At 62.3% G+C, this 54,810-nt stretch carries 58 protein-coding genes, 1 tRNA gene and 1 pseudogene (2 of these 60 only partly in view); 30 read left to right on the forward strand and 30 right to left on the reverse strand.

Annotation, left to right across the window (positions count from 1 at the left end):
* Positions 1-1,397, forward strand: the 3' portion of a protein-coding gene (locus C8J33_RS00760) for an FGGY-family carbohydrate kinase (RefSeq protein WP_132662714.1). Its footprint begins 181 nt before the window's first position; 1,397 of the gene's 1,578 nt are visible here — the last part of the coding sequence; its start codon lies beyond the left edge, outside the window; the stop codon is at positions 1,395-1,397.
* Between the two features lie 303 nt (positions 1,398-1,700).
* Here C8J33_RS00760 and C8J33_RS00765 read toward each other — a convergent pair whose 3' ends face one another.
* Both C8J33_RS00765 and C8J33_RS00770 read right to left on the reverse strand, forming a co-directional pair.
* A complete protein-coding gene (locus C8J33_RS00765) occupies positions 1,701-2,732 on the reverse strand; it encodes a sensor histidine kinase (protein WP_245507027.1) in 1,032 nt (343 codons plus the stop codon).
* 178 nt (positions 2,733-2,910) lie between these two features.
* Positions 2,911-3,705, reverse strand: a complete 795-nt coding sequence (locus C8J33_RS00770) for a response regulator (protein WP_110801774.1) — start codon at positions 3,703-3,705, stop codon at positions 2,911-2,913.
* A gap of 140 nt (positions 3,706-3,845) precedes the next feature.
* On the opposite strand from C8J33_RS00770, the gene C8J33_RS00775 reads away from it, so the two are divergent.
* The 3 genes from C8J33_RS00775 (at position 3,846) to C8J33_RS00785 (ending at position 6,270) form a co-directional block, all read left to right on the forward strand.
* A complete protein-coding gene (locus C8J33_RS00775; protein ID WP_092936330.1) occupies positions 3,846-4,040 on the forward strand; it encodes a NepR family anti-sigma factor in 195 nt (64 codons plus the stop codon).
* Between the two features lie 8 nt (positions 4,041-4,048).
* Positions 4,049-4,603, forward strand: coding sequence for an RNA polymerase sigma factor (locus C8J33_RS00780; protein WP_092985587.1), 555 nt, complete (start codon positions 4,049-4,051; stop codon positions 4,601-4,603).
* A 170-nt stretch (positions 4,604-4,773) separates the two neighbouring features.
* The gene (locus C8J33_RS00785; RefSeq protein ID WP_132662716.1) at positions 4,774-6,270 is read left to right on the forward strand and encodes a sensor histidine kinase; all 1,497 of its coding nucleotides are present in this window, start codon (positions 4,774-4,776) and stop codon (positions 6,268-6,270) included.
* 74 nt (positions 6,271-6,344) lie between these two features.
* Here C8J33_RS00785 and C8J33_RS00790 read toward each other — a convergent pair whose 3' ends face one another.
* From C8J33_RS00790 to C8J33_RS00815, 6 genes are all read right to left on the reverse strand, one after another.
* Positions 6,345-6,767: a phage holin family protein gene (locus tag C8J33_RS00790; RefSeq protein WP_110801772.1), complete on the reverse strand. Its 423-nt coding sequence runs from the start codon at positions 6,765-6,767 to the stop codon at positions 6,345-6,347.
* Between the two features lie 71 nt (positions 6,768-6,838).
* A complete protein-coding gene (locus tag C8J33_RS00795; RefSeq protein ID WP_132447735.1) occupies positions 6,839-7,198 on the reverse strand; it encodes a hypothetical protein in 360 nt (119 codons plus the stop codon).
* A gap of 146 nt (positions 7,199-7,344) precedes the next feature.
* Complete coding sequence (locus C8J33_RS00800) at positions 7,345-8,157, reverse strand: heme ABC transporter ATP-binding protein (protein WP_132664403.1); 813 nt, start codon at positions 8,155-8,157, stop codon at positions 7,345-7,347.
* A gap of 5 nt (positions 8,158-8,162) precedes the next feature.
* A complete protein-coding gene (locus C8J33_RS00805) occupies positions 8,163-9,335 on the reverse strand; it encodes a FecCD family ABC transporter permease (protein ID WP_245507028.1) in 1,173 nt (390 codons plus the stop codon).
* On the reverse strand, positions 9,322-10,242 hold the full coding sequence (locus C8J33_RS00810; RefSeq protein WP_132662718.1) for a heme/hemin ABC transporter substrate-binding protein: 921 nt from the start codon (positions 10,240-10,242) through the stop codon (positions 9,322-9,324). Before C8J33_RS00810 ends, C8J33_RS00805 begins: the two co-directional genes overlap by 14 nt.
* A gap of 11 nt (positions 10,243-10,253) precedes the next feature.
* Positions 10,254-11,309: a hemin-degrading factor gene (locus C8J33_RS00815; protein ID WP_110801769.1), complete on the reverse strand. Its 1,056-nt coding sequence runs from the start codon at positions 11,307-11,309 to the stop codon at positions 10,254-10,256.
* A gap of 225 nt (positions 11,310-11,534) precedes the next feature.
* Between C8J33_RS00815 and C8J33_RS00820 the strand changes: the two genes are divergently transcribed.
* The 5 genes from C8J33_RS00820 (at position 11,535) to C8J33_RS00840 (ending at position 14,003) form a co-directional block, all read left to right on the forward strand.
* The gene (locus tag C8J33_RS00820) at positions 11,535-11,930 is read left to right on the forward strand and encodes a hypothetical protein (protein WP_245507121.1); all 396 of its coding nucleotides are present in this window, start codon (positions 11,535-11,537) and stop codon (positions 11,928-11,930) included.
* A gap of 21 nt (positions 11,931-11,951) precedes the next feature.
* On the forward strand, positions 11,952-12,875 hold the full coding sequence (locus C8J33_RS00825) for an energy transducer TonB (protein WP_110801768.1): 924 nt from the start codon (positions 11,952-11,954) through the stop codon (positions 12,873-12,875).
* Between the two features lie 153 nt (positions 12,876-13,028).
* Positions 13,029-13,436 carry a DUF2325 domain-containing protein gene (locus C8J33_RS00830; protein WP_132662720.1) on the forward strand — a complete coding sequence of 136 codons (408 nt, stop codon included), beginning with the start codon at positions 13,029-13,031 and terminating at the stop codon, positions 13,434-13,436.
* A gap of 17 nt (positions 13,437-13,453) precedes the next feature.
* The gene (locus C8J33_RS00835; protein WP_132662722.1) at positions 13,454-13,684 is read left to right on the forward strand and encodes a hypothetical protein; all 231 of its coding nucleotides are present in this window, start codon (positions 13,454-13,456) and stop codon (positions 13,682-13,684) included.
* Positions 13,685-13,688: 4 nt separating this feature from the next.
* Positions 13,689-14,003 (forward strand): antibiotic biosynthesis monooxygenase family protein, encoded by a 315-nt coding sequence (locus C8J33_RS00840; protein WP_132662724.1) that lies wholly within the window; start codon positions 13,689-13,691, stop codon positions 14,001-14,003.
* Between the two features lie 86 nt (positions 14,004-14,089).
* On the opposite strand, the gene C8J33_RS00845 is transcribed toward C8J33_RS00840, so the two are convergent.
* The 4 genes from C8J33_RS00845 to C8J33_RS00860 all read right to left on the reverse strand — a co-directional run bounded on the left by C8J33_RS00845 (position 14,090) and on the right by C8J33_RS00860 (position 15,559).
* Positions 14,090-14,464: a DUF423 domain-containing protein gene (locus tag C8J33_RS00845; protein ID WP_132662725.1), complete on the reverse strand. Its 375-nt coding sequence runs from the start codon at positions 14,462-14,464 to the stop codon at positions 14,090-14,092.
* 3 nt (positions 14,465-14,467) lie between these two features.
* Entirely contained in the window at positions 14,468-14,863 is a 396-nt protein-coding gene (locus tag C8J33_RS00850) for a group II truncated hemoglobin (protein WP_132664406.1), read from the reverse strand.
* A gap of 148 nt (positions 14,864-15,011) precedes the next feature.
* Positions 15,012-15,305, reverse strand: a complete 294-nt coding sequence (locus C8J33_RS00855) for a type II toxin-antitoxin system RelE/ParE family toxin (RefSeq protein WP_132664407.1) — start codon at positions 15,303-15,305, stop codon at positions 15,012-15,014.
* Complete coding sequence (locus tag C8J33_RS00860; RefSeq protein WP_132662726.1) at positions 15,305-15,559, reverse strand: type II toxin-antitoxin system ParD family antitoxin; 255 nt, start codon at positions 15,557-15,559, stop codon at positions 15,305-15,307. The genes C8J33_RS00855 and C8J33_RS00860 overlap by 1 nt, the downstream gene beginning before the upstream one ends.
* A gap of 139 nt (positions 15,560-15,698) precedes the next feature.
* Here C8J33_RS00860 and C8J33_RS00865 point away from each other — a divergent pair, with 139 nt between their 5' ends.
* The 3 genes from C8J33_RS00865 (at position 15,699) to C8J33_RS00875 (ending at position 18,040) form a co-directional block, all read left to right on the forward strand.
* A complete protein-coding gene (locus C8J33_RS00865) occupies positions 15,699-16,031 on the forward strand; it encodes an SMR family transporter (protein ID WP_422038017.1) in 333 nt (110 codons plus the stop codon).
* A 171-nt stretch (positions 16,032-16,202) separates the two neighbouring features.
* Complete coding sequence (locus C8J33_RS00870; protein WP_165929697.1) at positions 16,203-16,988, forward strand: ThuA domain-containing protein; 786 nt, start codon at positions 16,203-16,205, stop codon at positions 16,986-16,988.
* An 8-nt stretch (positions 16,989-16,996) separates the two neighbouring features.
* On the forward strand, positions 16,997-18,040 hold the full coding sequence (locus tag C8J33_RS00875) for a Gfo/Idh/MocA family protein (RefSeq protein ID WP_165916961.1): 1,044 nt from the start codon (positions 16,997-16,999) through the stop codon (positions 18,038-18,040).
* A 108-nt stretch (positions 18,041-18,148) separates the two neighbouring features.
* Here the strand turns inward: C8J33_RS00875 and C8J33_RS00880 are convergent, their stop codons facing one another.
* Positions 18,149-19,363 (reverse strand): alpha/beta hydrolase, encoded by a 1,215-nt coding sequence (locus C8J33_RS00880; RefSeq protein WP_165910704.1) that lies wholly within the window; start codon positions 19,361-19,363, stop codon positions 18,149-18,151.
* Between the two features lie 308 nt (positions 19,364-19,671).
* Between C8J33_RS00880 and C8J33_RS00885 the strand changes: the two genes are divergently transcribed.
* From C8J33_RS00885 to C8J33_RS00910, 6 genes are read left to right on the forward strand one after another with little or no spacing between them, the layout of a single operon-like run.
* Positions 19,672-20,733 carry a dipeptidase gene (locus tag C8J33_RS00885; RefSeq protein ID WP_132662728.1) on the forward strand — a complete coding sequence of 354 codons (1,062 nt, stop codon included), beginning with the start codon at positions 19,672-19,674 and terminating at the stop codon, positions 20,731-20,733.
* A gap of 44 nt (positions 20,734-20,777) precedes the next feature.
* Positions 20,778-22,421, forward strand: coding sequence for an ABC transporter substrate-binding protein (locus C8J33_RS00890; protein ID WP_132662730.1), 1,644 nt, complete (start codon positions 20,778-20,780; stop codon positions 22,419-22,421).
* Positions 22,422-22,430: 9 nt separating this feature from the next.
* Positions 22,431-23,504: an ABC transporter permease gene (locus C8J33_RS00895; RefSeq protein WP_165929698.1), complete on the forward strand. Its 1,074-nt coding sequence runs from the start codon at positions 22,431-22,433 to the stop codon at positions 23,502-23,504.
* Positions 23,501-24,430, forward strand: coding sequence for an ABC transporter permease (locus tag C8J33_RS00900; protein ID WP_110801758.1), 930 nt, complete (start codon positions 23,501-23,503; stop codon positions 24,428-24,430). The genes C8J33_RS00895 and C8J33_RS00900 overlap by 4 nt, the downstream gene beginning before the upstream one ends.
* Entirely contained in the window at positions 24,427-25,260 is an 834-nt protein-coding gene (locus C8J33_RS00905) for an ABC transporter ATP-binding protein (protein ID WP_132662731.1), read from the forward strand. Before C8J33_RS00900 ends, C8J33_RS00905 begins: the two co-directional genes overlap by 4 nt.
* Positions 25,257-26,012 carry an ABC transporter ATP-binding protein gene (locus tag C8J33_RS00910; RefSeq protein WP_132662732.1) on the forward strand — a complete coding sequence of 252 codons (756 nt, stop codon included), beginning with the start codon at positions 25,257-25,259 and terminating at the stop codon, positions 26,010-26,012. The genes C8J33_RS00905 and C8J33_RS00910 overlap by 4 nt, the downstream gene beginning before the upstream one ends.
* 131 nt (positions 26,013-26,143) lie before the next feature.
* Here C8J33_RS00910 and C8J33_RS00915 read toward each other — a convergent pair whose 3' ends face one another.
* The gene (locus C8J33_RS00915) at positions 26,144-28,783 is read right to left on the reverse strand and encodes a glycosyltransferase (RefSeq protein ID WP_165929699.1); all 2,640 of its coding nucleotides are present in this window, start codon (positions 28,781-28,783) and stop codon (positions 26,144-26,146) included.
* 478 nt (positions 28,784-29,261) lie between these two features.
* Here C8J33_RS00915 and C8J33_RS00920 point away from each other — a divergent pair, with 478 nt between their 5' ends.
* Positions 29,262-30,584: an ethanolamine ammonia-lyase subunit EutB gene (locus tag C8J33_RS00920; RefSeq protein WP_245507122.1), complete on the forward strand. Its 1,323-nt coding sequence runs from the start codon at positions 29,262-29,264 to the stop codon at positions 30,582-30,584.
* A gap of 1 nt (position 30,585) precedes the next feature.
* On the forward strand, positions 30,586-31,377 hold the full coding sequence (eutC, locus tag C8J33_RS00925; protein WP_132662737.1) for an ethanolamine ammonia-lyase subunit EutC: 792 nt from the start codon (positions 30,586-30,588) through the stop codon (positions 31,375-31,377).
* Between the two features lie 140 nt (positions 31,378-31,517).
* Here the strand turns inward: eutC and C8J33_RS26855 are convergent, their stop codons facing one another.
* Positions 31,518-31,694: a hypothetical protein gene (locus C8J33_RS26855; protein WP_165906830.1), complete on the reverse strand. Its 177-nt coding sequence runs from the start codon at positions 31,692-31,694 to the stop codon at positions 31,518-31,520.
* A 305-nt stretch (positions 31,695-31,999) separates the two neighbouring features.
* Here C8J33_RS26855 and C8J33_RS00930 point away from each other — a divergent pair, with 305 nt between their 5' ends.
* The 3 genes from C8J33_RS00930 (at position 32,000) to C8J33_RS00940 (ending at position 35,147) form a co-directional block, all read left to right on the forward strand.
* Positions 32,000-32,329, forward strand: coding sequence for a hypothetical protein (locus C8J33_RS00930; protein WP_132662738.1), 330 nt, complete (start codon positions 32,000-32,002; stop codon positions 32,327-32,329).
* 236 nt (positions 32,330-32,565) lie between these two features.
* A complete protein-coding gene (locus tag C8J33_RS00935; RefSeq protein WP_110801751.1) occupies positions 32,566-34,383 on the forward strand; it encodes a methyl-accepting chemotaxis protein in 1,818 nt (605 codons plus the stop codon).
* Between the two features lie 191 nt (positions 34,384-34,574).
* The gene (locus C8J33_RS00940; protein ID WP_132662739.1) at positions 34,575-35,147 is read left to right on the forward strand and encodes an alpha/beta hydrolase; all 573 of its coding nucleotides are present in this window, start codon (positions 34,575-34,577) and stop codon (positions 35,145-35,147) included.
* Positions 35,148-35,193: 46 nt separating this feature from the next.
* On the opposite strand, the gene C8J33_RS00945 is transcribed toward C8J33_RS00940, so the two are convergent.
* From C8J33_RS00945 to C8J33_RS00965, 5 genes and pseudogenes are all read right to left on the reverse strand, one after another.
* Positions 35,194-35,706 (reverse strand): GNAT family N-acetyltransferase, encoded by a 513-nt coding sequence (locus tag C8J33_RS00945; RefSeq protein ID WP_132662740.1) that lies wholly within the window; start codon positions 35,704-35,706, stop codon positions 35,194-35,196.
* 109 nt (positions 35,707-35,815) lie between these two features.
* Positions 35,816-36,658 (reverse strand): hypothetical protein, encoded by an 843-nt coding sequence (locus C8J33_RS00950; protein ID WP_132662742.1) that lies wholly within the window; start codon positions 36,656-36,658, stop codon positions 35,816-35,818.
* Positions 36,655-37,518 carry a hypothetical protein gene (locus tag C8J33_RS00955; RefSeq protein ID WP_132662743.1) on the reverse strand — a complete coding sequence of 288 codons (864 nt, stop codon included), beginning with the start codon at positions 37,516-37,518 and terminating at the stop codon, positions 36,655-36,657. The genes C8J33_RS00950 and C8J33_RS00955 overlap by 4 nt, the downstream gene beginning before the upstream one ends.
* 159 nt (positions 37,519-37,677) lie before the next feature.
* Positions 37,678-37,967 (reverse strand): annotated as a pseudogene (locus C8J33_RS00960) (ABC transporter substrate-binding protein); the annotation flags it as partial.
* Positions 37,968-38,012: 45 nt separating this feature from the next.
* Positions 38,013-38,089, reverse strand: a tRNA-Arg gene (locus tag C8J33_RS00965).
* Between the two features lie 212 nt (positions 38,090-38,301).
* Here C8J33_RS00965 and C8J33_RS00970 point away from each other — a divergent pair.
* Both C8J33_RS00970 and C8J33_RS00975 read left to right on the forward strand, forming a co-directional pair.
* The gene (locus tag C8J33_RS00970; protein WP_132662746.1) at positions 38,302-39,000 is read left to right on the forward strand and encodes an SDR family NAD(P)-dependent oxidoreductase; all 699 of its coding nucleotides are present in this window, start codon (positions 38,302-38,304) and stop codon (positions 38,998-39,000) included.
* Between the two features lie 43 nt (positions 39,001-39,043).
* Positions 39,044-40,597, forward strand: coding sequence for a cryptochrome/photolyase family protein (locus C8J33_RS00975; protein ID WP_132662748.1), 1,554 nt, complete (start codon positions 39,044-39,046; stop codon positions 40,595-40,597).
* Between the two features lie 31 nt (positions 40,598-40,628).
* On the opposite strand, the gene iolG is transcribed toward C8J33_RS00975, so the two are convergent.
* Positions 40,629-41,624 (reverse strand): inositol 2-dehydrogenase, encoded by a 996-nt coding sequence (iolG, locus tag C8J33_RS00980; RefSeq protein ID WP_132662750.1) that lies wholly within the window; start codon positions 41,622-41,624, stop codon positions 40,629-40,631.
* 349 nt (positions 41,625-41,973) lie between these two features.
* Between iolG and C8J33_RS27455 the strand changes: the two genes are divergently transcribed.
* Complete coding sequence (locus C8J33_RS27455; protein ID WP_245507029.1) at positions 41,974-42,255, forward strand: hypothetical protein; 282 nt, start codon at positions 41,974-41,976, stop codon at positions 42,253-42,255.
* Positions 42,256-42,277: 22 nt separating this feature from the next.
* Here C8J33_RS27455 and C8J33_RS00990 read toward each other — a convergent pair whose 3' ends face one another.
* The 3 genes from C8J33_RS00990 to C8J33_RS26860 all read right to left on the reverse strand — a co-directional run bounded on the left by C8J33_RS00990 (position 42,278) and on the right by C8J33_RS26860 (position 44,061).
* Positions 42,278-42,790, reverse strand: coding sequence for a hypothetical protein (locus C8J33_RS00990; RefSeq protein ID WP_132662752.1), 513 nt, complete (start codon positions 42,788-42,790; stop codon positions 42,278-42,280).
* Positions 42,791-42,903: 113 nt separating this feature from the next.
* On the reverse strand, positions 42,904-43,881 hold the full coding sequence (locus C8J33_RS00995) for a LysR family transcriptional regulator (protein WP_110799402.1): 978 nt from the start codon (positions 43,879-43,881) through the stop codon (positions 42,904-42,906).
* A gap of 30 nt (positions 43,882-43,911) precedes the next feature.
* Positions 43,912-44,061 carry a hypothetical protein gene (locus C8J33_RS26860; RefSeq protein ID WP_165906736.1) on the reverse strand — a complete coding sequence of 50 codons (150 nt, stop codon included), beginning with the start codon at positions 44,059-44,061 and terminating at the stop codon, positions 43,912-43,914.
* Between the two features lie 98 nt (positions 44,062-44,159).
* On the opposite strand from C8J33_RS26860, the gene chvE reads away from it, so the two are divergent.
* From chvE to araD1, 4 genes are all read left to right on the forward strand, one after another.
* A complete protein-coding gene (gene chvE, locus C8J33_RS01000; RefSeq protein WP_110799401.1) occupies positions 44,160-45,227 on the forward strand; it encodes a multiple monosaccharide ABC transporter substrate-binding protein in 1,068 nt (355 codons plus the stop codon).
* A 118-nt stretch (positions 45,228-45,345) separates the two neighbouring features.
* Complete coding sequence (gene mmsA / locus C8J33_RS01005) at positions 45,346-46,881, forward strand: multiple monosaccharide ABC transporter ATP-binding protein (RefSeq protein WP_132447705.1); 1,536 nt, start codon at positions 45,346-45,348, stop codon at positions 46,879-46,881.
* Positions 46,881-48,089, forward strand: a complete 1,209-nt coding sequence (mmsB, locus tag C8J33_RS01010; protein WP_110799399.1) for a multiple monosaccharide ABC transporter permease — start codon at positions 46,881-46,883, stop codon at positions 48,087-48,089. The genes mmsA and mmsB overlap by 1 nt, the downstream gene beginning before the upstream one ends.
* Positions 48,090-48,183: 94 nt before the next feature.
* Positions 48,184-49,176, forward strand: a complete 993-nt coding sequence (araD1, locus tag C8J33_RS01015; protein WP_132662753.1) for an AraD1 family protein — start codon at positions 48,184-48,186, stop codon at positions 49,174-49,176.
* A 43-nt stretch (positions 49,177-49,219) separates the two neighbouring features.
* On the opposite strand, the gene C8J33_RS01020 is transcribed toward araD1, so the two are convergent.
* From C8J33_RS01020 to C8J33_RS01045, 6 genes are all read right to left on the reverse strand, one after another.
* Positions 49,220-49,552, reverse strand: coding sequence for a type II toxin-antitoxin system VapC family toxin (locus tag C8J33_RS01020; protein WP_281024612.1), 333 nt, complete (start codon positions 49,550-49,552; stop codon positions 49,220-49,222).
* Between the two features lie 71 nt (positions 49,553-49,623).
* A complete protein-coding gene (locus tag C8J33_RS01025; RefSeq protein WP_165929701.1) occupies positions 49,624-49,860 on the reverse strand; it encodes a type II toxin-antitoxin system Phd/YefM family antitoxin in 237 nt (78 codons plus the stop codon).
* Positions 49,861-49,970: 110 nt separating this feature from the next.
* A complete protein-coding gene (locus tag C8J33_RS01030; protein ID WP_132662756.1) occupies positions 49,971-50,789 on the reverse strand; it encodes a transglutaminase family protein in 819 nt (272 codons plus the stop codon).
* 19 nt (positions 50,790-50,808) lie between these two features.
* Positions 50,809-51,747: an alpha-E domain-containing protein gene (locus C8J33_RS01035; protein ID WP_110728393.1), complete on the reverse strand. Its 939-nt coding sequence runs from the start codon at positions 51,745-51,747 to the stop codon at positions 50,809-50,811.
* 5 nt (positions 51,748-51,752) lie between these two features.
* The gene (locus tag C8J33_RS01040) at positions 51,753-53,147 is read right to left on the reverse strand and encodes a circularly permuted type 2 ATP-grasp protein (protein WP_165929782.1); all 1,395 of its coding nucleotides are present in this window, start codon (positions 53,145-53,147) and stop codon (positions 51,753-51,755) included.
* Positions 53,148-53,458: 311 nt separating this feature from the next.
* A protein-coding gene (locus tag C8J33_RS01045; RefSeq protein WP_165910536.1) for a DEAD/DEAH box helicase crosses the window boundary here: on the reverse strand, positions 53,459-54,810 show its 3' portion. The gene runs 196 nt beyond the window's last position; only the last 1,352 of its 1,548 coding nucleotides appear in the window; its start codon lies beyond the right edge, outside the window; the stop codon is at positions 53,459-53,461.

Raw genomic sequence — 54,810 nt, forward strand, 5'->3', positions numbered from 1 at the left:
CGGCGCGTGCCAAGGCGGGCGTTCCCGCCGAGGCCATCTCCGCCATCGGCTTCGATGCGACATGCTCGCTCGTCGTGCGCGATCATGACGGTGCGCCGCTGTCGGTCAACCGCAAGGGTGATCCGCGCTGGGACACGATCGTCTGGCTGGACCACCGTGCGCTGGCGCAGGCGGACGTGTGCACCGCGACGAAGCATCCGGTGCTCCGGCATTCCGGCAGCGTCATGTCGCCGGAAATGCAGATGCCGAAGCTCCTCTGGCTGAAGCAGACCCTGCCGGAGCAGTGGGAGCGGATCGGCTATCTCTTTGACCTCGCGGATTTCATGTCATGGCGGGCGACGGGCAGCACGATGCGGTCGCGCTGCACGCTGACGGCGAAGTGGAATTATCTGAGCCATGCCGGCGGCTGGCAGCCGGACTTTCTCGATGCGATCGGCCTCGACGATCTTCTGGAGCGCGGGAGCCTTCAGGCCGAAGCTTCGCCGGTCGGGTCCCCGATCGGGGTGCTCACGGCGGAGGCGGCGGCCGATCTCGGGCTTCACGAGGCCTGCCGGGTTGCGACCGGTCTCATCGATGCCTATGCCGGCGCGATCGGCGTGCTCGGCCAGTTCGCGAACCGGCCGGAGGTGCTGGAGCGGCAACTGGCGCTCATCGCGGGTACGTCGAGCTGTGTTGTCGCGTTCTCGCGCGAGATGCGCGCCGGCTTCGGCATGTGGGGCCCCTATTACGAGGCCGGTTTTCCCGGGCAATGGCTGATCGAAGGCGGGCAGTCGGCGACCGGGGCTTTGCTCGACCATGTGGTGCGCAGCCACAGTGCCGGCGGCGAGCCGGACGCGGAAATCCATGCGCGGATCGTGCTCCGCATCCAGGAACTGCGTGCGGCCTACGGCACGGACTTCGCTGCGCGGCTGCACGTGCTGCCGGATTTTCACGGCAACCGCTCGCCGCTTGCCGACCCGCATGCGCGCGGGGTCATCTCCGGTCTCACGCTCGACAGTTCTTTCGACGCCCTCTGCCGGCTCTACTGGCGGACCTGCGTCGCCATCGCGCTCGGCGTGCGCCACATCCTCGCGATGATGAAGGATGCCGGCTATCACGTGGATACGCTGCATGTGACCGGCGGCCATGTGCGCAACCCGCTGCTCATGGACCTCTACAGCGATGCGACGGGATGCCGTGTCGTTGTGCCGGAAACCACGGATGCGGTGCTCCTGGGAACGGCGATGGTGGCCTCCGTTGCCGGTGGCGTTCACGCGGATCTGGCGGACGCCGGCGCGGCGATGAGCCCGGGCGGTTTCGCACGCCAGCCCGACCCCGCGATGAAGGCTGTCTACGACCGCGACTACGAAAAATTCCTCAGCCTGTACCGTCACCGGGCGGAGTTGGAGGCGGATTGAACGTCTCACCAGCGACTATTCTAGGCGTCGCAGAAAATTTTCAAAAAAGATGTGGAGCCGGGGAACCAATGTCTGGACGGCGTGTTTATTAGACGTCCGGACCATGGTTCTCATCGCCCCCAATGAGAACCACCCAAGAATATCCGGCTTCCAACTCACATGCCCCCTCGGTGAGTTGTCGAATACAGCCAGTGCCTCCCCCCGGCACTGGCTGTTTCTTTTTCAGCTTCAGAAAAATCACATCGCTGCGCCGCTACGTCATCGAAAGCACAGTTGCGATATCCAGATCGTATGAAGGCCCGTCTAATCCTCGACGGAGGTGAGGATCTCGTATTCATGCGCGGGGATCGTCAGGTGATATTCGATCCGGTCCGCAGAGGTGATGTAGAGGGCCTTTCCGGCAACGGCGATGGGCACGACGCGTTCGAGAACGGTCCGGGCGAAGCTCGGCTCATCGTGGTCGCGCGTGTGGTCAGCCTCCGGAAGATGTTCGATCCAGGCGAGCTCAAGGGCGGGCTTGTCATTGAAGACGGTCTCAAAGCAGTCAAGCGTCAGCGAATTCACGCCGGCCGCGATGGCGCCGTGGGAGGCGGAATTGACGATGAGTTCGTGCAGCGCGAGGCCGATGTGCAGCGCGGCATTGGGTGACAGATGCGCATTGATGCCGGTGGCGACGATCGGCATGCGGGGTTCGGGCCAATAGGCGGCGAACTGCTTTTCGGCCAGCGCGAAGAGGAACGCGCCCCGCCAGCTGGAATCGGTCACGAGATCCTGCGAATAGGCCAGCGACTGGATGCGCCCGCGGAACTTGACCATGAAACTTTCGAGCGAAAGCGCCTGACGCGCCGTCTGGGTCGCGATACCCTGGATGATGGCGAGCAGGTTCTTGGAGCGGTGGCTGAGTTCCCGAAGGAGGGTCTTCAGGACACGCTCCCGGTGACGGGTTTCCGATATGTCGGTAATGACCGAGAGAATGCCATCCGTGCCGTGTGTGGTGATCCGCTCCAGATCGATCCGGAAGGTCATCAGGCCTGCGGGGGAGGGAAGTTCGACCTCCATGCAGTCGTCTTCGGCGGTCTCGAAGACAGTTCTCTTCAGGGCCAGCAACCGGTTGCCGTCCTCATCGCCGAGAACGCCGATGTCGCCGTTTTCGGAGAGAAGGCCGCTCAGTCGGTCGGGCAGATTGCCGGAAAGAAGAACGTCGAGAGCTTCGGACTGGAAGATGTAACCCGCGCCGGTTTTCTTCACGACGCGGTCGAGCAGTCCTATACTCTCTCCAGCTTCGGCGGCGTTGATCTTGCCGGCTGGAGATGTTGAACTGCTTGCGCTGGTCACGCGGGATGCCTCTTCATTCACTACAATACAGGGCGGCTGACGCGTTAACGAGGCAAAGCCGGGTCCGTTCCATCATTGTTATGATGTTGCGACGATGCCGGCTTGAACGACCGATGCGAAAAGCCGCGCCCGGAAGGGCGCGGCTCGTCGACACTGTGCAAGCATATGCTGCGGATCCTCAGGCAGCGGCCTGGGTCGATTCGTTGAAGAACAGGGCCTGGCTGATCAGCGCCTTGACCATGTCGGGATTGAACGGCTTGGTCACGAGGAAGGTCGGTTCGGGACGCTCGCCTGTCAGGAGGCGTTCCGGGAAGGCGGTGATGAAGATGACGGGAATGGCTGCGCTGCGCAGGATCTCGTTCACTGCGTCGATGCCCGAGCTGCCATCGGCCAGCTGTATATCGGCCAGCACCATGCTCGGCTGCGTCGCATTGAAGAGGGCGATGGCCTCGTCGCGCGTGCGGGCGATGCCGGTGACACGGTGGCCGAGGCTTTCGACCATCTGCTCGATATCGATCGCGATCAGCGGTTCGTCCTCGATGATCATGATGTCGGTTGCGACCTGACGAGAGATTTCCTCGGATGCCCGCTCGATCAGCTGCGCCATGCCGCTTTCCGACGTTCCAAGAACCTCAGCAGCTTCGCTGGTGCGGAAGCCTTCGACGGACACCAGCAGGAAAGCCTGCCGGGCGAGGGGAGAGACGGATGCGAGGTTGATGGAGGCGCGCTTTTCCCACGCGAAGGGTGAAACGGGCTCGGGAATCAGGACCGAGGAGGACCCGAACAGCTTGGTGTAAAGCTGGAATAGCGCGACGCGGTCGCTGCTTGCCTCCGGGAAAATCGACATATCCGAGATCAGCGCCTCCAGGACAGCGGCGACATAGGCATCGCCCGAGGTCTGGGACCCCGTCAAGGCGCGGGAATACCGGCGCAGATAGGGCAGGAACGGAGCGATCCGGGTAGACAATGACATTCAAAAACTCCCTCAATCCGGCCGAAATCTTGGCCATGACAGTTATGGGAACGTTGATCCAAAAAAAAGGTTCCGTTGCGGGAACAAATTTTTCCGTCATGCATTTAGGGTCCGATCACCACGCGAGGTATTTCGTATTCATGACCGATAAAACTGGGGCAAGTTCCGGAGCCGGCGAGCCGGTCCGGTCCGACAATCCACATGCGCAGATCGCAACGAAGTTACGCGCGCTATATGTTTCCGTGCAGGAGGAAGCCATTCCCGATCGTTTTCTGGATCTCCTTGAGCAACTCGACGCCGTCGAGCGTCGTCACGTTCCGGACGGTGCGAAATGAGTACCAAGATGTCGGCTGAAGAACCCAGTTTCAAGCGTGAAATGCTGGCCGCCCTGCCGAGCCTGCGCGCTTTCGCCATGTCGCTGATCGGACGTCACGATCGCGCCGACGATCTGGTGCAGGATACGATCATGAAGGCCTGGGCGAAACAGGATCACTTCGAGATGGGCACCAACATGAAGGCTTGGCTGTTCACGATCTTGCGCAACGAGCTTTACAGCCAGATGCGCAAGCGCGGCCGCGAGGTGCAGGACAGCGACGGTTTCTTCACGGAGTCGCTCGCCCAGCATCCGTCGCAGTATGGGTCGCTGGACCTGCAGGATTTCAAGCGCGCACTGAATATGCTGCCGCCTGACCAACGTGAAGCCATTATTCTCGTCGGCGCTTCGGGCTTTTCCTACGAGGAAGCGGCAGAGATCTGCGGTTGCGCCCTCGGGACCATCAAGAGCCGCGTGAACCGCGCCCGCCAGCGCCTGTCGGATATTCTGCAGGTGACGGGCGAGAACGAATATGGGCCGGATGCGACATCCGCGCCGCTGACGTCGCGCGCCTTCGTTTCTTGAGGCAATAACTGATTACCCAATGTCTGTCGGCGCGTTTTCGGACGCGCCGATTTTTTGACCTTGCGTCTTTCGCCATTGCTGTCGCGCGCAGGATCATGCAGATTCCGGTCGAACCGATTCAACCCCGCCGACCATCCCTTCGGTCCTGGGGATGCCGCAGGCGAGTGTTGATGACTGAGACGAAACCGGATTTGCTGCCAGATATCCCTGCGATCATTCTGGATCAACGCAGGCTTGCCGCCCTGCGGTCGCTTCAACCGGGACGTCTCGGCATGTCGGCCGAATTCCAGGAAATCGTGGAGGTTGCCGCCGGCATCTTCGACGCACCCGTGGCGCTCCTGACCCTCATCGACGACCGGCGCGAATGGGTGATCGCCCGTGTCGGGACCGACCTTTCCGAGATCGATGCGTTCACCTGTTTCGGCGCGCATGCGGTGGCGACCCATCCGGCGGCGCCTTTTGTCGTGCGGGATGCGGCCAGCGATCCCCGGTTCGCCACCCAGCCTTGCGTGGCGGATGGCGTGCGCTTCTATGCCGGTGCGCCGCTGCTGGTGGAGGGGCATGCCGTGGGCATGGTCTGCGTCATCGACCGAGTGCCGCGCCTCGATGTGCCGGAGGCGCTGACGGCGCAGTTGCAGCGTCTGGCGCGCATCGCATCGCGCCTTATGAGCTTCAAGGAGGATGCGCGCGCTCGCGCCGCGCGGGCCGAGGTGCTCTCGCGTGACGAGAAGCGGCATGCACAAGCGCTGGAGGCTGCCAATGTCGGCAGCTGGCTCTGGGACGCGGAGACCGGACAGGTGACCTGTAATGCCGCGATGTCGCGGATGTTCGGTGTGACCGCGACAACGATGAGCGCGCGCGACATCATCGGCTTCATTCACCCGGAAGATCGGGCCGGCATGCTGGACAATCTGCGCGCCGCGATGACCGAAGATGCGGAATATGCCAGCACGTTTCGCGTCGAGACGACGGGCCGCTGGGTGCTGGGGCGTGGGCGTGTGCACGAGCGCGATGCCTCCGGCAAGCCGAAGAGCTTTCTCGGCGTCAATATCGACGTTACGGCCGAGCAGTCCACGACGCAGCGCACGCGTCTGCTTCTGCGCGAGCTCAATCACCGGGTCAAGAACACGCTGGCCATGCTGCAGTCGCTCGCCCGGCAGACCTTGCGGCAGACGAGCGATCCGCAGGAGTTCATGACGGCCTTCGCCGGACGCCTTCAGGCGATCTCCGAGGCGCATGGTCTGCTCTCAGACCACGAATGGGGCGAGATCCGGCTGGCGGCGCTGCTTAAGAAACAGCTTTCGCCGCATGTGCGGGATTATGAGGCTCAGATCGAGATCCATAAGGACGAGATTCTTCTCGGCCCGGACCAGGCCGTGGGCCTCGGCCTTGTCCTCCACGAACTGGCGACCAACGCCTATAAATACGGTGCTCTCTCGGTTCCCGATGGGCGTATCGTCATCACGGCACGAGGGCATCAGGAAGAGACGGGGCGTATCCTCAACCTGACCTGGACCGAAGTCGGTGGTCCCAAGGTGCAGGCGCCGAGCCGGCGCGGCTTCGGCTCTATCCTGATCGAGCGGAGCCTCGACAAGGTCATGGGCAGTTCGGTGAAGGTGGAATATCTTGCCGCCGGCGTGACCGCCCTCGTACGGCTTCCTCTGTAAAGAGTGCCAATGTTGCGGACGTAAAAAAGGCCCCGGAGGGCCTTTTTTCATGTTCGCATATGGATGCTGGAGCCTCAGTCGTCATGGCGTCCGCGTGTGACGCCGAGGAGGGCACCGACGGCCATGGCGACACCCGCTGCCACAAGGGGCTTACGGCGGAAAACGGTCAAAGCTGTGGTGACAGCGACGTTGGTCTTCAGCTGCGACTGGCGGCGACGCTCGGCCGCGCGGCGCTTTTCAGCGGAGGCCATGGCTGACATGATGATGAACAGAATGACGGCGATGGCGATGAAGACGCCGCCCATGATCAGCGTTGCCGGGAGCATGCCATAGGCATCAGCAAGCGCAATCGTGCCTGCGACGAGCAGGAAAACGTAGGCGGTCAGGAAGAAGACGCCGGCGATCGCCATGAAGATGGCGTTGCGTTTCGTCCGTGCGACGATCGTTGAAATGTCAGTGAGTACGACGCCCGACAGTAGTGCCGCCAAAGACCCCATGCAAATTCTCCCTCAAACCCTGAAAAGCCGCCCCTCGGGGAGGGACGGCGTCAAAAACCGATAACGGTGCCTTAGCGGCGCGACAACGCAATAATGGCGATGCCGAGCGCTGCAATGGCGCCGACGGTGGCGAGGGGATGTTCGCGCACCGTGTGGCGCACCTGACGCTCCGTTGAGGCGTAACGGTGACGGAGATCGGAGAGAAGCTGCTCTGCGCCATCCATCACGTCGGAAAGGCCGTTTTCAGCCTGACCGCGCACGTCGCTGGCGCGCGAGGACAAGGTGTGGCTTGCCTTGCTGCCGCGCTTGGAGACGAGATTGGCGAGCGATGCGATGTCGCTACGCAGATCGCTCAGCTGATCTTCGATAGCGCCACCCAAGAGGTGCTGACGCTTGCGGCTGGACGAGCTGGAAAACAGACCGAGAGACATGATTTACTCCTTAGTTGCCGCGGGTTCTACGACGCCGGTCGGAACAGCCCGACCTTGTGCACCGCAAACGCGGAGAACGGCGTTTTGTTCCCGGCAGGGTGCCTTGAGGGCACACTTTGCCGGGATGAGGCAGCCAAGGAAGGCGTCTAGAGGATGGCGGTTTGCGGCAGTACGAAGGGGATGCCGGCGGGGGGCAAGGCGCTGACGCGCATCGGGCAGCCGAAGACGGTTTCCATCGTCTCGTCGGTCAGGACGGATACCGGAGGACCTGCTTCGACCACGCGGCCGTCCTTCATCATGACGATGTGATCGGCGAACATGGCCGTCAGGTTGAGATCGTGCATGATCGCGACCACGCCGCCGCCGCGCTGGCAATAGTCGGCAGCCAGCCGCATGATGGTCAGCTGGTGGCGGATGTCGAGGCTGGAGACCGGCTCGTCGAGAAGCAGGAAGGCCGGGCGTCCGTCGCGCACCGGTTCCCAGATCTGGCTGAGCGCCCGGGCGAGCTGCACGCGCTGCTGCTCGCCGCCGGAAAGTTCCTGGTAGAACCGGCCGGCAAAACCGCCGAGATCGACGGCTTCGAGAGCATCCTGCGTAATGCGATCCACGAGGCCGGGATCGGCAGGCATGCCGTTCGCGCGCGTCGTGGACGCGCCGACGGTGAGGCCCATGCGCACGATCTCGCGGACCGTGAAGGGAAAGGAGATGATGCTGGCTTGCGGGAGAACGGCGCGCCTCGTCGCCAGCTGCCACGGCTTAAGGCTGCGGATGTCGTCGCCGCCGATCAGGACGCGGCCGTCGCAGGCGATCTCGCCGGCCAGCGCCTTCATCGTCGTCGTCTTGCCGGAGCCGTTGGGGCCGACGATCGCGGTCAGCTCGCCTGCCCGGGCGGTGAGGCAGACATCATGAAGGACGGCCTTGCTGCCAAGGCGAACATGCACATTGAGCGCTTCGATCATCGGCGTCACAAGCCCATCTGCGTGCGGCCGCGCAGCAGGATCCAGAGGAAGAACGGTGCGCCCGCAAAGGCGGTGATGATGCCGATCGGCAGTTCGGCCGGGGGCACGATGGTGCGGGCGACCATGTCGGCGACGATCAGCAGCGTGCCGCCGAGGAGGGCGGAGGCCGGCAGGAGATAGCGATTGTCGGGGCCGATCAGCAGGCGCAGTACATGCGGCACGACGATGCCGACGAAGCCGATGCCGCCGCTGACCGCGACGGCCGCGCCCGTGGATGCGGCGACGGTGACCACGGCCACCGTCTTCAGGCGCTGGACCGGAACGCCCATGTGGAAGGCCGCAGCTTCGCCGAGCGTCAGGGCGTTGAGGCCGCGTGCGAGAAACGGCACGACGGCGAGCGAGAGCAGGATGATGGGTGCGGCACCGGCGATTTTCGCCCAGCTGGCGCCGGCGAGAGAGCCGAGGCCCCAGAAGGTGAGATCGCGCAACTGCTTGTCGTCGGCGACGAAGATGAGCACGCCCGTGACGGCGCCGGCAAGGGCTGCGAGCGCGACGCCGGCCAGCAGCATGGTGGCGACGGAGGTCTGCCCGCCCCGCGTCGCGATCCGGTAGAGGAGGAAGGTCGTCAGCAGGGCGCCGAGGAAAGCGGCGACCGGAAGCGCATAGATCCCGACAAGCGCGAAGAGCGGGCCGAAGACGGACGCGCCGAGCACGATGGTGAGCACGGCCCCGAGACCCGCACCGGCGGAGACGCCGACAAGGCCGGGATCGGCCAGCGGATTGCGGAACAGGCCCTGCATGACGGCGCCGGAGACGGCAAGTGCCGCCCCCACCAGCAGGCCGAGGACGGCGCGGGGCAGGCGAATGTCGAGAATGATGATGCGATCACGCAGGCTGAGCGCGGCCTCTGCGGTTTCCGTGCCGGTGAGCCAGCGCAGGAGGTTGCCGATCGACGCATCGGCGGCACCTGTCATGACCGAGGCACCGAAGGCGAGGATGGTGATGCCGACGAGCGCCACGATCAGCAGCCGCGCAAGGCGCGAGCGATCGCCCGCCGCCCAGTCTGCCCGGATGCCGGCAAGAGGAGAGAGGCGCGGTGCCGGAGCGGTCTGGCGGCGCTGGGACGGCTGCGGGTCAGGGGCCATGATATCGCCCGTGACGGCGTTACTGGGATGCATTCGCTTTTCCGTAGATCGCGCCGTTCAGCTCGCGCACGGCGCTGGCGGTGCGCGGGCCGAAGCCGAGGAGGTGGAGGCCGTCCATGCGGATGACGCTCTTCTTCGCAGCAGCGGGCGTCAGCGCCAGCGCGGGCTGCTTGAACAGCTCCTCGTCGGAGGCGCTGTGCGATCCGCCGCGCGTCATCATCAGCACGAGATCCGGCTTTGCTTCGATGATCGCTTCGTCGGTGACGGGCTTGTAGCCCTGAAACGTGTCCGTCGCGTTGATGGCGCCCGACAGTTCGACGATGGCATCGGCCGACGTGCCTTGGCCCGCGGCCATGATCTTGCCGCTCTGCATGCTGAGGATGAAGAGAACGCGCTTGCGCTCTGCGTGCGGCCGGGCATCGGCGGCGGCCACGGCTGCATCGAGGTCGGCCTTGACCGTTGCGGCCAGCGCGCTCGCCTTGTCTTTCACGCCGAGGACGGCACCGACGCGCTCGATCTTGGCGACGATGCCGGCACCGTCATAGCGTTCCGGTACGGTTTCCATGGGGATGGCGGCGTTCTTCAGGACGGCAAGCGTCTCAGGCGGGCCGCTGCCTTCGACCGCGAGGATGGCGGTCGGATTCGTCGCCATGATGCCTTCCGGCGAGAGCTGGCGCATGTAGCCGACATCGGGAACCTCCGTCGCCGCTTCGGGGTAGATGCTGGTGGAATCGCGCCCGACCAGCCGTTTCTCCTCGCCGAGCGCATAAATGATCTCCGTCACGTCGCCGCCGACGGAAACGAGACGGGAGGTGTCGATGGGCTTGGCATCCTGCGCCACGGCCTGTGTGACTGCAGCCAGAGGCACTGCGAGGATGAGGAGGGCGAGACTGAGAGGCGCAAGATCGGCGCGCAGCCGGCGGTCGAAACGCAGGGTCATGAGACGGTCCTTCAGGCAGCGACGGTGAGATCGAGGCGCGGCAGAGCCTCCATGATGGAACGCCATTCCTCGCGTTCGGCGACGCCTTCCTTGCGCTTGCCGAAGAACTGGATGACCATTTCGCCGCGGGCGTCCAGCGCCTCCAGCGATGTCACATGGCCATCGGCCGTCGGCTTGCGCACCGCCCAGATCTCGGCGAGCTGGTCCGTGCGCAGATGCAGGTGAAAGGTGGGGTCCATGACGTTGAGCCAGGGCCCCATGGTCTTGATGTTCTCGACCGGGCCGGAATGGATCTGGATGATGCCCTGATTGCCGACGAAGCACATCAGCGGCAGGGCCACTGCTGCCGAGCCGCGCATCATCGCCTCGACGGCGCTGCCATCGAGCTGCCAGGCGTAGTCATCGCCGATCGCGTGCAGGGCGGCACGGCGCTCGATCTTCAGCTTGCGCAGCAGGCCGTGGAACTGGTGCGTGTCGGTCATACTGCTCCAGCCGTCGCGCAGGCCTTCGAGATCGACGGCTTCCGTTTCGGTCACTGAGACGGGCGCGGGCACTTCTGCGATGAAGGTTTGGGACTGATCCTCCAGCGCAAATTCCTTCACAAGGCGGTGATAGGCTTCGAGATTGGAGGCCGGGCGCAGGTGTACCTTGTGGACGGCGGTGCCGTGGCTGTCGAAATACTGCAGGCTGCGACGAACGTCCTCGCCATCCGTCTTGGTCACGGCGAAGGCATGTGCCCAGGCGCCCGGGAATACACGAAGGTCGATGTTCTCGCCAAGCACGATGGACGCGCCTTTGCCGGTCTTCGGTGTTTCGAACAGGCCGATCTTCTCGTGAACGGCACTTTCGTTGCGGGTCAGCGCCATGACTTCGCCAAGCTGCGGTGCGAACTCCAGCAGGCGGTTGGCGTCCGAATCGATCCGGATCGCCGTCAGCCCGCATTCGGCCGCAACGAGGGCCGCTTCCGAAATGCCGAGCTGTGCGGCGATCTCGCGCTCGCGCATTTTCGGGTGTTCAGCCCGGTAGGCGCGGATGTCTGCGGGAGAGGGACGGTTCGGTTCGGTCATGATTCACTACCTGCTTAAACGGCATTTTTCGGTCGGAAGACGCTGCTTTTCCGGGCATCGGGACGCCTTCTATCTTGACTTCATAACTCATCTTTTAATATGGACGCAATACGCCAGCAACGTTCCCTCGTGGACGACGTGCCGGCCCAGACCATCGTCCCGGAGTTCCGCACCATGATCCGCCGCCCCTTGTCGCTTATCGTTGCCCTTTCCTCGCTCGCGCTGATGACGTCGTTCGCGCCCGTCTTCGCACAGGGCGCCGAAACGGCCGTTGCCGGGCTTTCGGTCGAGCTGAACGATGTTGCGACCTCCGAGCGCGGCTGCAAGCTGACCTTCGTTGCAGGTAACGATTTGGCGCAGCCGCTGTCCAAGGTCTCGTTCGAATTCGTGTTGTTCGACCAGAAGGGACGTGTCGAGCGGATGGCGGTGCTCGACTTCCGCGACTTGCCGGCCGGCAAGACCAAGGTGCGGCAGTTCGACCTGGCGGGAACGAAGTGCGATGCGCTCGGCAGCCTGCTGATCAACGACGCCCCTGTCTGCACCGGTGAGGGCATCGACAAGGGTGCCTGCATGCAGGGTCTGCGGACCGGCTCGAAGTCGACCGTCGGGCTGAAGGGCTGAGGGGAAGGATTGGAACGCGCGATGAAGAAAGCGGCGAAATGGGCTCTGGCCCTGTCAGTCTCGGTAGCGGCCCATGCCGGTGCGGCGATCGCCTTCCTGCCGGATGCGCCGCCGCCGCCCTTTGCCGCGACGCAAGGCGGGGAAGAGATGCAGATCGCACTTCTCGGAAACGCGTTCGAGGATACCGTCGAGTCGGGCGCGATCTCCGACACAATCACCCCGGTTGAAACGCCGCCCGACGACGTTGCCGCGCTCGAACCCGAGATGACGGAGAGCGAGACGCCGACGCCGACCGAGACGGTTTCCGAGGTGGTGCCGGAGACGGTTCCGACCGAGGCCGACGTCATCCTTCCCGCAGATGCAGAGCCGCCAGTTGTCGCCGAGGAGCCCGAGGTGGTCGCTTCGCTACCGCCCGTTGCGACGGTGGTTCCCGAGACTCGTCCCGAAACGCCGCCGGAAGTGGCGGAGAAGCCACCGGCACGCAAGCCTGCGCCTGTGAAGAAAGCCGAGGTCGAGAAGCCGAAGAAGAAGCCGGCGCCCGTCAAATCCGGCAAGGAAGGCCAGTCGGAAGCCGGCGCCAACAAGGGTCGGGAAGATGGCTCGAAACTGGCGGCTGCGACCTCCGCTGGCAAGGGGACGAGAGCCAGCTCGGCGGGCGATGCGTCGTTCTCGAATTTTGAGGGCAAGGTTCGCAGCGCGCTGCAGCGGGCCGTTCGTTATCCATCCCGCGCCGAGAGCAACGGCGTGAAAGGGGTGGTTCAGGTACAGTTCGTGCTTGCGGCCAATGGAAGCGTAAGCGGCTTGAAGGTGACCAGAAGCAGTGGCTCGCCTGTGCTGGATTCTGCGGCGCTCGATGCCGCACGCCGTATGCGGTCCCCGAAAATTCCGGAAGCATCCGGAAAATCGACATGGCTTTTCAACGCTCCGATCTCGTTCACGCGCTGAGGCTTCACGCTGTCGATGACGTTTGCGTGAGCGGACGTTAAAATATGACAAAAACGATCATGTTTTAACTTTACTCTTTTTATCAAGTTTACTAGGGTCGCTGCAGAAGAAGCGGCGCGAGACGTGCCTGCAGATGGAACCCGGAGATCCACCATGGGCGACAAGCGTCAGCAGCAGCGGACAAAACAGAAGCGTTCGGCGACCACCCCGGCACCTGCAGCGCCGGCCGTGCAAGAAGCGCTGAACGTTCGCAGCTTCCTCTATGTCGGCGGGCGGGATTGTCAGGTCGCGCATCTGCGCCAGATCGCCAGCAATTTCGGTGCGGAGCTGATCCATCACGATGGCGGCCTGCGCGAGGCCGTTTCGCGGATCGACAACGTTCTTCCCTCCGTCGATTGCGTCTTTTGCCCGATCGACTGTATCAGCCACGATGCCTGCCTGCGGGTGAAGACCGGCTGCAAGAAGTTCGGTAAGGCCTTCGTGCCGCTGCGCAACGGCAGCAAGTCCAGCCTCGAACGTGCGCTTCACGACATGCAGGCGGCACGCTCGCGCGCGAACTGACGCGGAACGGATTTTCCATGCAGGACGATACTCTCTTCGCTTTTCTGGGGCTTCAACCGGCCGAGGCGCTTCCCGAGCTCCGCGCCTTGAGCGAGGCGCCGATGGCGGGTGCCAACGTCGTTCCGTTCCTGCCGCGCCGGGCACGTTCCTGTCATCAGGGGGTTGCGTCCGGGCCGTGCGGCGTTATCGTTCGCTTCCCGCAGCGCGGCGAACCTCACGCGCCGGAGACCGTTACGAAGGGAATGTGAAGCGATGTATTTTGCCATGAACCGGTTCCGGATTGCGCTCGGCCAGGAAGAGGCCTTCGAGGCGATCTGGAAGAATCGCGATTCCAGCCTGGCCGAGAACCCGGGCTTCAAGGAATTCCGGCTGCTGCGGGGCGAGACGGTCGCGGACGAAGGCTACACGTTGTTCGTCTCGTCTTCGACTTGGAACAGCCACGACGATTTCGTCGCCTGGACCAAATCCGAGAATTTTCGCGCGGCCCACCGCAATGCCGGCGAAAATCGCGCGCTCTATCTGGGTCCGCCGAAGTTCGAAGGCTTCACCGTCGTAGACGGTGCGTGAAGAGCCTGCCGAATTGATTCCGGCAGTTTTGCCAAGCCTATGACATCATTGGCCTTTGCCGTGTGACGGTGAAGGCCGATTTGCTTTCAGGCCTTCTTCGGCAGGATGGCGCCGACGGCAATCAAAGCCCAGCCGAGCATCATGAGCATGCCGCCAAGCGGCGCCGACATGGGGAAAAGCCCGCGGCCCGCCACATGCCGCAGCACGAGATCGCCTGCGAAAATGGCTGTCCCCAGCGCCATGGCCGCGCCGGCGGCAGGGGCGAGGCGAAGGCGGGAACCGAGGCCTGCCAGTGCCAGCAGCGCCGGGGCGTGCGCGAGACACATTGCGGAGGCGCCGCCGAGGAGGCGGGGATCCGCGCCGTGCGATGCCGCTGCGGCAAGCGCCACGCCGGAAAGGCCGAGGAGGCCGGCGGCGACCGGGAACACGGCCATTAGCAAGGATTGCAGGCGCTCGGCCATCTCTCAGCCCTCCCGGTTGTGCATGTGATGGGCGAGCCTCGTCACCGGCTCCAGAATGATCCTGCGAAGCTCGGGATGTTCGACGCTTTCTTCCAGCGCCTTTTCAAAGCAGAAGAGCCAGCCTTCGATTTCTTCCGGGCCGATGGAGGCTGCGAAATGACGACGGCGCAGCATCGGATGGCCGTGCTTGTCGGTATAGAGCGGCGGCCCGCCGAGCCATCCCGTGAGGTAGTCATAAAGCTTCGCCTCGCTGCCCGCGAGCGATGGCGGGTGGACGGCGCGGCAGGCGGCAGCCTCCGGCGCCGTATCCATGATCTCGTAGAAGCGGCGCGTCAGGGTCCGCAAGGCGTCGTCGCCGCCGATCGCGTCGTAGAGAGTGGTGGTGCGGGCGTCTTCCATGGCGGGCATTCCGGTCTCAGGCAGGGGCGTCTTCACATCTGCGATGAGCGTCTTAAACCCGATTTGCAGAGACGAGAAGATTCTCCAGCCGATTCAATTGGTCGCTGCTTCGCGCTCTCATGGTGAATCGGGGCCATGCTGCGGAGTGTCAGAGACTTTCTCCGATCCAGTCCTCATGCCCGTGGCGAATACGGATCACGAAGATACTCCCGTCATCACCGACCCGATAGACGACGATATGAGCCTTGAAAGGATGGATCCTGACAGGCGGAAAAATCTCGTGGCGCTCACGCGACATTCGAGGGTTCGAGGCTATGAGTTCGAGCACAGCAAAAAGCTCGTCGTGATATTGCCGGGCAACCAAGGAGCCGAAGACGCGGACGCCTTGTTCGGCGATTGCGACGATATCCTCTTCCGCTTCGACAGAGAGGTTAAACGGCATCAAGCGCGTCTGCTGGCGTCGTTGGCACGACGAACGGCTGCGGCAAACAAGTCGTCTTTCGATCGGGTCCCAACACCGCTCTCGATTCCGTCATCGACAAAGCGTTGCATTTCGGCAATTTTGTCCGTGCGCGTTTGATCCCTGCGGATAAGGTCCCGAACGTAATCACTTGCATTCGCATACCGACCGGTCTTGGCTTGCGCTTCGACCCACTCTTTCATCGGGTCCGGTAGAGACACATTCATCGTTGCCATTCGAGTCTCCTTCTCGTTCAGGATACGTCTCGATGGCAAACTTTGTCAAACTGACGGATCGTGCAAACAGTGGTCTTGACCGGGCATCCGGCGGAACCCAAGATCGACTTTCCCCCGTACGGAGATCGCCTTGAGTCCCTTGATGCTCTACGCCGTTCTGATCGTCGCCATCGTCTTCGAGGTGCTCGGCACCTCGGCCATGCAGGCAGCCCAGCACTTCACGCGGCTCGGGCCGACGCTGGTGATGGTCGGCTGCTACGCGATTGCCTTCTTCTGCCTGTCCTACACGCTGCGCGCCATTCCCGTCGGCATCGCCTATGCCATCTGGAGCGGCCTCGGCATCGTGCTGATTTCGGTCGTCGGTGTCGTTGCCTTCGGGCAGCGGCTCGACCTTCCCGCCGTGCTCGGGCTCGGGCTGATCATCGCGGGCGTGATCGTCATCAACGTGTTTTCCAAATCCACATTCCACTGAAGGTCGGGTCTGCTTAGAGCCGTATGGGCGCATCTTGCACCCTGCCGATGTTCGTTCTATCGCTGAGCACTGCAAGCGCTTTGGAGGGGCGCCCGGATGCGTGTCCGGAACCTTTTCGGCCGTTGGGCCTTGCTTTTGCTGGGGCTGTTTCAGAGTTTTCAGGAGATGATAATGACTATTCGTGCCGTCGTCTGGGGCGAGAACATTCACGAGCATACGAATGCGATCGTCGGAGGCGTCTACCCCAACGGGATGCATACCGCGATCGCCGCAGGCCTCAACGAGCATCCGAACATCGAAGCGACGACAGCCACGCTGCAGGAGCCGGAACACGGTCTCTCCGAGGCGCGTCTTGCGAAAACCGACGTGCTTCTCTGGTGGGGCCACAAGGCTCATGGCGATGTCGAGGACGAGATCGTCGAGCGCGTAGCGAAACGCGTCTGGGAAGGCATGGGCCTGATCGTGCTGCACTCCGGCCATTTCGCAAAGCCGTTCAAGCGCCTGATGGGCACGCCCTGCGCACTGAAATGGCGCGAGGCAGGCGAGCGGGAGCGGGTCTGGGTCGTCAATCCGCGCCACCCGATCGCCGAGGGTCTCGACGACAATTTCGTGCTTGAGAACGAGGAGATGTATGGCGAGCAGTTCTCCGTGCCGGAGCCGCTGGAAACGGTGTTCATCTCCTGGTTTGCGGGAGGCGAGGTGTTCCGCTCCGGCCTGACCTGGCGGCGCGGTGCCGGCAACATCTTTTACTTCCGTCCGGGCCACGAGACCTACCCGACCTATTACGATGCCAATGTGAAGACGGTGCTGAAGAATGCCGTCCGCTGGGCCTACAACCCGCAGGGCGCGCTGACATCGATCCACGATGCGCCGAACGTTCCGGTCGAGCGGGCGCTGGAGCCGATCTTGGAGCGCGGGCCGCGTCTGCACAAGGCCGGCGAAGAGGGCTACAAGTGATGGCGCCGATCCGGATCCTCATTCTCGGCACCGGCGGTATGGCAAACACCCATGCGATGAATTTCGAGACGATCTCGGATGCCGTGCTGGTCGCAGCCGTCGATGTCGACCACGCCCGGGTGCGCGCCTTCGCCCTGCGGCACGATATCCCTACGACGTTCACGTCGCTGGACGAGGCGATCGCTTGGGGCGAATTCGATGCTGTGGCGAACGTGACGCCGGACCGCGTGCACCATGCAACGACACTGGCGCTGCTGGCGGCCGGCAAGCACGTGCTCTGCGAGAAGCCTTTGGCGGAAAACTTCGCCAAGGCTGACGAGATGGCGACGGCGGCGGAGAAATCCGGCCTCGTGACGATGGTGAACCTGACCTATCGCAACGTCGCCGCCGTGCAGAAGGCGCGGCAGCTGGTGATCTCTGGCGAGATCGGGCAGGTGCGCCACATCGAGGCGTCTTATCTTCAGAGCTGGCTCGTGTCCAAGGCCTGGGGCGATTGGGCGACGGAGTCGCAATGGTTGTGGCGGCTTTCGACCAAGCATGGCTCGAACGGGGTTCTCGGCGATGTCGGCATCCACATCCTCGACTTCGTCGGCTATGGCGCGGCCACCGAGATCGACCATGTCTTCGCGCGGCTGAAGACCTTCGACAAGGTGCCGGGCAACCGGATCGGGGAGTACGACCTCGATGCGAACGACAGCTTCACCATGACCGCCGAGTTCACCAACGGCGCCATGGGCGTCATTCATGCCAGCCGCTGGGCCGTCGGCCACCTGAACGAGCTGCGCCTGCGGATGCATGGCGACAAGGGCGCGCTGGAGGTGGTGCACACGCCGGACGGCGCGACGCTGCGCGCCTGCCTCGGCGACGATGTGGAAAAGGGCATCTGGAAGGTCATCGACCCTGGCACCGTCTTTACCAACTACCAGCGCTTCATCGACGCCATCAAGGTCGGCAAGACCGCCGAACCCGGCTTCCGCCACGCCGCCGACCTGCAGAAGGTGCTGGACCTTGCGCTGGAGACGGAGCGGGAACGGCGGGAGATGGCTGTTTGAGCGCAGCGTTTGGCCGGCGTTCGGTTGCAACGCTTTAACGGATGTGCGCAAAGAAGAACGTCGCCCCCGGCTCGAAGACCGGAGGCGACAGCTATCATATCCTACGGATCACTGCCCCGTTGCCGTCTCCAGCGTGCCGCCGACCGATCTTCCAAGGCGATCCACCTGGCCGCGGTAGTTCTCGCGGGTTTTCGGGTCGAAGATCAGGATCGGGGTGCTGACCGCGATGCTGGCGGCGCTGCCCACCGTCTGCGCGGTGCCGAGCGCCACGGCGCCGACGCGTTCGCCGAGGCCGATATCGCTGTCGGTGACAGTCTGGCCGGCGATCAGGCGGTTGCCGAGCAGTTTGACCATTTCCGGGCTTTCGGCGAACTTGCCGTGGTTGAGGCGGTCGCCGGTCTGGAGCGCCGTAAGATCGAGAACGGTGATGCCGGCCTTTTCCAGATTGGTGCGATAGGGCTCCTGCGTCGGGTCGATCTGGCCGAGGCGTTCCACATTGCCGGAAATGCGGCGCGAGATGGAGAGCGCCCTGTCGTCCTGTGAGACGAACAGGGTGAATTTCGGCTTGTTCGGCCCCATCGCCTCCCACTGCTTGCCGAACACATCGACGTCGAGATCGGGGGAGGCGAGGATGACGTTGTTGATCTTCGGCGCGACGCGTCCGTCGCGGATCGCCATCTGGCGCAGCGCCTCGACGGTGACCCAGGAGCCCATCGAATGCGCCATGATCGTCACGTCGGAGATGCGGGGGTCATTGGCGGTTCGGCGCAGCAGGTCTTCCAGCGCGTCGCGGGAGTAGTTGGTGCTTTCCTTGTCGTAGTTGTAGTCGAAGATGCTGGCGCGTGACGGCCATGTGAAGATGATCGGCGCCACGTCGGCCCGGCTGTCGTGCACGATCTGTGCAAAGCGATAGACCGCGTCCTCGTAGCGATTGTTGAAGCCGTGGACGAAGATCAGCACGCGGCGGCTTTTCGGCAGCGAATCGCGCGTCCACGTCTCCACCTCCGCGCGCTCGGCGAGCGGCGTCACCGAAACGGTCGAAAATTCCTTCGATGGATCGGCCGGCAGGCGCTTCGGCCATTGCACCTGACCGATCTTGCGATTTTTATCCGGCGGGATGGAGACGACGATTTCGGCCGCCGAAAGCTCCGTGCCGCGCTCGCCGCCATAGAGAACGCCTGCCTGCTGCGAGGGTGCGCGGGTCGTCGCGACGAGCATATCGACTTCGGTCGCGCCGGGGGCGGTGCCCGAAGGGATCAGCACGCCGACGGGCCGGCCGGCGCAGGCCGACAGGCTGAGCGCCAGAGCGAGAAGACCCGCCATGCGCAGGCTTCTGGAGAGGGACGGTGCCGGACGTCCTGTCCGCTGCTCTGTCATCATGACGGAACCCTTCATCTGTTCGCCCGAGACTTGCCAGATTTGAAGCGCCACGGAAAACCGTTTCTTGGTCCATCGCAAATTGCTGGGATACCGTCACCCGAATGCCACGCCGGGTCTCTCCTGTGCACTGCCCATTTTGTTTGCAGTTCGCCGTTGCAAGCCCCCGCCGCATTGTCTAGCATTCATTTTGCCGACAGGCATCCAGCGCGTCATGTGATGGGTAATGTCCTGTTTTAGAAGGTTTTTCGATAATGCAGGCAGTTTTCGACGGGCATAATGATGTGCTCTTGCGGCTCTGGAGCCACGCACGGGGTGGGCAGGATCCCGTCGCGGAATTCCGGGATGGCACGCCCTCCGGGCATATCGATGGCCCCCGTGCAGCCAAGGGTGGTCTCGCGGGTGGCCTCTGCGCCATCTACATTCCCTCGGGCGACCTGATCCTTAAACAGCCGGACGCGAACGGACACTATGTGACGCCGATGTCGGCGCCGCTGGAGCGTGGTCCCTCGCTGGAGATCGCCCTGCAATTTGCCGCCATCGCGCTGCGCCTCGATCAGGCGAAGGCCTGGCGCCTCTGCCGCACGACAGCGGAGATCCGCAAGGCGATGGCGGACGGTATTTTCGCAGCCGTGCTGCATATGGAAGGCTGCGAGGCGATCGATGCCGATCTCGCGGCACTCGAGACGTTCTACGCGGCCGGCCTGCGGTCGCTCGGTCCCGTCTGGAGCCGCCACAACATCTTCGGCCATGGCGTGCCGTTCGCCTATCCGATGGACCCCGACACCGGCCCGGGCCTGACGGATGCAGGTTTCGCGCTCGTGCGGGCCTGCGACCGGCTCGGTATCGCCATCGATCTCGCGCATATCACCGAGAAGGGCTTCTGGGATGTGGCGAAGGCCAGCACGGCACCGCTGATCGCCAGCCATTCCAACGCCCATGCGCTGACGCCCGTGGCCCGGAACCTGACCGACAAACAGATGGACGCGATCCGCGAAAGCGGCGGACTGGCCGGCCTCAACTATGCCACGACCATGCTGCGCCCGGACGGCCAGGAGAATGCGGCGACGCCGCTCTCCGACATGGTGCGCCATGTGGACTACATGGTCGAGCGTATGGGAATCGACTGCGTCGCGCTCGGATCGGACTTCGACGGGGCAACGATTCCTGCCGAGATTTCGGATGCGGGTGGAAACCAGAACCTCATTGCCGCTCTGCGGAGCGCCGGTTATGGTGAGGACGATCTTACAAAACTCTGCCGGGAAAACTGGCTGCGTGTTCTTTCCAAGGTCTGGCACGAGACCGACCAGGGCTGACGATCAACGGCTGCAAAGGCCAGAATGACAAAGGGAACAGAGCGATGATGCATACTTTCAGCACGACGATGCGACGGTTGACGGCAGGGGCGGCGATCGCCCTCATCATGGCGGCGGCCGCACCCGCCTATGCCGCGACGCCCGCGGACACGCTGGTTCAGGCCTGGGCGATCGACGACATCATTTCCATGGATCCGGGTGAAGCCTTCGAGCTTTCGACCGCCGAAGTCACCGCCAACACCTACAACCTTCTCGTCCGGCTGGACCTTGCCGACACGTCGAAGGTGAAGGGCGACCTGGCCGAGAGCTGGACCGTTTCCGATGACGGTCTGACCTACACCTTCAAGCTGAAGCCGGGTATGACGTTTGCCTCCGGCAACCCGATCACCGCGGAAGATGTCGCATGGTCGATCGAGCGTGTCGTCAAGATGGACAAGAGCCCGGCCTTCATCCTGACCCAGTTCGGTCTGAACGGCGACAATGTTTCCGAAAAGGCCAAGGCCGTCGATGCGGCGACGTTCACCTTCACCGTCGACAAGCCTTATGCGCCGAGCTTCGTGCTGAATTGCCTCACGGCAACGGTCGGTGCGGTGGTGGACAAGAAGCTGGTGCTGGACCATGTCGCGCCTGTCACGCCGACGGCCGATTACAAATACGACAACGATTTCGGCAATGCATGGCTGAAGACGAACTATGCCGGCTCGGGGCCTTTCAAGTTGCGCGAATGGCGCGCCAACGAAGTGGTCGTTCTGGAGCGCAACGACACTTACTTCGGGGAAAAGCCGAAACTCGCCCGCGTGATCTACCGGCATCTGAAGGAAAGCTCCGGTCAGCGTCTGGCGCTTGAGAACGGCGATATCGACATCGCCCGCAATCTCGAGCCGAACGATCTGGTGTCCGTATCCGGCAATGCCGATCTGTCTTTCGACAGCGCGCCCAAGGGCCTAGTCTATTTCATCACCTTCAATCAGAAAAACCCGAACCTCGCCAAGCCCGAGGTGGTCGAGGCGTTGAAGTACCTGATCGACTATGACGCGATCGGCGCGACGCTGATCAAGGGTATCGGCGAGGTTCACCAGACCTTCCTGCCGAAGGGCGTTCTCGGCGAACTCGACGAGAAACCTTACAAGCTCGATGTAGCGAAGGCCAAGGAACTGCTGGCAAAGGCCGGTCTTCCCGATGGTTTCAGCATCACCATGGATGTCCGCAGCACCCAGCCGGCAACGGGGATTGCCGAGTCCTTCCAGCAGACGGCAGCGCAGGCGGGGATTAAGGTCGAGCTCATTCCGGGCGATGGCAAGCAGGTGCTGACGAAGTTCCGTGCCCGTACGCACGAAATCTACTTCGGTGAATGGGGCCAGGATTATTTCGATCCGAACTCCAATGCCGAGACGTTCACGATCAACTACGACAACTCCGACGCGGGCAAGGTGAAGACGCTGGCATGGCGCAGCGCCTGGGAGGTGCCGAAGGCTATGACGGATGAGGCAAAAGCGGCCCTGACGGAAAAGGACGGCGAAAAGCGGGCGGCCATGTACCGGGATATTCAGAAGAAGTTTCTCGAGGTTGGTCCGTTCGCCATCGTCTACCAGAAGACGGAAGTCGCCGGTCTTCGCAAGGCGGTAACCGGCTTCAAGCTCGGCCCTAGTTTCGACAACACCTTCCTGAGCGGCGTGACGAAGGAATAGGCCGACCGCATGACCCTTCCCGAAACGTCGCAGATGGTGGCCGGGCGCTCGAAAGGCGCCCGGGCGCGGGGGCGGGCGGCTATTGTCGCGCGCTTCCTCGTGGTCATCGTCACCACCTATCTCGGCCTTCTCGCCGTGACCTTCTTTATCGGCCGGGTGATTCCGATCGATCCGGTGCTTGCCGTTCTCGGCGACCGGGCGCCCGCCCATGTGGTGGAGCGGGTGCGCGAGGAGATGGGGCTGAACCTGCCGCTCTACCAGCAGTTCTTTCGCTATCTCGGCGATGCGCTGCAGGGGAATTTCGGGACGTCGGTGCTCACCACCAATCCGGTCATGACCGACATCCGCCGCGTCCTGCCGGCGACCGTCGAGCTTGCGACGCTGGGAACGCTGATCGGCAGCCTCATCGGCGTGCCGTTGGGGGTTCTGGCGGCGGTCAAGCGCGGCAGCCTGATCGACCAGGCCGTGCGCATCATCGGGCTGATCGGTTATTCCGTGCCGATCTTCTGGCTGGCGCTCCTGTCGCTGCTCTTGTTCTATGCGCAGCTTCGCTGGGTTGCCTTTCCCGGCCGCATCGATGTCGTGTACGAATATACTTTCACACCCAGAACCGGGCTTTTCCTGCTGGATTCGCTCTGGCAAGGGCAGTGGGACGTGTTCCGCGACGTCTTCCGCCACATCATCCTGCCGGCAAGCCTGCTTGGCTATGTCTCTCTCGCCTATATCAGCCGGATGACGCGCAATTTCATGCTGAATGAATTGTCGCAGGAATACATCGTCGCGGCCCGGGCAAAGGGGCTTTCGGAGACGCGGATCATCTGGTTCCATGCGCTGCGCAATGCCGCCGTGCCGCTCGTCACCGTCATCGCGCTGTCCTATGCGAGCCTTCTGGAAGGCTCGGTGCTCACCGAGACGGTGTTCGCCTGGCCGGGCATCGGGCTTTACATCACCAATTCGCTGCAGAATGCCGACATGAACGCTGTGCTCGGTGGCACGATCGTGATCGGCTCCATCTTCATCGCCATCAACATCCTGTCCGATATTCTCTATCGGACGCTCGACCCGAGGACGCGCGCGCGATGACGGCTGTACCATCCGTTCCCATGAGCCGGCGCGACTGGCTTCTTTCCGACCGGCCGCAATCGCGGACGCAGGCGCGGCTCGGCCGGGCCTACATGACCTGGCGCCGGTTTTCGGCCAACCGGCTGGCGCTGGTCGGTCTCGGCATCCTCATGTTGCTGATCCTCATGGCGATCTTTGCCGGCGTGCTGTCGCCCCATTCGCCCGTCATCGGCAATCTCGCCGGCGCGCGTCTGCTGCCGCCGGGCTCTCCCGGTTATCTTCTCGGTACGGACGAGCAGGGGCGCGATATCCTGTCGCGGCTTCTGCACGGTTCCCGGCTGACGCTGTTTGTTATCATCCTCGTCGCCGTCATCGCCGCACCGACCGGACTCATCGTCGGTGCTGTCGCCGGCTATGCCGGGGGCTGGGTCGATGCGGTGCTGATGCGGATCACGGATATCTTTCTCGCCTTCCCGAAGCTCGTCCTGGCGCTTGCGCTCGTTGCGGCCCTCGGGCCGGGAATCGAGAACGCGGTGCTCGCCATCGCAGTCACCTCCTGGCCGCCCTATGCGCGCATCGCACGGGCTGAAACCATGACCGTGCGCAATGCCGACTACATCGCCGCGGTGCGGCTGATGGGGGCGTCGCCCCTGCGCATCGTGTTGCTGCATGTGATGCCCATGTGTCTGTCGTCGCTGATCGTGCGCATCACGCTCGACATGGCGGGCGTCATTCTGACGGCTGCTGGCCTCGGCTTCCTCGGGCTCGGTGCTCAGCCGCCGCTGCCGGAATGGGGCGCGATGATCGCGTCCGGCCGTCGTTTCATCCTCGACCAGTGGTGGGTGGCGACCATGCCGGGCATTGCGATCCTGCTCGTCAGCCTTGCCTTCAACCTTCTGGGCGATGGTCTTCGCGATGCCCTCGACCCGCGCGAGGCCGGACAATGAGCCCGCTCCTGACCGTCGAGGACCTGCGCGTCAGCTTTCCCACGCGGACCGGGCTGGTGGAGGCCGTGCGCGGGGTGACGTTTTCGCTCGGGCGAGAACGCCTCGGCATCGTCGGGGAGAGCGGCTCTGGCAAATCCCAGACCGGTCGCGCCATCATGGGCCTGACGCCACCGCATGCGCGGATCACGGCGAAGACGCTGAATTTCGATGGCATCGATCTGCTCAAGGCGTCGCCGCGCCAGAGGCGCGACCTGCGCGGCAACCGTGTCGCCATGATCCTGCAGGATCCGAAATATTCGCTGAACCCCGTCATGACCATCGGCCGCCAGATCGTGGAAACGCTGCGCACGCATCGCAAGATCGGGTCTTTCGAGGCCAGGGAGCGGGCGATCGCCATGCTGGAGGCCGTGCAGATCCGCGATGCCGCGCGCGTCTTCGACCTGTATCCGCACGAGGTTTCCGGTGGTATGGGGCAGCGCGCGATGATCGCGATGATGCTGATCGCCGAGCCGGAACTGCTGATCGCCGACGAACCGACGTCGGCCCTCGACGTGACGGTGCAGCTCGACGTGCTCGCCATTCTCGACAAGCTGGTGTCAGAGCGCGGCATGGGCCTGATCTTCGTCAGCCATGATCTGCGGCTGGTGTCGTCCTTCTGTGACCGGGTGATCGTCATGTATGCCGGGCGCATCGTCGAGGAGATCGCAGCGGCCGATCTGCGCAATGCGCGCCATCCCTATACGCAAGGGCTGTTGTCCTGCATGCCGGACATCGGCAACGACCGGCATCCGCTACCCGTCCTCGACCGCAAGCCGGAGTGGGCCCTATGAACATTGCCGTTTCCGCACGCGACGTCACGGTCATCTACGAGGATTTCAAGGCGCTCGACAGCGTCAGCATCGCGGTCGAGAAGGGGCAGTCCTATGGTCTCGTCGGCGAGTCCGGTTCCGGCAAGTCGACGCTGCTGCGGGCGATTGCCGGCCTTGCGCCGGTTGCCTCCGGCACGCTGGAGGTCAACGGCCAGACGCTCGAGCCGCGCCGGCGCGACAAAGCCTTCTATCGCGACGTCCAGATGGTCTTTCAGGACCCCTACGGCTCGCTGCATCCGCGACAGACCATCGACCGTCTGCTCCAGGAGCCGCTGGCGATCCACGGCATTTCCGACGCCGAGGCGCGCATCGCGCGGGCGCTGGACGAGGTGGGATTGGGGACAGGCTTCCGGTTCCGCTATTCCCACCAGCTTTCCGGCGGGCAGCGCCAGCGTGTGGCGATTGCCCGGGCGCTGATCGTCGAGCCCTCGATCCTGCTTCTGGACGAGCCGACATCCGCGCTCGATGCGTCGGTGCAGGCAGAGGTGCTCAATCTGCTCGAGCAGATCCGGCGCGACCGGGGCCTGACCTTCCTGATGGTCAGCCATGACCTCGGCGTCGTGACGCATATGTGCGACCAGCTCGCCGTCATGCGCAACGGCAAGGTCGTGGAGCATCTGAGTGCGTCCGATCTCGTCGAAGGCCGGATCACAGCGGACTATACGCGCAACCTGATGGTCGCGAGCAAGGGCTTCGTCCGGACGGAGGCTTGACGTCAAGCGCCGTCCATCAAGACATCTGAGGTGTATGGGGTCGGTGGCCGTCTTCGGCCCGCCGGCGTCTGCGTGCTTTTCGTGCAAACGGATGTCCCGCGTGTCTCTTCAGACACGCGGGGATGCCGATCTCAGTGAGACGCACTCTTCCGGGCAGGTTCCGCCGAGACCGCCGCTGTCGTGGCGGGCTGCGATCTGATTTCCGCCAGTGCCAGAAGCGCGTCCGACAGGGCGGTCGGGCTGTTGATCAGCTTCGGGTCGAGGATATGGCCGGTGCCGGCCTCGCGGATACGATCGGCTTGGGCGCCGAGGTCGAAGACAACCGTGGGGACACCGGTCTTCAGCGCGATCGACAGCGTATAGCAGAAGGTTTCCGGCCAGACGCTGGGGATGAAGATCAGGTCGGGCTGGATGCGCTCGAGCTCGATGAAGGCTTCCTCGTTCGTCGTATAGGCCCCGGTTATCTCCACATCGGCCTTTGCGAGAGCTTCATCGTTATTGGTATAGCCGACCACGCTGTAGTCGATGCCGAGATAGCGGTCGCGGGAGTCGTTGGCCAATGCCAGCAGGATATCACTACCCTTGTGAGAGCCGATGGCGCCGATGAGGCTGATACGGATCTGCCCGTCCGGGCGACGCGGCAGGACATCGGGCAGGACATCCCATGTTTCCTCGTGCGGGACGACGCGGATATCGGCCTTCGGGAAGAAGGTGCGGAAGATCTCGGCCGACGCCTTGCTGGGTGACTCGACCTTGGCATCCACCAGAAACGCGTTGTAGGCGGCGTGGCGGATGTCGGGATCGCAGGGGTCGGTCGCCTGCGGGTTCTTCATCAGCGCCCACTGGCGCAGATCCGCCATGGTCGGCAGGCCGGCGTAGATCTGGTCGGGACGGATCAGCTGGTAGTGGTGGGTGATGGCCGAGTAATCATGGAGCACCAGCGTCTTTTCCGCGCTCAGGCTGGAGAGCGATGCGAGCAGGGCGCTGTGGAATTCCCAGGTCAGGCCGGCGAACGAGTTCACCATGATGCGGCTCGGGGAAAGGTCGGCGAGCAACTGCAACACGAAGGCCATCTCCGTGCGCATGTCGATGTCCACGAGGTTCGGCACGTAGATGTCGTCCTGCGAGAAGGAGACCATGTGGTTATCATGGACCTTCATCATCAGCGACTTGGTGCCGAGCAAGGCGAGTTCGGCGGCCTTGTCCTTCAGGTAGGTGTCGATGCCGCCGCCCCAGTTGTGGGTGACCATCAGGGCCGCGCCCTTGGCCATGTCGATCAGCCGCGCACGATCCAGCGTGCGGCGGGCCGTCAGTGCGGGGTCGGCTTCGAAGTGATACCGCACGAGCGACGGGTAGTTCGGATGCTTGCGCAGCAGCGCCTTTTGCCCGGCATCGAAATTCTCCGCCTTGGAGGAGGAGAAGGAGACGGAGCCGACGTGGAAGGTGAAGACGTCGCAGGCGAGCAGGTTCTTGTATCCCGCATTCAGGCTGCGCATGCAGAAGTCGTTTTCTTCGCCATAGCCGACCTTGAAGGCGACGGGATCGAGCGCGCCGATTTCCTCGATAACCGAGCGGCGCATGTAAAAGCAGAAGCCGACGCCGGTCGGTGCCTCCACCGCGACGCCCGCATTGGCGCGCCCGGCGATATCGTTCATTTCGGCCGGCGTGCATTCGAGCGACAGGAGGTTGTTCTTGTCGCGCAGCGGGTAGCTGCAGAGCGTTGCATTGTTGGAGAGCGGCGTGATGGTGGCGACGCTCGGATCCTTGTCGGCATGGGCGATCATTCGCTCGAACCAACCGGGGAATACGAAGGCGTCGGAGTTGAGGAGCACCACGTCGAGGCCGCCCGAGAGATCTGCGATGGCGTGGTTGCAGGTCTGGACGAAGCCGCGGTTCTTCTCGCTCAGGTGATAGTCGAACAGGCCCTTTTCGCCGAGGCGTGCCAGTTCCGCGTTGAGCTTCTTGTCAGGTCCGCAGTCGTTGATGACGAGGAGGCTGTAGGCCGCTTCGCCGCGTGCGGCGAGTGCGTGATAGACCGAGGCGAGCGTTTCGTCGTAGCCCTTGTAGACCGGGAGGATGACGACGGCGCGCGTCTTGTCGCCGAGGATGGCTGGCGCGAGGGCGTCCCACGCGTCGCTTTCCGGCGCCTTTGCCGTGAACCAGCGCTTTTCGCTGAGCGCGTTGCCGCGAAAGCCCTTGCTGCGGTTCTTGACGTAGTGGAGCAGCGGCATGGTGCCGGGCTTCACGTACTTGCGGTACTGGCGCTCGTAATACCATGGGTCGAAGATATGGGAGGGAGACCGCTTTTCCTTCCAGCCGAACAGGATGTAGTGGAGGCGCGGATCGACGCCAGCCGATGCGATATCGCCGTTCAGCTCGAGATAGTCTTCCGTGGTGAAGACCTCGTCGATCATCCGGATCGTTTCCGGATAGGAATATTCCGAACCGAGCATCAGGCCCAGTTCCTTTTCGGCTTCCGGGTTGCCGTCGGCCTCGAAGGCTTTGAGGAAGTTCTCGTATCCACCCCACATGTCGCCGCGAAAGCGGAGCATATGTGCAAGGTGGAAGTAAGCTTCAGACTGATCGGGTGCCAGTTCGCTCGCGGTCACATAGGCGCTGCGGGCACTGCCGATGTCGCCCATTTCCTTACGGCAATGACCGAGCTGGATCCAGATCGCAACTTTCGTTGGATCGGCCTTGAGGACCTGTTCATAGAGACGCGCAGCTTCTGCCCAATTGTGGACGGCGTTCGCCGCATCCGCCCTTTGCAAGAGGGACGCTGTCGCGCTTTTGCTTGATGTTCCTTTCAAGAGGTCCAACCAGTTTCCGGCAGCCATGAATATCCTCGAAATGAAAATCTGAAAGATGAAATATGCGCCGTGGGCGCCCGTTCGATGCGGTGTTCTTAGAGTGCACCTGCACTGACTGTCAAAGGATATCAAGGCTTTCCGATGGCAGGACAGGCTTCCGTCGGCCCCGAATTATGGTCCGTCACGGCTAACACATTGAACAAAGAAAGTGATTTTTCCTTGCGGTGCGGCAAGCATTGTGCGCCGCAGCGATTTCTGCCTTGCGGTGCTCGGCGTACCGTGGTCTGTATCAGACGGTCCTGAAGTGAATGGCGAGATCCGGGTTACGCGCAGTGTCGCTCGGCGGTCGTCGTCCGGATGCATGAAGCGGAGACGACGCGTGACCTATCGCATCATTGCCGGGGGAACCCTGTGGGCCTTTGCCGACCTGAAGCAGCTGATGGCCAAGGCTACGCCGCTTCGCTCCGGCGATGTACTGGCCGGGGTCGCGGCGTCGAGCGCGGAAGAAAGCGTTGCTGCCCGCATGTGCCTTGCCGACGTGCCACTGAAGCAGTTTATCACCGAGGCGCTCATTCCTTACGAGGCCGATGATGTCACCCGGCTGATCATGGACAGCCATGACGCGACCGCGTTTCGTCCGGTTGCGCACATGACGGTCGGGCAGTTCCGGGACTGGTTGCTGACGCCGGTCGCGAACCCGGCCGTTCTCTCCGCGCTGTCTCGCGGGCTGACGCCCGAGATGGTCGCGGCCGTATCGAAGCTGATGCGCAACCAGGATCTCATTCTCGTCGCCCGGAAATGTCGCGTCGTCACGCGCTTCCGCAACACGATCGGCTTGGCCGGCACGATGGCGGTGCGGCTGCAGCCGAACCATCCCTATGACGACAAGCGCGGCATTGCGGCCAGTATCGTCGATGGGCTGTTGTACGGCTGCGGCGATGCGGTGATCGGCATCAATCCCGCTTCCGACAACATTGCGGTGCTGAGCGACCTCAACCATATGCTGGACGAGATCGTGCATCGCTACGACATTCCCACGCAGACGTGCATCCTCACGCATGTGACCTCGTCGATCGGCATGATCGAGCGGGGCGTGCCGATCGATCTGGTGTTCCAGTCGGTGGCCGGCACGCAGAAGACCAACCATTCGTTCGGCGTGACGCTCGACGTGCTGCGGGAAGGGCGCGACGCCGCCCTTTCGCTCAAGCGCGGAACCGTCGGCGACAATGTCATGTATTTCGAGACGGGGCAGGGGTCCGCGCTCTCGGCCGGCGGTCATCACGGCGTCGATCAGCAGACCTGCGAGGCCCGCGCCTATGCCGTCTGCCGCGCGTTCGATCCCCTGATCGTCAATACGGTCGTCGGTTTCATCGGCCCGGAATATCTGGCGGACGGCAAGCAGATCGTGCGGGCAGGGCTGGAGGATCATTTCTGCGGCAAGCTGCTCGGCGTGCCGATGGGCTGCGACATCTGCTACACCAACCACGCCGAAGCGGACCAGGACGATATGGACGTGCTGCTGACGCTGTTGGGAGCTGCCGGCGTCAACTTCGTCATCGGCGTTCCCGGCGCTGATGATATCATGCTGAACTACCAGTCGACCTCGTTCCACGACCAGCTCTACATCCGCGAGGTTCTCGGCCTCAAGCGCGCGCCGGAGTTCGAGGCGTGGCTGCAGCGCATGGGGCTGACGGACGCTGCCGGTCAACTGACCCATCATGGGCTCGACCATCCCTTGCTCACCATTCTGGAGGCGTCCTGATATGGCGAAGGATCTTCAAACCGCCCATGCGGTCCGTTTGCCGGAGAACAGGAATACGGCACTGACCGCGCTGACGGACGCCCGTGTGGGCCTCGGCCGCGTCGGTGCGTCTATGCCGACGGAGGAGGTGTTGAAGTTCGCCTATGCGCATGCCCGAGCCCGCGATGCTGTGCATGCGGGCTTCGACGTGAAGACCCTGGCGAACGCATTGGAGGCCATCGGCCTCAAGAGCGTCTCGGTCCGCAGTGCTGCACCGGATCGGATGACCTATCTCCGGCGGCCCGACCTCGGACGTCGGCTTGCCGATGACGATCGGGAGCGTCTGGGCGCCTTGCAGGCCGAGGGCGTCGATATCGGGATCGTCGTTGCCGACGGTCTTTCGGCAACGGCGGTGCATGTGAATGCCGTGCCGTTTCTGGCTGCGCTCCTGCCGCTTCTCCGCAGCGCTGGGCTTACGGTCGGTCCGGTCACCTTTGTCCAGAACGCGCGCGTGGCCGTCGGCGACGAGATCGGCGCGCTTTTGCGGGCGCGTCTCGTGCTGGTGCTGATCGGGGAGCGACCGGGCTTGTCGTCGGCCGATAGCCTCGGCGTCTACCTGACGCATGGGCCGTTGCCCGGACGCTCGGATGCGGAGCGAAACTGTATTTCCAACATTCGCGAGGGCGGCCTTGTTCCGCCACTTGCCGCCCGCAAGGCCATGTGGCTCGTGAACGAGTCCCTGCGCCGACAGTTGAGCGGCATAGCGTTGAAGGAAGAGGAGACAACGTTGATCGGCACGGCTGCCGAAGGCTGATCCTTCCCGGCGGGTAGCCTTTCAAGCGTTTACGTCGATGACCATACCTTCCCGAATGCGGACTGCGACACCGTGCGCACTCATGCCTCTCGTCGCGTTCTCAATATCCCTCGACGCTGATCGGGCCTTGGATCCAATGCTCAGGGAATGAGCCAGACGATAACGGCGATGATGAGGGCCCAGGCGGCCAGCGACAGGAAGACGGCGAAAGCCAGCGCCAAGATGCGCAGCGTCGGGGCGAAACGTGACACCTCGTCCGGCCGACGTGCGGCCCATCCGAGAAGAGAGAATTCGCAGGAGAAGATCCAGGCTGGCATCGGTGTTCCCGGTAAGTTCGTCAACGCTGACTTAAATAATAGGAGGCCGGGCAAGGACGCAAGCTTAAAGCGCACGATGTCGTTGCCAAGCGCATTTATCGCAACGTGAAGGTGCTGTCTTCGGCATGTGCCGGGTTGTATGCGAAGGCTCAGCGCTGCCCAAGCTTTTGCCGCCGTTTCTCCGATTAAGGTAAACGTCAACTAACTTAGACAAGGCTTGCGTCTGTTGCCGGCCGTGTGCACTGTGATAGCCGTGACTTATATTTTGCCGGCGGCTTCATCCGCGTGGCCGGAGGTTTGCAGGCATGCGACATCGTCGATACGGGTTTCGACCCACGCTGCGCCTGATGGCGCTTCTAGCCGCCATTCTGATGTCGCTGGCTCTCTGGGGGCTTCTCTACGTCTCCTATGTGATGATGGCGTGGATGTGGTTCGGCTGTCTTGTCGTTCTGGCCCTCGTTGCAATGGCCTTCTACGAAAGCGGAGACTTTCGCAATGCAAGTTGGCCGCTGACCATTCTTGCCTACGTATTCTGGCCGCTGACCCTGGTCGGCGCTCTAATCTACCTCGCCATTGTCGGTGCTGCGGGTGCCGGCAAGGAGGCGGAAACGGCCAGCCGCCTATCGGGCCGTTGAGTGTACGTATTTAGTATCGTTTTGCCGCTTCTCGTGCATTCCGGCGGTCAGGCTTTGCCTGCTTCGGAGGATGCTGCAGAAAAACAGATAATTCTAATATTAGAAAATCCTGCGTTACCTAAACTTAAGGGTTGAACAGCATACTGCCGCCAAACGCCGCGATGTAGGTCGGTGCCGTTGCGCTTCCCTGGTCATGATGGCCGGGCGGATGTGCGTCCGTCCATTATAGGTGTTTCGTGACAAGGCCATCCATCCGTACATCGCTTATCGGCATCTTCGCCGCCATCGCCGTCCTCACGGCGATTTTCTCCGTCGTGACGCTGCAATCGCTGTCAAAAACGCGAGCGATTTCGGACAATGTCGTCACGGACGTGTTTCCGGCCGTCTCGGCCGTCAAGGATATCCGCATCGAGCTCGTGTCCATGCGGCTCGGCTATTTCCAGTATCTCGCGGCTTTGACGCCGGAAGCGACGAAAAAGGCTGAAGCGCTTCTGAGCGAAGCGCGCCTCCGTATCCAGCGTGCTGTGGAGGTCTACACGCCTTACATCGGTTCCGATTCCGAGCGCGCGCTTCTGCAGCGCGTGACGGACAGCCTCGCCGCCTACGGCAAGGCCGGCGATGACATGATCGCGCTCGCCAAGGTGGGCAATTTCCAGCAGGCTAACGGCATGCTCGAATCCATGGGTGGCATCATCACACCCGCAGAGACGGGTCTCGACGAACTGATCGTCGAAAACACCACGCAGGTGACCGAGTCCACGAACCTCATGCATGCGACCTCGGCCGACGCAACCGTGCTGACCTTCATCCTGATCGGCATCGTCGCGACCCTTCTGATCGCCTCGACGCTCTACATCCTGCGCGGGATCGCCAGCCCGATCCACGCGATCACGACCGCGATGACAGGCCTTGCCAAGGGCGACACCGACAGTGCGATTCCCTACGCCCAGCGCTCCGACGAAATCGGCCAGATGGCCAGCGCGGTCGAAGTCTTCCGGGCTGCAGCTGTGAGCAATAAGGAGCTCCAGAACCAGGCCGAATCCCTGCGGCGCACCGCCGAGGCCGACCGTGAGCGTCATTCGGCCGAGGCCGAACGTGCCGCGCAGGCGCGTCTCGATCAGGCGACATCGAGCCTTGCGGACGGCCTGCGCCGTCTGGCGGCCGGCGATCTCTCCTTCCGTCTCGATGTGCCCTTCGCCCCGGATTTCGAAGCTCTCCGCCACGACCTGAATGCAGCCGTCTCCCAGCTCGACGAGACGCTCGGCGCCGTTGCCCTGGCTGCCGACCAGATCGACAACGGAGCCCGCGAAGTCAGCGAAAGCGCCAACGACCTCTCGCGCCGCACCGAGCAGCAGGCGGCCTCGCTCGAGGAGACGGCCGCCGCACTCGACCAGATCACCGCGAATGTCGGTCAGTCCTCCATGCGCACCAACGAGGCCCGCGAAGTGGCGTCGCACGCCAACAAGAGCGCGTCCCGATCGGGCGAAGTCGTTGCCGAGGCCGTGACCGCCATGGGCCGTATCGAACATTCGTCGAGCCAGATCTCCTCGATCATCGGCGTGATCGACGAAATCGCCTTCCAGACGAACCTGCTGGCGCTGAACGCCGGCGTCGAGGCGGCGCGGGCCGGAGAAGCCGGCCGCGGCTTTGCCGTCGTCGCGCAGGAAGTCCGGGAACTCGCGCAGCGGTCGGCCAAAGCCGCCAAGGAAATCAAGGATCTCATTCGCAATTCCACGGCCGAAGTCGAAAGCGGCGTCAAGCTGGTGCGCGACACTGGCGACGTGCTGAAGACGATCGAGGCGCATGTGATCGAGATCAACGGCCACATGGAGGCCATCGCCACCTCGGCCCGCGAGCAGTCGACCGGCCTTGCCGAGGTCAACATCGCCGTCAACCAGATGGACCAGGTAACGCAGCAGAACGCCGCCATGGTGGAAGAAACCAGCGCCGCCGGAAGCACACTCGCCAGCGAAAGCGCCCGCCTGCGCGAACTGATCTCCCACTTTACCCTCGGTGGCCGCTCCTCCAACACCCACCAGCGCTACGCCGCCTGAGGCTCAAAGCCCTTCAACCCGAAAACCGGCCGCGTTCGCTCGGCCGGTTTTTTTGTCCTGAACTTCGGCGGCTCGATGCTCCGGGGTAAGGTCGAGACCGACGCTCTTGCAGGAGAAGCAGGTATCGAAGGCCTTGGTAGGCTCGGTGTCGGGTTTGATCGGTTGCTCGCATACGACGCTGGAAACAAGCTATGCTAACAATTCTCGCGCTCCATGGCTCAGGCCGAGACGAGACTGATTTGAGTGAATTCTGTCACCAGCTGGCACCTCAGGCGCGCATAATTGCCCCTCGGGGCACATTTGCACAGGCAGACGGCTTCACCTTCTTTAAGCGCCGCTCTGATCGCAGCATTATTGTCACCGAGGTGCTGGATCTGGCGACGAAGTGGGTTTCGCAAGAGGTCGAGGTGGATCTGCCCACATCAGGTGAGGTCATTGTGGTGGGATATTCCAGCGGGGCGATATTTGCCGAAGCGTTAATGTCGGTCGTTCCTGAGAGGTTCGCAGGGGCAGTTCTCATGCGCCCCGAACCGCTGTCCCCGAATTTCAGTTTCCCAGATATGCCGGCGAAACCGATCCTGATCGTAGCAGGAAAGCACGACGAGCGCCGACGCCATGACGACGCTGCCGTCCTCGCTAAACAATTTACACAGGCTGGGGCTGTCGTCTCGCTGCATGTCATAGATGCCGGGCATGGATGGGCACGTCACAATGCGGACGTTACGTTGGCACGCTTGTGGCTAGCGACCGTCGCTGCCAACTAACGTCTGCTGTCGGCCCTAAACAGACCTCGGTCACGGCCATATATTGTCAAAGCATGAGGCGCATCGCGCATCGCTGAGCAATCGGCAGGCCATGATCAACCTCCACTTGAAGAAGCCCGTTCAATCTCTTCCCGACATCGTCGGCTGCTAATTTCTGGAAGCCCAGCCGCTGGTAGAATGGCGCATTCCAAGGCACCTCGGAGAATGTCGTGAGAGTAACCGCCAAAAAACGTGTGTCTCGCGCTTCGGCGATAGCTTTCTGGAGTGATGCCAAACCCATGCCCTCGCCCTGACGGTTCGCGGAAACGGATATTTCCCAGATGTGCATCTCATCACCCGCGCGTTCGGCGCGCAAGAAGCCAGTCGGAAAGTCGTCTTCATCAACGGCAACCCAACTGAAATAGTGTCGCGCCAGTTCAAGATGCCTCTCTGCGGACATTACATCTCCCTCCGCCAGCCACTCCAATCCGGGCCATTTCCGAAAGATTTGCGCGGCAGACCTCTCAATTTCCGAAAGATGCTCAACGTCGTCATTGTTGACCGGTCGGATCGATGCCATTGTCCCCCTTCCATACTTTGCGGCGTTTGTTGGCATTCTTGTCCGATATCGCAATGAATGCTTGCGGCCAACCCGGCGCAGCCGATGGCGCTGGTCGGTCATATGGCAATCAAACCATCAGGCTGCGCACATAGCGGCGCAGATCGCAGTCTTCACGGGGAATGCGCTTGACGCTGAAGACGCCCGGCATCGAGCAGATGCCCATGTGAGGGGACCGCAAGGCCTTGAGATAACGGCGGGCGTAAACTGTCCCTGTACCCGCTCTGATCTGATCGATGATCTCGGTTGAGATGGCGAGGTTCGTGCAGTAGTCGCAGAACGTTATCGGTAAGGCTGCGTCCATACCATTCATGGCATAATGGGCTGCAATGGTCGGCGGAATAACTTCCTCGCTGGGGAAGCCGCACGGTGCCATTGGAAAGTGATCGATGAACATCCTGGTGATATGCGCAAAGATCTTCGTATCGTAGAACTGCCCTTCCGCTTGTCCGCCAAAATAACCCTTCATATCGAGCCTTGACAGGAACTTGCGCATCGGGATCGCACTCAGCACGTCCGAACGGAACGATCCCCAGTCAGTGGCTGTGTCATAGATCTCGGTCTGGCTGCCGATCGAATAGTCTGCCACGTAAGCGGCAAGTCCGGGTTTCACCAGCAATTCGTTGGAGGAGAGCAGCACGACTTTATCGAAGCGGCGTCCCTGTTCGAGAGCATGGAGGAAGTTACTGACATGCGTATGCATCAGTCCTTCACACCAGATGGTCTCATAGGAACTGGGATTGACGAAAACGTTTTCCAGATCGCACTGACGGCGGAATTCGTCCTTGTCGACCGTAGCACCGGAGGAAACGTGGATGCAAATGAGAGCCTCAGGGCAAAAATAGCGGATATTTTCGACCTGATCCCGAACGATTTCAGGCTTTTCATGTACGGGAAGAGAAAACAATATCATCGCGTTGCGTCCTGGATCATCAGACTGCGAATATGTCGGCGAAGATCGCAATCCTCACGGGGAACATGCGTGACGCTGAAAACGCCTTTCAGCACAGATGCACCTATATGAGGAGACCGTAGCGCACCCGGGCGTCGTTTCGCAAAGATGGTACCCTTGCCGCTTCGGACCTGTGCGATGACCTCGTCCGAGATGACCAGGGGGTTGGATTTGTTTGAAAGTGTGACCGGCGGTACGCCATTGGTATGGGTCACGAAATATCGAGCGGCCATGGTTGGCCCGATAACCTGCTCGGTTGGAAAGCCACAAGGCTTCATCGGGAAGTTTTCCATGAAGAGCTTCGTCAACAGGCCGAAGATACTTTTGCTGAAAAACTGCCCTTCTGCCTGACCGCCGAAAAAAAGGGGAAGCCCGAGTGTCTTCAAAAACCCCTGCATTGCGGCAGTCTGCAAAAGCTCCGGATTGAACACGCCCCAGTCGGTGGCGAGATCGAGAACCTCGGCATGTACGCCAAGCGGGTATCTGGAAACATAGTCACCAAGACCGTCTTTGACGAGCATTTCATCAGAAGAGATCAGCACGACCTTGTCGAAGGGAAGCCCCGTATCGAGCATATGCAGGAAATTGCTGACATGCGTGTGCATAAGTCCATCGGACAGGGTGAAACCAAGAGAATGAGGGTTGAGAACGACGTTTTCGAAATCGCAGCCACGCGCGAATTCATCACGACTTGCAGCGGCGCCCTCGGCCACATGCAGGCAGATTAAAGATCCAGGGCAGAAGTAATTAATGTTCTCAATCTGATCGCGAACAATATCCGGCCGATCATGCACCGGAAGAGAGAAAAGTATCCTGTCCATTAAAATTGGGTCCCGATAATAAAGACGGCGCAGGAACGGCTAAATTACTATAAACTGATCCTGTTAGCTGCAGGAAACCTACATCCCATGCCTGTTCGTGAAATCCGGTCGCAAAAATTAAGTTTCGCGACCGGCTTCTGTAAAGCCTCTCCGAGCGGACTACGATGTCTTCAAGCTCAGACCCACGCCCTTGCAGGAAAAGCGGGTGTCGAAGGCCTTGGTGTAATCGGTATCCGGCTTGAACAGTTTCGCTGTTATTAGCTCCTCTGCAAGCCATTTGTAGCGCTCGACGGTTATGCAGCCGATACCCTTGTCCAGCGCATCGCCGCTATCCACGATCCGGTAGTGCTTCATCTTGTCGATGGCATATCGATCTGGCCATTGGTCATTTCAGGATTGGTCGTTTTGATCAGCGCGTTTGCGGGAGCGTTGTCCCCGTATAAGTAGTTTTATCACCAAAATGGAAATGAATACAATAAATTAGGAAAGGGAAATGGCGCACCCGGCAGGATTCGAACCTGCGACCTTTGGAATCGGAATCCAACACTCTATCCAGCTGAGCTACGGGTGCAGCAACCGGCTTTGCCGGGTGGATGAGGGGTTCATAGCTTAGGTTTGGGTCGGCATCAATGGGGAAGAGGGGGATTGGTGGAAAATCAGGTGGGGTGGGTTTGGTGAGGTGGCGGTGGAGATCCGGTTGGGGGCGTGGGGCGTAGATGTTCTCGGATTTGGATGACGGGCCTGCTGGTGGGTCAACGGCGCAGGTGTGGCCGGGAGGACGGGATGCGGGGGTTTCGGGAAGGGTATCGGGCGGTGGTTCTCGGGGCCAGCGGCGGGATCGGGGCTGCGGTTCTGGCGGCGCTTGAGGGTGATCCGATGTGTGGTGAGGCGGTCGGGCTATCGCGGCGGGATGACGGGATGGATGTGACGGAGGAGGGGTCTGTGCGGGCTGCCGCACTTGGCGTTTCGGAGCGGATGGGATCGGTGGATCTGGTGTTCGATGCGACCGGAGCGCTGGAGATCGACGGGCATGGACCGGAGAAGACGATCCGGGCGATCGATCCCGCCGTCATGGCGCGGCAGTTTGCGGTGAACGCGATCGGGCCGGCGCTGCTGATCAAGCATTTTGCGCCTCTGCTGCCACGGGATCGGCGCTGCGTGTTCGCGACGCTTTCGGCGCGGGTGGGGTCCATCGGCGACAACAGGCTCGGAGGGTGGATATCCTATCGTTCGGCGAAGGCTGCGCTCAACCAGATCGTTCGGACGGCGGCGATCGAGATCTCCCGCACATGCCCTGAGAGCGTCGTCGTGTCCCTGCATCCTGGCACGGTGGAAACAAGCCTGACGGCCCTGCATGGGCGGCACGCCCAAAAGGTTTCGCCAGCGCAGGCGGCCTCTGCGCTTCTCGCTGTCGTCGATGGCCTTTCGCCGGCGCAGACGGGGCAATTCTTCGCCTATGACGGGACGGAGATCGCATGGTAGCGGCGGCATCGCGTACGCCGCAGATGGCGGGAGGGGATGTGCGATGAGCGGTGACAACGTTCGCAACCTGATCCTCATCCTCGGCGATCAGCTATCGCCGGAGATGTCGAGCCTCGCCGAGGCATCGGCGGATGATGTGGTGCTGATGTGCGAGATTATGGAGGAGGCGCAATATGTGCGGCATCATCCGAAGAAGATCGCCTTTCTCTTCTCCGCCATGCGTCACTTTGCCGAGGATCTCAGGGCGAGCGGGCTGACGGTGCGGTATGTGCACCTGGAGGACGAAGGGAATAGCGGCTCGTTCGGCGGTGAGGTCGGTCGTGCCGTCTCGGATCTGCGGCCGGACCGTGTCATCGTGACAGAACCGGGCGAGTTCCGCGTGCTGGAGATGATGGACGGCTGGCAGCGGGCGTTCAACGTTCCGGTCGAAATCCGCGACGACACGCGGTTTCTCTGTTCCCGGTCCGAATTCGCAGCCTTTGCCGGCGGGCGGCGGCAGTTGCGGATGGAGACGTTCTATCGGGAGATGCGGGTGAAGACCGGGCTGCTGATGGAGGGCAACACGCCGGCCGGCGGGCGCTGGAACTTCGACGCCGACAACCGCAAACCCGCGACGCTCGATCTGTTCTCGCAGCCGCGCAAGGGGTTCAAACCGGATGCGATCACCAAGGACGTGCTGGAGCTTGTCGGGCGGCGGTTCGGCGCGCATTTCGGGCGGCTCGAAGGCTTCGACTTCGCCGTCAGCCGAGCGCAGGCGGAGACGCTGCGGGACAGGTTCATGGTCGATCACCTGGCGCGGTTCGGGGAGCGGCAGGATGCCATGCTCTCGGGCGATCCCGTGCTCAGCCATTCGCTGCTGTCGTTCTACCTCAATGCCGGGTTGCTCGATCCGCTGGATCTTTGTCGGCGGGCAGAGGCCGTCTATCTTGCCGGCGACGCGCCGCTGAATGCGGTGGAAGGCTTCATCCGCCAGATCATCGGCTGGCGGGAGTATATTCGCGGCGTCTACTGGCTGAAGATGCCGGACTACCGGGAGATGAATTTTCTGGAGGCCGATCGTGCGCTGCCGGATTTCTACTGGACGGCCGAGACACGCATGGCCTGCCTGCGACAGGTGATCACGGAGACGCGCGACAATGCCTATGCCCACCATATCCAGCGGCTGATGATCACGGGGAATTTCGCCATGCTGGCCGGCGTCCGGCCGCTCGAGATCCACCAGTGGTATCTTGAGGTCTATGCGGATGCCTATGAATGGGTGGAACTGCCGAACGTCATCGGCATGAGCCAGTTTGCCGATGGCGGCTTTCTCGGGTCGAAGCCCTATGCCGCGGGGGGCAACTACATCAACCGCATGTCGGACTATTGCGAAGGCTGTGCCTACGACGTGCGCAAAAAGACGGGGAAGGATGCCTGTCCGTTCAATGCGCTCTACTGGGATTTCCTCGACCGCAACGCGGACAAGCTGAAGGGCAATCACCGGCTGGGGCCTGTCTATGCCGCATGGGCGCGGATGAGTCCGGAGAAGAAGCGGGAGACGCGGCAGAGCGCACAGACATTCCTTGCGGAACTGGACGCCCTGCCGAAGACCTATTGATGGCTTCCCTGGGGGTGAGGGCCGCTTGAGCTCAGATCTCGACGGCGATCTGGCGCTTTTCCTTGACGGAACGCAGCGCGGCTTCCGCGAGTGCGAGCGCGGCGAGGCCGTCCGCGCCGGAGGGTGTGATCGGCGTGCCGGTCTCGATGGCGGAGATGAAGCTCGCGATCTCGTTGGCATAGGCCTGGGTATAGCGGGTCATGAAGAAATCGTGCAGGGGCGGGCGTGTGTAGCCGTCGCCATTGGCAATCTCGATCGAGACGGCGCGCTGGTTTTCCGCCGAGACGACGCCCTTGGAGCCGTGCACTTCGATGCGCTGGTCGTAGCCATAGGTCGCGCGGCGCGAGTTCGAGATGATCGCCTGCTTGCCGGTGGCCGTTTCGAGGATCACGGATACGCTGTCATAATCGCCGGCGGTGCCGATATCGGGATCGACCAGCACAGCGGCATGGGCCGTGACGATGGTCGGCTCTTCGCCAAGCAGGAAGCGCGCCATGTCGAAGTCGTGGATGGTCATGTCGCGGAAGATGCCGCCGGAGCGCTTGATGTAATCGACCGGCGGGGCGCCGGGATCGCGCGAGATGATCGTCACCATTTCCACATCGCCGATGCGGCCGTCATCGATGGCCTGGCGCACGGCCATGAAATGCGGGTCGAAGCGGCGGTTGAAGCCCACCATCAGCTTGCCGTCCGTCTCGGCGACCGTCTTCAGGCAATCGCGCACGCGCCCGACGTCGAGATCGATCGGCTTTTCACAGAAGATCGCCTTGCCGGCGCGGGCGAAGCGTTCGATCAGGTCGGCATGGGTATCGGTGGGCGTGCAGATGACGACGGCGTCGATATCGTCGGCCGCCTCGATCGCCTCGATGGTGCGGACCTCGCAGCCGTAGCTGTCGGCAATCGCCTGTGCGGCCGCGGGAAACGCATCGGCAACAGCCACGAGGCGCGCATGAGCATCGCTGCTGACGGCCTTGGCATGAACCTTGCCGATACGGCCGGCGCCGAGGAGACCAAATCTCACAGTCATGTTACCACTTTCGATAGCTCGGCCCGAGAGCCAAGAGGACGCGGAATGATGCGCTCACTCCGCTGGAAGCGCTTGGCGATCCGCTCACGGCGGATCAGGCATGTCGAGGAGGGGAAGTGCCGGCAACGCCGTCTCCTCCCGAGGCGTCGCGTCGTCCTGATCGATGTCGAGTCCTCCGGAACGAAACATTGATCTGGATTAATTTTTGGAATTTTTATTCCGTCTTCTTCCTACCCGTCAAGCCGGTACCCTTGCGCTTGCGATGTTTTTTGCGCATGTCATCTGCGCAGAGCGACGCGATCCCGTGATATGGCGCGCTCGGCAGACGTTTGGTCATCCAAGAGGACGCATGCAGAAGTTCATCGACCCGGATCATCCTTTCTATCGTCCTCTCTGGAGGCGGCTGCTGATCGTCGGGAGCTGCGCGCTCTGGACGGCGGTCGAGTTCTGGAACGGCGCCTCGACCTGGGGCATGATCTTCCTGGCCGTCACCGCCTATACCTCGGCCACGCTGATCGTGTTCTTCAAGCCGACGACGCCATCGACCGAGGTCGTGCCGCAGGCGACGGCCGTCGATACGCAGCCGCTCGCAGATCCCGACGCGCTGTCGAAGGACGAGCCGAAGGTCTGACGTTCAAAGCTCGAGGCGCGCTCTATCGGGGGCGCTGTGGTGTCATGCCGATCGGCAGGCCGCGCTTCAGCCGGCGCAATGCTTCGTCCACCAGCATGTTGGCGATCGTCATCCGCGTCGTCGCTGCCTCTCTATCGTCCGGCGCGTGGCGATCCGGATGGTTACGGTTGGCGAAAGCCCGGCGCTTTTCCGCGAGCGTTACCGGCGTGTCGGCATTCGAGAGCTCAAGATCTTCGGCGACCTGAGCGGGTGTCAGCCGGTCGAGGTGGGCGGGGCGTTGCCGGGGCAGGGGCTTTGCCGCTCGGAGAACCGGAGCGGGTCGCGGAAGCGGCGGTTCCGGCGCAGCGCTCACCGCTTCATCCATATCGGCATAGGCTTGTCGCACGGCATCGCCGCCGGCGGCGCGTTCTGTATCGAAGGCGAGGCCCGCATTGAAGCCTGCGATGCCTGAACGCGGGGTTGCCTCGGCATCTTCCCGCGGGTCTTCCGCCTCTATGCGCTCAAGCACGGACTGGAAGAGCGATTTGCCGAACATACCCGTCCCTTCCGGCTGGGGCTGCACGCTGATGTGGCGCAGCGGATTGTCTTCCTCGCAAGCCAAGCACGACAGGATTGCGTAAGCCTGTCCATGCCGAAAGCGGACGCCTGTCAGCCTTTGCTTTCTTGAAGGATCAGGTCGTAGAGGAGCTTGGCGCTCGGCGGCAGTTCGCGACCGCGGGGCGTGATAAGGCTGTAGGGGCGGATGGTGATGGCGAAATCGATCGGGAGGATGCGGATCTCGCCGATGGACGTTCCGTTACTGGCCACCAGTTCCGCCACGTCCTTGGCCACGGGCGCAATCGCATTGGTGTTGCGCACGATGGAAAGAGTCAGGATGATCGAGGACGTGTTGATCGTCGTGGTCGGCAGCGGCACGCCGCTCGTCAGAAAACTATCCTCCACGGATCGCCGCAGCAGCGTGCCGGCCGGCTGGAACACCCAGTCGTAGCCCGGCAGGTCCTCGTGCACGATGACCGGCTTTTCGAGCAGAGGATGGCCCTCGCGGACGATGAGACAGACGTCTTCCGAGCCGATTTCCACAAGGTCGAACTGGCGAGGATCGATATCGTCGGGAATACGGCCGATGACGAAATCGTGGCGCGCTGCCATCAGCTCGCGGATCAGCACGTTGCTGTTCTCCACCTGGATGCTGATCTCGATGCCGGGATAGGCCGTCGTCACCTGGTGCATGGCGGGCACGGCGAGATGCAGGGCAGGGCCCGTGACCGAGCCGAGCGAGACCGAGCCGCCACGGCCCGTCTTCAGCTCGCCGATCTCGCGGGCGGTTTCACGAAGTTCGAGGAAGATGGTGCGCGCGCGTCGGGCGAGCGCCTTGCCGTAGGGCGTGAGTTCGACGCCTCGCGCCACGCGCTCGCAAAGGGGTGCCCGCAGGATCGATTCGATTTCTCCGAGCATGCGTGAAGCTGCCGGTTGCGAGATGCCCAAGGCCTCGGCAGCGGCACTGATCTGGCCCCGATCTTCGATCGCGAGGATCAGATGCAGGTGGACGAGCTTCAAACCCGACTTGAAAACATTGCGCGCTGATGGACCAAAAGGTACAAGCCCTTGATTTTCCGTATCTTCCACGTGGCGTCACCCTCCCAGGTCCTCATCGTGCTAAAAATCACATTCTTTTCGTTTATTATACCAAAAAAAATATGCGCCTACACGAATATTGTATTTGACAGTTATGGAGTTTGATTCCAGTTTGCCGCCGTGTGCGCCGGCGCTTGCGGAGGTTAAAGCCGGGGGGATTTCTTCATCCATTTTCCCTCCACCCTGGAACGATGTTCCGGGTGCGTCCAGCGCCGCACATATCGCGACGGCTCCAGGCCGGCGCGGTCAACACTCCAGGGAGAGACCTTATGAAATTGGTTACATCACTTCTGGCCGCTGCCGCCATCGGCGTCGCGTCCTTCGCCTTCCCGGCTTTCGCGCAGGACAAGGGCACCGTTGGCATTTCCATGCCGACCAAGACCTCGACCCGCTGGATCTCGGACGGCGAGACCATGGAAAAGCTGTTCAAGGAAGCCGGCTACACGGCAGACCTGCAGTTTGCTGACGACGATATCCCGAACCAGCTTGCCCAGATCGAAAACATGGTCACCAAGGGTGCCAAGGTTCTCGTCATCGGCGCCATCGACGGCACGACGCTCTCCGACATTCTCGCCAAGGCTCACGAAGCCGGCGTCAAGGTCATCGCTTACGACCGCCTGATCCGCGACAGCGGCAACGTCGACTACTACGCGACGTTCGACAACTTCCAGGTCGGCGTTCTCCAGGCAACGACGCTCGTCAACGGCCTGAAGCTGGACGGTGCGACCGAGCCGAAGAACGTCGAACTCTTCGGCGGCTCCCCGGACGACAACAACGCCTTCTTCTTCTACGATGGCGCGATGTCCGTTCTCCAGCCGCTGATCGACGCCAAGAAGATCGTCGTCAAGTCCGGCCAGGTTGGCATGGAACAGGTCGGTACGCTGCGTTGGGACGGTGCCGTTGCACAGGCCCGCATGGAAAACCTGCTGTCCTCGACCTACACGGACGCAAAGGTCGATGGCGTTCTCTCCCCCTATGACGGTCTCTCGATCGGCATCATCTCGGCCCTGAAGGGCGTTGGCTACGGCTCCGGCGACATGCCGATGCCGATCGTCACCGGCCAGGACGCCGAGTTGCCTTCGGTCAAGTCGATCATGGCTGGCGAACAGTACTCCACGATCTTCAAGGACACGCGTGAACTGGCCAAGGTTACCGTTGGCATGGTCGATGCCGTGATCAGCGGCAAGGAGCCCCAGATCAACGACACCAAGACCTACGACAACGGCGTCAAGGTCGTCCCGGCCTACCTGCTGAAGCCGGTTGCCGTCGACAAGACCAATGCCAAGGACGTTCTGGTCGGCGCCGGCTACTACACAGCCGAGCAGATCGACAACTAAGCGATCACGCTATCATGGGGTCCGCGATACCCGTCGCGGACCCTTTTGGCATATGGGGAGCCTGACCCTCGGCCGGTCCCACCTCATCACACGACGGACGGCCACTGGAACGCCTGACATGGACAAATACATTCTCGAAATGCGGGGCATCACCAAGACGTTTCCTGGCGTGAAAGCGCTCGACAACGTCAATCTCAAGGTTCGCGAGGGCGAGATCCACGCGCTCGTGGGTGAGAACGGTGCCGGCAAATCGACCCTGATGAAGGTGCTCAGCGGCGTCTATCCCGCCGGCAGCTATGACGGGGACATCGTTTACGACGGCTCGGTTCGGCAGTTCAAGGACATCTCCGACAGCGAGCATCTCGGTATCATCATCATTCACCAGGAACTGGCGCTCGTTCCGCTGCTCTCGATCGGGGAAAATATCTTTCTCGGCAACGAGGTGGCGACCAAGGGCGTCATTGACTGGAAAGAAACATTCGCCCGCACGCGCGAGCTTCTCGCCAAGGTCGGCCTGAAGGAATCGCCTGCAACGCTGATCACCGATATCGGCGTCGGCAAGCAGCAGTTGGTGGAAATCGCCAAGGCGCTGTCGAAGAAGGTGCGCCTGCTGATCCTCGACGAGCCGACCGCGTCGCTCAACGAGACGGATTCGGCAGCCCTGCTTCACCTGCTGATGGAATTCCGCAAGCAGGGCATGACCTCGATCATCATTTCGCACAAGCTGAACGAGATCAAGACGGTCGCCGACAAGATCACCATCCTGCGCGATGGCGGCACGGTGGAAACGCTCGACTGCCACAACGAGGATATCGGCGAAGACCGGATCATCAAAGGCATGGTCGGGCGCGACATGGACGACCGCTATCCACCGCGCGAGCCGAAGATCGGCAATACGCTGCTGGAGGTGAAGAACTGGAACGTCTATCACCAGCACCACCGCGACCGGCAGTTCCTGCATGACGTGAACTTCACGGTTCGCGCCGGCGAAGTCGTCGGCATTGCCGGGCTGATGGGCGCCGGACGGACCGAGACGGCGATGAGCATCTTCGGTCGCTCGTGGGGCCACAAGATTACCGGTGACGTGCTGATGCACGGCAAGCCGGTCGATGTGAGCACCATCCAGAAGGCGATCGAGGCGGGTCTTGCCTATGTCACCGAGGACCGCAAGCATCTGGGCCTCGTGCTGAACAACAACATCATGCACAACACGACGCTCGCCAACCTGCCGGCTGTCGCCAATGGCGGCGTGATCGACGGACACCGCGAGCGCGAGGTCGCCACCGACTATCGCAAGCGCCTGCGCATCCGCTCGCATTCGATCTACCAGGAAACAGTGAACCTCTCGGGCGGCAACCAGCAGAAGGTCGTTCTGTCCAAGTGGCTGTTCACCAATCCCGAAATCCTCATCCTCGACGAGCCGACACGCGGCATCGACGTCGGTGCGAAATACGAAATCTATTCCATCATCAACCAGCTGGCTGCCGAGGGCAAAGGCATTCTCATGATCTCATCCGAGATGCCGGAGCTTCTGGGAACCTGCGATCGCATCTACGTCATGAACGAAGGTCGCATCGTCGCGGAGCTCCCCAAGGGTGAAGCCAGCCAGGAATCCATCATGCGAGCCATCATGCGCTCCGGGGAGAAGCACTAATGGTCCTTGAAACCAGCGCACCAACAAACAAGCCGTCCGTCGGCGCCTATCTGAAAGCCAACATACGCGAATACGGCCTTCTGGTCGCGCTCGTCGTCATCATGTTGTTCTTCCAGTTCGTCACCGGCGGTGTGCTGTTCCGCCCCGTCAACATCACCAACCTGATCCTGCAGAACTCGTTCATCGTCATCATGGCGCTGGGCATGCTGCTGATCATCGTCGCCGGCCATATCGACCTCTCGGTCGGGTCCATCGTCGCCTTTACCGGCGGCCTTTCGGCCGTCATGATGGTGAAATGGGGCATTCACTATTCGCTCGTGGTGCCCCTTTGCCTGGTGCTCGGCGGTCTCGTCGGCGCAGCCCAGGGATACTGGGTCGCCTACCAGAAGATCCCGTCCTTCATCGTGACGCTGGCTGGCATGCTCGTGTTCCGCGGCCTGACCTACCTCATCCTACAGAACCGTCCGATCGGCCCGTTTCCGAAGGAATTCCAGATCCTGTCCACGGGCTTCGTTCCCGACCTGCTCTGGTTTGCGAACCCCAACCCGGCCATCGTCACCAACCTCTTCGCGCTGGTTGCGGTCATCGTCCTCGTCGGCCTCGCCGTCTATTTCGGCCTGAAGGACCGCAGCAACAATGACAAGCATGGTACGGAGAACGAGCCCTTCGTGTTCTTCGCGATCCAGATGGCCATCATCGGCGTCGTCGCGATTTTTCTCGGCTTCCAGCTGTCGACCTATCGCGGCTTCCCGAACGTACTGATCGTCATGGCGCTGCTCATCGCGCTCTACACTTTCATCACCACGCGTTCGACCATCGGCCGGCGCATCTACGCCATGGGCGGTAACGAGAAGGCCGCGAAGCTCTCGGGCATCAACACCGAGCGCCTGACCTTCCTGACCTTCGTGAACATGGGTGTGCTCGCAGCCCTTGCCGGCATGATCATCGCGGCCCGTCTGAACTCCGCGACCCCGAAGGCCGGCGTCGGCTTCGAGCTCGACGTCATCGCGGCCTGCTTCATCGGCGGCGCCTCGGCCTCCGGCGGCGTCGGCAAGATCACCGGTGCGGTCATCGGCGCGTTCATCATGGGCGTCATGAACAACGGCATGTCGATCATGGGCCTCGGCATCGACTACCAGCAGCTCGTCAAGGGCCTGGTTCTACTCGCCGCCGTGTTCTTCGACGTCTACAACAAGAACAAGGGCTGATCGTCGCCCGAAAGGGTTACAGGTCGTTCGAGATCACGCCGCCGTCTGACACGATCAGATGGCGGCGTTTGCATTTGAAACGGGAGAGAACACCATGCTGATGTCGCAGATCCGCAATGAGGACGGCTCGATCACGGTCGCGGTAAGGGAAGAGGGCGAGCCGGCCCGTGCCGTTCGCGGCGCGTTGAGCGTCTACGATCTGGCACGTGAAGCTGCCAACTCCGGCCGGACGTTCGCCGATGTCGTGACGACACGGGGCGTGGCGGGTGTCGTCGATCTGCAGGCGGCATATGCGGAAGGCCGGTTCCTGCCGCCGATCACCCATCCCGATCCGGCGCATCTCCACCTGACCGGCACCGGCCTCACCCATCTCGGTTCCGCCGCCACACGCGACGCGATGCATGCCGCCGCCACGTCCGATGAGGCTGCGATGACCGACTCCATGAAGATGTTTCGGATGGGTCTCGAAGGCGGCAAGCCGAAGCGGGGCGAGACGGGCGTGCAGCTGGAATGGTTCTACAAGGGCAATGGTCTGCAGCTCGCGTCACCGGGCGACGATCTCATCTCGCCCGCCTTCGCCGCCGATGGCGGGGAGGAGCCCGAAATCGCCGGGATCTACATCATCGCCGACAATGGCCAGCCCTTCCGGCTCGGCTTTGCCGTCGCCAACGAGTTTTCCGACCACGTCACCGAGCGGATCAACTATCTCTTCCTTGCCCATTCCAAGCTCCGTCCCGCCAGTTTCGGTCCGGAAATCCGCATCGGCAATGTCCCGCAGGACATCCGCGGCACCTCCCGCATCCTGCGCAACGGCGCCGTCCTGTGGGAGAAACCCTTCCTCGCCGGCGAATCCAACATGTCCCACAGCTTCGCCAACCTCGAATACCACCACTTCAAATACGGCCTCTTCCGCGCGCCGGGCGACGTGCACGTGCATATGTTCGGCACGGCGACCCTGTCGTTCGGGGATGGTGTGCGGACCGAGGCGGGAGATGTGTTCGAGATGGAGGCTGCGGGGTTCGGCCTACCGCTGAGGAACCGGCTGGTGGTCGGGGCTGAGGAGGTGGTGTCGGTGGGTGTGCTTTGAGGCAGGGCTCGGCACGGTTAAGGCTCAGCGGTCGTTCCTGCCGTTATTCGACGATGATACCCATCGCTTTTGCTGCCCGCGACAGTGCCTTGTCGCGTGTGGCAAGCGGCAGACCGCGTCGGGCTGCGATTTCCAGATAGGTTGCGTCGTAGATCGTTAGCCCATGCTCGCGGGCCAGCGGTAAAATCTCGCTGATAGGCCTTGCGATGACGATGGTGTCCGTCTCCGAGGGAAGCTGCGATATCAGGTCCAGCCTCTGGATGAGGCTCGCCGCAGAAATACGTCCGCGGCGCTCGGCAAGCAATAGGACATTGGCGATTTCCATATAAAAGAGTGCAGGAACGACACCTCCGCTTTCGGTGACTCGTTCCGCTATCGCATCGGTTTACGGGCTTGCTTCATCCTCGAAACACCAGGATAGGGCTATGGATGCATCTATAACGATGCTCATTTACGGCCTTCGTCGCGCAGGTCCTCCCAGGAAAGACCGTCCAGTGTTTCCGCCTGCCGCAAAGTTTTAAGTGTGGCAAATATCTCTCGCACGCCCCGTTTCGGATCGTCGTCGACAGCCACCAGCTTCGCAATGGATTTACCGTGCCTGGTGATTGTCACGTCTTCACCATGAGCTGCTTTTTCCAACAACGTGGAAAATTGCGCTTCTGCCTCGAATGCACCGATTTTCATCGCAGCCCCTTCCATTTCCGACCAGAAATTTAAGCCTGAATCATTCCCGTCACAAGGGGTACATCGAGAGGCCTATGATCAAACCCGTCGTAGTTCTGCCGTCCTCCGTATCAACTCTGGCTCTGGCTCTGCCCCTGCTGCTCCACCGTCAGAGCGACCGTCAGCGTCTCGTTCGCAGCCCCGTGGACCAATCCAGAGATGGGGGCGGCGTCGCGGTAGTCGAGGCCGGTGGCGATGCGGACATAGCGTTCGTCGGGGCAAACGTCGTTGGCGGCGTCGAACCCGACCCAGCCGAGACCGGGGAGGTGGGCTTCGGCCCAGGCATGGGTGGCTGACTGCTCGATGCGGTCGTCCATCATCAGGTAGCCGGAGACGTAGCGGGCGGGGAGGCTGACCGAGCGGGCGCAGGCGATGAAGATATGGGCGTGGTCCTGACAGACGCCGATGCCGCGGGTCAGCGCCTCGTCGGCCGTCGTTTCGGTACCGGTCGATCCCGGCTCGAAGACGACGGCCTGGTGGATGGCGCCCATGAGGTTGTGCATCTGCGCGAGGATCCCGTCGCCGGACTGGGACTTGGCGAGATCGCGGATCTGCTTCGTCCGTTTGGTCAGCGGCGTGTCGCGCTGGAAGAGCCAGAGCGGTATGTAGGACTGGTGGGGACCGAACACCCCGGCGCGATCCTCCGTCTCGACCTCGCCGCTGGCAACGATGCGCATGCGGATCTGGTCTCCCATGACGCTGACGAGGGTGACGCGGTTGGCGAAATGATCCTCGTAGCCGACCTCCACCTTCGCGCCTTCCACCGATGTCTCCCAGTTCAGAACCGTCTGTCCCGGCTGGGTGAAGGGCGTGAGGCGAAGCCGCTGCAGCGAGTAGCTGACCGGCTCCGCATAGCTGTATTCGGTCGTATGGGTGATTTTCAGTCGCATGCGCCTGATATGTCCTTGTTCAATAGAACCGGTAGCCGTCGGAGATTTCCTGGCTCAGACGATTGTTCTGGGTGATGAACGTCTCGATATACTCGTGCAGGCCCTGGTCCATAACGTCCTTGATCGAGCAGTTTCGCAGCGATTTCAGCGTGTTCCCCGACGTGTCATGGGCATTGTGCCTCTCGCCGTATTCCCGCTCGAGATAGCCCAGATTGCTGTTGATCTTGTCGTAGCAATAGGCGAGCGACCGCGGCATGCGGCCGTTAAGGATGAGGAAGTCGGCAATGTTCGCCGCCTTGTACTCCGCCTCATAGACCCAGCCGTAGCTGCGATGGGCCGAGACCGAGCGCAGGATCGATTCCCACTGCACGTTGTCGATGGCTGTGCCCACCTGTGACACGGCCGGCAGCAGGACGTAGTATTTCACATCGAGAATGCGGGCGGTGTTGTCGGCGCGCTCGATGAAGGTGCCGATGCGCGAGAAGTTGAACAGGTCGTTGCGCAGCATCGTGCCGTGGAATGCGCCACGGATGAGGCCTGTCTTGCGCTTGATCGCGTCGATGACCTCCGGCAGGTCGGCAGCCTTCACCCTTCGGGCGAGCATGGACTTGAGGTCGAGATAACATTCGTTGACGGCCTCCCATGTCTCGCGCGTCAGCGCCGTGCGCACCATGCGGGCATTGCTGCGGGCGGCTTCGATGCAGGACAGCACGCTCGATGGATTGGTCGTCTCGCGCAGCAGGAAATCGACGGCGTCGGCGCTGGTCGCGCTTTCATAGCGTTGCTCGTAAATGTCGATGACGCCCGAACTCTGGAGCACGCTTTCCCAGTTGTCTTCGCCGAGGTGCGAGCGGGTGAGGGACATGCGCAGTCCGGCATCCACGAGGCGGGCGCTGTTTTCGGCCCGCTCGATATAGCGGAACATCCAATAAAGGCCGTTTGCGGTTCTTCCGAGCATGCCGATCAGTCCTCCAGTACCCAAGTGTCCTTCGTGCCGCCACCCTGGCTGGAATTCACCACCAGAGAGCCGGCCTTCAGGGCCACGCGGGTCAAGCCGCCGGGAATGATCTGCACCTTGTCGGACACCAGCACGTAAGGCCGGAGATCGACGTGGCGCGGCGCGATGCCCTTTTTGACCATGATCGGTACGGTCGAGAGGGAGAGGGTCGGCTGGGCGATGTAGTTGCTCGGGCGCGCCTTCAGCTTGTCGGCAAACAACGCGCGTTCTTTCTTGGAGGCCGTCGGGCCGACCAGCATGCCGTAGCCGCCGGAGCCGTGGACCTCCTTCACGACAAGGTCGGCGAGGTTGTCGAGCACATATTGCAGGCTCGACGGCTCCGAACAGCGCCACGTCGGCACGTTCTCGAGCAGCGCCTTGCGGCCGGTGTAGAACTCCACGATCTCCGGCATGTAGGAGTAGATCGCCTTGTCGTCGCAAATCCCGGTGCCGGGGGCGTTGGCGATGGTGATGTTGCCGGCGCGGTAGACGTCCATGATGCCGGGAATGCCAAGCGCGGATTCCGGCTTGAAGGTCAGCGGATCGAGGTAGTCGTCATCCACGCGGCGGTAGAGCACGTCGATCGCCTCGTAGCCGCGGGTGGTGCGCATCCGGACCTTGCCATCGATGACGCGAAGGTCCGAGCCTTCGACCAGCTCGACGCCCATCATGTCAGCGAGGAACGCATGTTCGTAATAGGCGGAATTGTAGATGCCCGGGGTGAGCACGGCGACGCGCGGCTTGCCCTCGCAGCCGGGAGGAGCGACGGCCGCGAGCGAATGACGCAGCAGATAGGGGTAATTCTCCACCGGCTGCACGCGGTTCTGATAGAACAGCTCGGGGAACATCTGCATCATGGTTTCGCGGTTTTCGAGCATGTAGCTGACGCCGGAGGGCGTGCGGGCATTGTCCTCGAGAACGTAGAACTGGTCTTCGCCGGTGCGTACGATATCGGTGCCGACGATGTGGGTGTAGACCCCGCCCGGCGGCCGCATGCCGACCATCTGCGGCAGGAAGGCATCGTTCTTCTCGATCAATTCGCGCGGAATGCGGCCGGCCTTGATGATTTCCTGCTTGTGGTAGATGTCGTCCAGGAACGCATTGAGCGCGAGCACGCGTTGCTCGATGCCCTGCGCGAGGCGCCGCCATTCGCGCGCGGAGATGATGCGCGGGATGAGATCGAAGGGGATGAGCTTTTCGGCACTGTCGGCGTGGCCATACACCGCAAAGGTGATGCCGGTCTTGCGGAAGATGTTCTCGGCCTCTTTGGACTTGGCGATCAGGCGGGCTCTGTCCTGGTTGGCATACCATTCGTTGTATGTTGCGTAAGGCGGTCGCGGAGTGTTGTCCGCATTCATCATTTCATCGAATGCCAACGGCCTGGTCCCCTTTTTAAGCCATTTGATTACAAGCGCTTTGGCAATGCAAGAAGCATGCTCGTTTCAGACAGAAAGAAATTTTCACCCGTTCTGGCTGTCCCCTCAAGGGGTGACATGGTTTTCAGGTGCAAAATGGCAAGGCGAGTTGCGGGTGTATGCGTCGCTTTTTCGCACATTATCTTCGCAGCTGCTTATCGAATGAGCGTGTGCCTTCCGGCGCAATCATTGTCGTGCAAATGAAAACGGCGGAACTTTCGTTCCGCCGTTTTCCGATCTCTAAAGTGCAGCGTTATTTACGCTTCTTCGCGGCGCGAGCCTTCGCGGCGCTGGGCGGCCTGTGCGCCCGGGCTGCCGGCTGCCGGGCGAGGGCCGCGGCTGGAGGTGCGGGGTGCGCCGCCCGGACGGCCGTTGCGGTTGCCGTTGCGCTTGGCAAGGGCTGCCTGATGCGCGGCCTGCGCAGCCGGGCCCTGGCCCTTGCGGTGCTCACGGCGCTGCGCGCTGTCGTCACCGGCCAGCAGATCGTCGCCTGCAAACGGGCTCGGAGCCTGTGCCACGCGGGCCGGGCGGTTGTTCTCGCCGCCACGACCCTCATTGCGACCTTGGCCGCCACGGTTCTCGCCACGGCCCTGGCCGTTGCGGCCTTCGTTGTTGCTGCCGCGGCCGCCATTGCCGCGCGCATTGCGGGCCGCCGGTGCGCGGGAGATGTTGGCCGGCGCTTCGCCGCTGGCGACCGTGATGGTCATGTTCATCAGCTTTTCGATGTCGCGCAGCAGGCGGGCTTCGTCCGGCGCGCAGAAGGCGATGGCAATGCCGTCACGGCCGGCACGGGCCGTCCGGCCGATGCGGTGGACGTAGGCTTCGGCGACTTCCGGCAGGTCGTAGTTGTAGACATGTGTGATGCCGGGGATGTCGATGCCGCGGGCTGCGACGTCGGTGGCGACCAGAACCTTGATCTCGCCGTCACGGAACGCCTTGAGGGCGCGCTCGCGCTGGCCCTGGCTCTTGTTGCCGTGAATGGAGGCTGCGGAATAGCCGACCGATTCCAGATGCTTCATCAGCTTTTCGGCGCCATGCTTGGTGCGCGAGAAGACGATGGCGCGGCCGTCGGGGTTTGCCGTCAGCGACTGCTTCAGCAGCGTGACCTTGCCATCCTTGCCGTTTACGAAATGCACGAACTGTTCGATCTTGTCGGCAGCCTTGCCAGCGGTGGCGACTTCGACGCGCTTGGGGTCGGTCAGGTAGTCGCCGGCGAGGTCTGCGATCGCCTTCGGCATCGTGGCCGAGAACAGCAGGGTCTGGCGGTTCTTCGGAACGAGCTTAGAGATCTTGCGCAGGTCGTGGATGAAGCCGAGGTCCAGCATCTGGTCGGCTTCGTCGAGCACGAGGTAGCGTGCGGTCGTCAGCGTCACGGCCTTGCGGTTCAGAAGGTCGAGCAGGCGGCCAGGCGTAGCGACGAGGATTTCGACGCCGCGTTCCAGCTGCTGGGTCTGCTTGTTGATGGAGGCGCCGCCGACGACGAGGCCGATACGCAGCGGGCTCTTCTTGACGAAGACCTTCAGGTTGGCGGCGATTTGGTTCACCAGTTCGCGGGTCGGGGCGAGGATCAGGGCGCGGACGTTTCGCGGGTCGGCGCGCTTGCCATCGG

The sequence above is a fragment of the Rhizobium sp. PP-CC-3G-465 genome (assembly GCF_004343445.1).
GTDB classification, from domain to species: Bacteria; Pseudomonadota; Alphaproteobacteria; order Rhizobiales; family Rhizobiaceae; genus Ferranicluibacter; species Ferranicluibacter rubi.

What these genes read in the sequence shown, in the direction of transcription:
- chvE (WP_110799401.1), top strand. Translation starts at nt 44,160, where the DNA reads ATGAAATTGGTTACATCACTTCTGGCCGCTGCCGCCATCGGCGTCGCG.
- C8J33_RS00815 (WP_110801769.1), bottom strand. Translation starts at nt 11,309, where the DNA reads ATGACCGAACCGAACCGTCCCTCTCCCGCAGACATCCGCGCCTACCGG.
- eutC (WP_132662737.1), top strand. Translation starts at nt 30,586, where the DNA reads ATGGCGAAGGATCTTCAAACCGCCCATGCGGTCCGTTTGCCGGAGAAC.
- C8J33_RS00890 (WP_132662730.1), top strand. Translation starts at nt 20,778, where the DNA reads ATGATGCATACTTTCAGCACGACGATGCGACGGTTGACGGCAGGGGCG.
- C8J33_RS01035 (WP_110728393.1), bottom strand. Translation starts at nt 51,747, where the DNA reads ATGCTCGGAAGAACCGCAAACGGCCTTTATTGGATGTTCCGCTATATC.
- C8J33_RS00970 (WP_132662746.1), top strand. Translation starts at nt 38,302, where the DNA reads ATGCGGGGGTTTCGGGAAGGGTATCGGGCGGTGGTTCTCGGGGCCAGC.
- C8J33_RS00825 (WP_110801768.1), top strand. Translation starts at nt 11,952, where the DNA reads ATGAAGAAAGCGGCGAAATGGGCTCTGGCCCTGTCAGTCTCGGTAGCG.
- C8J33_RS27455 (WP_245507029.1), top strand. Translation starts at nt 41,974, where the DNA reads ATGCAGAAGTTCATCGACCCGGATCATCCTTTCTATCGTCCTCTCTGG.
- C8J33_RS26860 (WP_165906736.1), bottom strand. Translation starts at nt 44,061, where the DNA reads ATGGATGAAGAAATCCCCCCGGCTTTAACCTCCGCAAGCGCCGGCGCA.
- C8J33_RS00810 (WP_132662718.1), bottom strand. Translation starts at nt 10,242, where the DNA reads ATGACCCTGCGTTTCGACCGCCGGCTGCGCGCCGATCTTGCGCCTCTC.
- C8J33_RS00870 (WP_165929697.1), top strand. Translation starts at nt 16,203, where the DNA reads ATGACTATTCGTGCCGTCGTCTGGGGCGAGAACATTCACGAGCATACG.
- C8J33_RS00860 (WP_132662726.1), bottom strand. Translation starts at nt 15,559, where the DNA reads ATGGCAACGATGAATGTGTCTCTACCGGACCCGATGAAAGAGTGGGTC.
- C8J33_RS00885 (WP_132662728.1), top strand. Translation starts at nt 19,672, where the DNA reads ATGCAGGCAGTTTTCGACGGGCATAATGATGTGCTCTTGCGGCTCTGG.
- C8J33_RS00845 (WP_132662725.1), bottom strand. Translation starts at nt 14,464, where the DNA reads ATGGCCGAGCGCCTGCAATCCTTGCTAATGGCCGTGTTCCCGGTCGCC.
- C8J33_RS00775 (WP_092936330.1), top strand. Translation starts at nt 3,846, where the DNA reads ATGACCGATAAAACTGGGGCAAGTTCCGGAGCCGGCGAGCCGGTCCGG.
- C8J33_RS00975 (WP_132662748.1), top strand. Translation starts at nt 39,044, where the DNA reads ATGAGCGGTGACAACGTTCGCAACCTGATCCTCATCCTCGGCGATCAG.
- C8J33_RS00800 (WP_132664403.1), bottom strand. Translation starts at nt 8,157, where the DNA reads ATGATCGAAGCGCTCAATGTGCATGTTCGCCTTGGCAGCAAGGCCGTC.
- C8J33_RS00945 (WP_132662740.1), bottom strand. Translation starts at nt 35,706, where the DNA reads ATGGCATCGATCCGACCGGTCAACAATGACGACGTTGAGCATCTTTCG.
- C8J33_RS00910 (WP_132662732.1), top strand. Translation starts at nt 25,257, where the DNA reads ATGAACATTGCCGTTTCCGCACGCGACGTCACGGTCATCTACGAGGAT.
- C8J33_RS00770 (WP_110801774.1), bottom strand. Translation starts at nt 3,705, where the DNA reads ATGTCATTGTCTACCCGGATCGCTCCGTTCCTGCCCTATCTGCGCCGG.
- C8J33_RS00930 (WP_132662738.1), top strand. Translation starts at nt 32,000, where the DNA reads ATGCGACATCGTCGATACGGGTTTCGACCCACGCTGCGCCTGATGGCG.
- C8J33_RS00830 (WP_132662720.1), top strand. Translation starts at nt 13,029, where the DNA reads ATGGGCGACAAGCGTCAGCAGCAGCGGACAAAACAGAAGCGTTCGGCG.
- C8J33_RS26855 (WP_165906830.1), bottom strand. Translation starts at nt 31,694, where the DNA reads ATGCCAGCCTGGATCTTCTCCTGCGAATTCTCTCTTCTCGGATGGGCC.
- C8J33_RS00790 (WP_110801772.1), bottom strand. Translation starts at nt 6,767, where the DNA reads ATGGGGTCTTTGGCGGCACTACTGTCGGGCGTCGTACTCACTGACATT.
- C8J33_RS00850 (WP_132664406.1), bottom strand. Translation starts at nt 14,863, where the DNA reads ATGGAAGACGCCCGCACCACCACTCTCTACGACGCGATCGGCGGCGAC.
- C8J33_RS01030 (WP_132662756.1), bottom strand. Translation starts at nt 50,789, where the DNA reads ATGCGACTGAAAATCACCCATACGACCGAATACAGCTATGCGGAGCCG.
- C8J33_RS00835 (WP_132662722.1), top strand. Translation starts at nt 13,454, where the DNA reads ATGCAGGACGATACTCTCTTCGCTTTTCTGGGGCTTCAACCGGCCGAG.
- C8J33_RS00955 (WP_132662743.1), bottom strand. Translation starts at nt 37,518, where the DNA reads ATGGACAGGATACTTTTCTCTCTTCCGGTGCATGATCGGCCGGATATT.
- C8J33_RS00940 (WP_132662739.1), top strand. Translation starts at nt 34,575, where the DNA reads ATGCTAACAATTCTCGCGCTCCATGGCTCAGGCCGAGACGAGACTGAT.
- C8J33_RS00805 (WP_245507028.1), bottom strand. Translation starts at nt 9,335, where the DNA reads ATGCATCCCAGTAACGCCGTCACGGGCGATATCATGGCCCCTGACCCG.
- C8J33_RS01040 (WP_165929782.1), bottom strand. Translation starts at nt 53,147, where the DNA reads ATGATGAATGCGGACAACACTCCGCGACCGCCTTACGCAACATACAAC.
- C8J33_RS00900 (WP_110801758.1), top strand. Translation starts at nt 23,501, where the DNA reads ATGACGGCTGTACCATCCGTTCCCATGAGCCGGCGCGACTGGCTTCTT.
- iolG (WP_132662750.1), bottom strand. Translation starts at nt 41,624, where the DNA reads ATGACTGTGAGATTTGGTCTCCTCGGCGCCGGCCGTATCGGCAAGGTT.
- araD1 (WP_132662753.1), top strand. Translation starts at nt 48,184, where the DNA reads ATGCTGATGTCGCAGATCCGCAATGAGGACGGCTCGATCACGGTCGCG.
- C8J33_RS00780 (WP_092985587.1), top strand. Translation starts at nt 4,049, where the DNA reads ATGTCGGCTGAAGAACCCAGTTTCAAGCGTGAAATGCTGGCCGCCCTG.
- C8J33_RS00820 (WP_245507121.1), top strand. Translation starts at nt 11,535, where the DNA reads ATGACGTCGTTCGCGCCCGTCTTCGCACAGGGCGCCGAAACGGCCGTT.
- C8J33_RS00920 (WP_245507122.1), top strand. Translation starts at nt 29,262, where the DNA reads ATGGCCAAGGCTACGCCGCTTCGCTCCGGCGATGTACTGGCCGGGGTC.
- C8J33_RS00895 (WP_165929698.1), top strand. Translation starts at nt 22,431, where the DNA reads ATGACCCTTCCCGAAACGTCGCAGATGGTGGCCGGGCGCTCGAAAGGC.
- C8J33_RS00840 (WP_132662724.1), top strand. Translation starts at nt 13,689, where the DNA reads ATGTATTTTGCCATGAACCGGTTCCGGATTGCGCTCGGCCAGGAAGAG.
- mmsB (WP_110799399.1), top strand. Translation starts at nt 46,881, where the DNA reads ATGGTCCTTGAAACCAGCGCACCAACAAACAAGCCGTCCGTCGGCGCC.
- C8J33_RS00785 (WP_132662716.1), top strand. Translation starts at nt 4,774, where the DNA reads ATGACTGAGACGAAACCGGATTTGCTGCCAGATATCCCTGCGATCATT.
- C8J33_RS01025 (WP_165929701.1), bottom strand. Translation starts at nt 49,860, where the DNA reads ATGAAAATCGGTGCATTCGAGGCAGAAGCGCAATTTTCCACGTTGTTG.
- C8J33_RS00990 (WP_132662752.1), bottom strand. Translation starts at nt 42,790, where the DNA reads ATGTTCGGCAAATCGCTCTTCCAGTCCGTGCTTGAGCGCATAGAGGCG.
- C8J33_RS00795 (WP_132447735.1), bottom strand. Translation starts at nt 7,198, where the DNA reads ATGTCTCTCGGTCTGTTTTCCAGCTCGTCCAGCCGCAAGCGTCAGCAC.
- C8J33_RS00950 (WP_132662742.1), bottom strand. Translation starts at nt 36,658, where the DNA reads ATGATATTGTTTTCTCTTCCCGTACATGAAAAGCCTGAAATCGTTCGG.
- C8J33_RS00905 (WP_132662731.1), top strand. Translation starts at nt 24,427, where the DNA reads ATGAGCCCGCTCCTGACCGTCGAGGACCTGCGCGTCAGCTTTCCCACG.
- C8J33_RS00855 (WP_132664407.1), bottom strand. Translation starts at nt 15,305, where the DNA reads ATGCCGTTTAACCTCTCTGTCGAAGCGGAAGAGGATATCGTCGCAATC.
- C8J33_RS00880 (WP_165910704.1), bottom strand. Translation starts at nt 19,363, where the DNA reads ATGGCGGGTCTTCTCGCTCTGGCGCTCAGCCTGTCGGCCTGCGCCGGC.
- mmsA (WP_132447705.1), top strand. Translation starts at nt 45,346, where the DNA reads ATGGACAAATACATTCTCGAAATGCGGGGCATCACCAAGACGTTTCCT.